Below are 56,496 nucleotides of genomic sequence, written 5' to 3' on the forward strand. Positions count from 1 at the left end.
CGAAGGAGGAGACGGCGGAGCGGCGCGGGCGGTCGAGTTCGGGCCAGTCCTGCTGTTCGGTGAGCAGGCTGACCGCGCCGGCCTCCCAGTCGACGTGGTGCGACGGGGTGTCCGCGTGCAGCGTGCGCGGCATCACGCCGTGCCGCATCGCCTCGATCATCTTGATGACACCGGCGACACCCGCCGCCGCCTGCGTGTGCCCGATGTTGGACTTCAACGAGCCGAGCCAGAGCGGCTGTTCGGCGTCGCGCCCCTGGCCGTAGGTGGCCAGCAGGGCCTGGGCCTCGATCGGGTCGCCCAGGGTCGTGCCGGTGCCGTGCGCCTCCACGGCGTCGACGTCGGCCGCGCCCAACCGGGCGTTCGCCAGCGCGCCCCGGATCACCCGCTGCTGGGAGGGGCCGTTGGGCGCGGTGAGGCCGTTGCTGCCGCCGTCCTGGTTGACCGCCGAACCGCGCACCACGGCCAGCACCTGGTGGCCGTTGCGGCGCGCGTCGGAGAGGCGCTCGACGACCAGCAGGCCGACGCCCTCGCCCCAGCCGGTGCCGTCGGCCTCGTCGGAGAAGGCCTTGCAGCGGCCGTCGGCGGAGAGGCCGCGCTGGCGGGAGAACTCGACGAACATGCCCGGCGTGGAGAGCACCGTGACACCGCCGGCCAGCGCCAGCGAGCACTCGCCGTTGCGCAGCGCCTGGACGGCCAGGTGGAGGGCGACCAGGGAGGAGGAGCAGGCGGTGTCCACCGTCATCGCCGGGCCCTCCAGGCCCAGCAGGTAGGAGATCCGCCCGGACGCCACGCTGGTGGTGGTGCCGGTGAGGCGGAAGCCCTCGGTGCCGTCGACGGGGGCGTTCAGCCGCGGGCCGTACTCCATGCTCATCGCGCCGACGAAGACGCCGGTGCGGCTGCCGCGCAGTCCGTCGGGGTTGACGCCGGCCCGCTCCAGGGCCTCCCAGGCGGTCTCGACCAGCAGGCGCTGCTGCGGGTCCATCGCGGCGGCCTCGCGCGGGCTGATGCCGAAGAAGTCGGCGTCGAAGTCGCCGGCGCCGGTGAGGAATCCGCCGTGGCGGGCGTAGCTGGTGCCGGGGTTGGCCGGGTCCGGGTGGTAGAGGCCGGCGAGGTCCCAGCCGCGGTCGGTGGGGAACTCGGAGATGGCGTCGGTGCCGTCGAGCACCGTCTGCCAGAGCTGCTGCGGGGAGTCGATCCCCCCGGGCAGGTGGCAGGCCATGCCGACGACCACGATCGGGTCCGCGTCGTCGGCGGCGGCCGGGGCGGCGGTCGGCCGGTCCTCGTCGGCGGCGTCCAGCACGCCGACGATCCGCTCGTGCAGGTACGCGGTGAGGGCGTTCGGCGTCGGGTAGTCGAAGAGCACGCTGGCGGGCAGCCGCAGGCCGGTCGCCGAGGCGAGCCGGTTGCGCAGCTGCACGGAGAGCACGGAGTCGAAGCCGAGGTCGCGGAAGGTCTCGTCGGCGGCGAAGCCGGTCCCGCCGGTGCTCTCGGCCAGGTGCTCGGCGAGCCAGCGGCGGAGGAAGCCCTCGGGCTCGGTGCGGATCCGGTCGCGCAGGGCGAGGGTCGCGGAGCTGAGGTGCTGCTCGGCGGCGGGTGCGGCGGGGCGCTCGTCGAGCCAGTAGCGCTCGCGCTGGAAGGCGTAGGTCGGCAGGTCGACGGTCGGCGCCGCGCCGATGATCCCGGCCCAGTCGACGGGCGCGCCGGCGACCCAGGCCTGGGCGAGGCCGGTGAGCAGGGTCTGCGGTTCGGGGTGGTCGCGGTGCTGGAGCGCTACGGCGAGTTCGGCCTCGTCGGGCCGGACCAGCGGGGTCAGGGTGGAGTCGGGGCCGAGTTCGACGAAGCGGGTGACGCCCAGCTCGCGGCAGGCGGTGATCGCGTCGTGGAAGCGGACCGTCGCGCCGACGTGCCCGATCCAGTACTCCTCGGTCATCGGGGTGCCGGTGCGGCCGGTGACGGTGGAGACGATCGGGATGCGCGGCTCGGCGACGGTCAGGCCGTCGATCCGGCGGGCGAACTCGTCCAACATGGGCGCGGTGAGCGGCGAGTGGGCGGCGTTCTGGACCCGGAGCCGGGTGGTGCGGCGGCCCTGGGCGCGGAACTCGTCGGCGATCCGGGCCACCGACTCCTCGGCGCCGGAGAGGACGACCGAGGTCGGCCCGTTGATGACGCCGATGGAGACGTCGGTGACGCCGTCGAGCGCGGCGAGCGCCTCCTGCTCGGTCGCCTCGACGGCGATCATGGCGCCGCCGGCCGGCAGGGCCTCCATCAGTTCGCCGCGGGCGGCGGCGAGCGCGGCCGCCTCGGGCAGCGAGAGGGCGCCGGAGACGTGGGCGGCGACGATCTCGCCGAAGGAGTGGCCGACCAGCAGGTCCGGTTCGACGCCCCAGGAGGTGACCAGGCGGTAGAGGGCGACCTGGAAGGCGAACAGGGCGGGCTGCATGTAGCGCATGCCGTCCAGGGCCGGCCCGGCGTCGGCGCGCTCGCCGAACAGCACCTCGCGCAGGCCGAGGGCGGGGTCGAGGTGGGCGAGCACCTCGTCCAGGGCCTCGGCGAACACCGGGTAGGCGGCGTACAGTTCGCGCCCCATGCCGACCCGGTGGGCGCCGCCGCCGGCGAACAGGAAGGCCGTCCGCCCGGCCGGGGCGGCGAGGCCGCTGACGGCCTCCTCGTGGAGGCGCTCCAGACGGGCGGTGAGCTCGGAACGGTCCGTGCCGAGGACGACGGCGCGGTGCTCGAAGACGGACCGGCCGGTGGCCAGCGAGCGGGCGATCCCGGCGGCGTCGGCGGCGTCCGCCTCGTCGGTGCCGCCCAGGTGCGCGAGCAGCTTGCCGGCCTGCGCCTCCAGCGCGCGGCCGGAGCGGGCGGACAGCACCCACGGCAGCGGGCCGCGCGCGGCGGTCGGCGTGGTGACCTCGACCGGCTCGGCGAGTTCAGCCGGGTGGCCGGCGTAGGGCCCCTCGGCCAGCACGACGTGGCAGTTGGTGCCACCGATGCCGAACGAGCTGACCCCGGCGACCAGCGGGGCCTCCGGGTCCGGCCAGGCGTCGAGTTCGGTCTGCACCCGGAGGTTCAGCTCGTCCAGCGGGATCGCCGGGTTGGCGGTGCGGAAGTGCAGGCTGGCGGGCAGCCGGCGGTGGCGCAGCGCCAGCGCGGCCTTCAGCAGGCCGACGATGCCGGCCGCGGCCTCCAGGTGCCCGATGTTGGTCTTGACCGAGCCGACCCGCAGCGGCCGGCGGCCGTCGGCGCCGCGGCCGATGACGGCGGACACCGCGGCGGCCTCCACCGGGTCGCCCACCGGGGTTCCGGTGCCGTGGAGTTCGACGTACTGGACGGCCTCGGTGCCGATCCCGGCGTTGGCGTAGGCCTGCCGCAGGACCTGCTGCTGGCCCGCGACGTCGGGGTCGCTGAGCCGCTCCCCGCCGCCGTCGTTGTTGACGGCGCTGCCCCGGATCACGCAGTAGACGGGGTCGCCGTCGGCGACGGCCTGCGCGAGCGGCTTGAGCAGGACGACGCCGCCGCCCTCGCCGCGGACGAAGCCGTCGGCGCTCTCGTCGAACACGGCGCAGCGGCCCTTGGCGGAGAGGGCGCCGAGGCCGGCGGCGGCCCGCATGCCGTCCGGGGAGAGGATCAGGTTGACGCCGCCGGCGAAGGCCAGGTCGGACTCGCCGCGGCGGATGCTCTCGCAGGCGAGGTGGACGGCGACCAGGGAGGAGGCCTGGGCCGCGTCGACGGCGAGGCTGGGGCCCTGGAGGCCGAGGGTCCAGGAGACCCGGTTGGCGACGACGGCCCGGTGCCGGCCGGTGAAGTCGTGCAGTTCGCCGTGGCCGGCCCGGTCGCCGCGGGCGGCGAGGGCGGCGTAGTCGTCGGAGGAGACGCCGACGAACACGCCGGTGCGCGAGCCGCGCAGCCGGTGGTCGGGCAGCCCGGCGTCCTCCATGGCCTCCCAGACGAGTTCCAGGGCGAGGCGCTGCTGCGGGTCCATGGCCGCGGCCTCGTCGGGCTCGACGCCGAAGAAGGCGGCGTCGAAGGTGCCGACCTCGTCGAGGAAGCCGCCGGTCCAGGACGCGCCGCCGGGGCCGCGCTGCTCGGGCCAGGGGGAGAGGGCGTCGGTGCCCTCCGTCAGGAGTCGCCAGAACGCGGCCGGACCCGATGCCGAGGGGACCCGGCAGGAGGCTCCGATCACGGCGATGGCGGTGTCGTGGGTGCGGCCGATCGTCTGGTCACCGGACATGGAGGGCTTCATACCGGGAAGTATCTGTTTCCGGACCGGACCGGGACTTCGGCCAGAGGAACGGCAGGAGAGCAGGGCTTCAGGGCAGGCTCGGCGGCGCGAAACCAGGACTTTAGACCAAGGCAAGCGACCTGGCCCCGGGCCCGGCGCCGGCGCCGCGCACGCGGTCCGACGGTTCGTCAGTCATGACGGGGTGGAAGCGTGTTGAACGCGACGGCGGGGCGCCCGCACGGTGGTTCCGTGCGGACGCCCCGCCGTGGTGCGGTCGTCCTCCTCGCCGTCCGCGGCCGTCGTCTCACATGGCCGCGGCCGAGGCGATCAGCTGTGCCCGGGAGGCCATGTGGGCCTTCGCGAGCACGTTGGAGACGTGGAACTTGACGGTCTTTTCACTCAGGCCCAGCCGGCGAGCGATCTCCTTGTTGGCCAGGCCCCGCCGCACCAGCTGGAGCACCTCGGACTCGCGCGAAGTCAAGGGTGCGTGGGTGGGGACGACCGAGAGGGGACGGGGTAGGGTGTCCCGCACGAACCGGAGGAGCAGGCCGCTGAGGCCGGGGGAGACGTAGCAGCCGCCGGCGGTGGCCCGGCGGACGGCTTCGACGAGCACCTCCTCGGGATCGTCGGAGTGCACGACGGCACGCACGTTGGCCTGCGTCAGGCGGATCCAGTCGGCAGCGGTCTCGGCGTCCTCCACGACCACCACCAGGGCGGTGTCGAGGGCGGTCAGCTCGCGCAGGTGGTCGGTCTGCTTCCGGGCTTCGAGCACCACGACGTCCGGTTCGCGCACCGCCGTCGCCGTCAGCAGCCCGATGATGTCGGCCGCCTCGCCGACCACGGTCAGTGCGTCGTCCCGCTTCAGCGCCCCACGGATGCCCAGTCGCGCGTAGGGGTGTCTACTGCATACAAATACTCGTGTCTGGCTGCTGCCACTATCCAACTTTTCCGCTCTCCTGTTATGTGGGCACACAGGGGTGAGGGGTGGGGCCGGCCGGGTACGACCGCTCGGCGTGCCCGGTTCGGCCCGCATTTCCCGGGCAGCGCGAAATTGCGGTCGCGTGACCGGGTGAAATGGACAGTAAAAGACGCGTTCGAAATCGCCGGGAAATCCGTGGGAAACCGCTTTGGGGTGCGGCGGCGCCCCGGGCCGGATCCGGCCGCCCGCGCGGGAGAATTCTGCGGGAGGCCGGATTCCGGATACCGGTGGCGGGGATGGACGGCGGATTGTCGAGACGCGGCGTGCTCGCCCCCGTGCAGTACTGCGTCTGTCAGTCAGTCGTCGGTCGTCAGGTGCCAGTCGGGCGTCGGTCGGGCGTCAGCCCGTCGAATTCCGGCGGGAGATCTCGATGGCGCCCACCGGGCACAGTTGGGCGGCGCGCTCGACCGCCTCCTGGAGGTGCTCGGGCGGCTCGGAGATCCGCAGCAGCACCATGCCGTCCCGGTTGTCCTGGTCGAACACCTCGGAGACGGTCTCCACGCAGTTGCCGGACCCGCAGCAGAGGTCCCGATCGACGGTGATGTGCATGGTCACCACGTCACCGGCAGTTCGCCCAGCCCGAAGGTGACCGCCTCGTGGCGCTTCGTGACGTCCGCCAGGGTCGTCTCCGACCGGAGGTCGGGGAACTGCTTGGCGAGCTGGACCAGGGCGATCCGCAGCTCGGCCCGGGCCAGCGGCTGGCCGATGCACTGGTGCAGGCCGAAGCCGAACGCCATGTGCCGGTGCGCCTCGTTGCGCCGCGGGTCGAAGAACTCCGGGTCGTGGAAGACCGAGCCGTCCCGGTTGGCCATCGACAGCATCGCCACGACGCTCTCGCCGGCCTTGACCTCCCGGTCGCCGATGACGGCGTCCTCCATGGCCAGCCGGGGGAGGCCGGTCCGGACGACGGTGCAGTACCGGAGCAGCTCCTCGACGAGGTTGGGCGCCACGCCCGGGTCCTCGCGCAGGGCGGCCAGGTGCTCGGGGTGCTCCAGCAGGGCCAGCGCGGACATCCCGATCATGTTCGCGGTGGTCTCGTGGCCCGCCACCAGCAGCAGCATGGCCATGCTCAGGAGCTCCTCCTCCTTGAGCTCCCCCGGGATCACGCGCTCGGCCACCAGCCGGCTGAGCAGGTCCTCGCCGGGGTTGGTCCGCTTGTGCGTGATCAGGTCGCCCAGCAGGCCGTTCAGGGCCTCCATGGCGGCTCCGACTTCGGCCGGGCCGGAGTTCCGGTCCATGATCGCGCGGCTGTGGTGCTGGAAGAAGTCGTGGTCCGAGTAGGGCACGCCGAGCAGGTGGCAGATCGTCATCGACGGCACCGGCAGCGCGAACTCGTTCATCAGGTCGGCCGGCGGGCCGATCTCGCGCATGCGGCCGAGGGCCTCGTTGACGGTCTCCTCGATCAGCGGCTCGATCCGCCGGATGTTCTTGATCATGAACTCGGCGGTCAGCATGCGCCGGAAACGGCTGTGCGCGTCGCCGTCCATGAAGATGAACAGCCCGGAGGCGCCCTCACGCGTCGGCGGGATCGGGTTCAGGACCGGGAACCCGGGCCGGTACTGGTCGGAGCTGAAGCCCGGGTGGCGCAGCAGCTGTCGCACGTCCTCGTGCTTGGTGATCAGCCAGGCCCAGCCGCCGAACGGGAGCCTGATTCTGCCGTTCGCCTCGTCGAGGTGCTTCAGGTCGTAATCTCTGACCGGAATGAAGGGGTCGTCGTCCGACCCGATGAACGGGAACGCCGGAAAGGCGGCCACATCAACGCTTGCTACTTCCCCCACTTTTACCCCCGTGGATGGAGCTCGACATTGAAGTACCAGCCTAACAGGTCGTCATCGGACGGATCTTCGATAGTGATCCACCTCACATGCTCATGACGATTGGCCGGAGGGGCATCTTTGGTTCGTTCTGGAAGCTCCTCCGGTAAGCGGCGGGAGGAGTTCCGTTCGTGTCGTCCGGGTGGGAGTGGGATTCCTTGCGGAGCAATTGTAAATAGGGATGACGAAATGCCCGGAGCCGCCGCCGGGACGGGGGGCCGGGATTCGGGGGAAGTGTACGAATTGTCTGCGCCGGGGGCGCGGGTGATGCTGGCGCGGGTGATGCGGGGGCGGGTGATGCGGGGGCGGTGCGGGCCGGGGTGGTGATGCAGGGGCCGCCGCGCATGCCGGGGGCGTCATGCGCGGCGGCCCCTGGTACGGGGGCCTGCCCCGTCGGCCGGATCGGGCGGCGGGGTCAGGGGTCGGGCGGGGACGTCGGGTGACGGGGTCAGGCGACGGCCGGGAAGGCGAACCGGACGGCGGTCAGCCGCTCCGACAGCTCCCACAGGCGCTTGCCGGTCTCGGCGTCGGCGGCCGACGGGGCCAGCTGGACCACCTTCGGGGCGCCGCGCAGCTCGGCCATCCCGCCCGGTCCGATGAACTGCCCGCTCTCGACGTCCGGGGCGGTGGCGGCGAACAGCTGGGGCAGCGCGCCCTGGTCCGGGGCCTGGGCGAGCGGGGTCAGGATGCGGCCGAAGAGCACCTTCACCATGCCGACCGGCGAGCTGGTCTGGAGGTTGGTGGCGGTGTAGCCGGGGTGCGCGAGCAGGCTGCGGACCGGGCTGCCGACCGCGGTGAGGCGCTGGTGGAGCTCCCAGCCGAACACCGCGTTGGCGAACTTCGACTGGTTGTAGTAGCCCATCGGCGAGTACTTGCGCTCGCCGGAGAGGTCGTCGAAGAAGACCTTGCCCTGCCGGTGGTTGGTCGAGCTCACCGTGACCACCCGCGGGTCCTTGCCCTCGGCCAGCAGGTCGAGCAGCAGCCCGGTGAGGGCGAAGTGGCCGAGGTGGTTGGCGGCGAACTGGATCTCGTGGCCCTGCCCGTTCAGCGTCCGCGGCGGCGCCATCACGCCCGCGTTGTTGACGAGGACGTCCGGGCGGGTCCCGTCGGCGCGCAGCTGGTCGGCGAAGGAGCGGACCGAGTCGAGGTCGGCCAGGTCGAGGCGGCGCACCTCCAGGAGGGCGCCCGGCTGCGCGGCGGTGATCTCGGCCGCCGCCCGTCGGCCCTTGGCCTCGTCGCGGACGGCGAGGATCACCTGGCCGCCCTTGCGGGCGACCGCCCGGGTGGTCGCCAGGCCGAGGCCGCTGTTCGCCCCGGTGACCACGAACACCCGCCCCGTCTGGTCCGGAATCTGATCGGCGGTCCAGTCCTGCTGCTTCGTCATACGTCACACGTTGCCCGACCTGTCACCAAGTGTCAAGCGCGCCCTTGAGGGCCAAAAGCGGCGCGGCGTGTAACATGAGGGGGTGACTACCCGCCCTGAAGCGAGCCTGGCCCAGCGCAAGCGTCAGCTGGTCTCCGACGAGCTGTCCCAGGCCGCGCTGAACCTCCTGGCGCAGAAGGGGTTCGACGCGGTCACGGTCGACGAGATCGCGGCCGCCGCCGGCATGTCCAAGCGCACCTTCTTCCGCTACTTCGCGTCCAAGGAGGACGTGGTCGTCCAGTTCCTCGGCGAGATGGGCGTCGGCATGCGGGCCGAACTCGCCGGCCGGCCGGCCGAGGAGTCGCCGTCCGTGGCGCTGCGGCACACCATCTGGGTCTCCATCGACGCCTGCGCCGGCCACGCCGAGCAGGCGCTGCGGGTGGTGCAGCTGATCCTGGGCACGCCGGCGCTGCTCGCCCGCTTCCTGGAGCGCCAGGCGCAGTGGCGCGACGAGCTGGCTGTCGAGCTGGCCGACCGGCTGGGCCTGGGCTCCGCCACCGGCCTCTACCCCCGGCTCGCGGCGGGGATGGCGCTGACCGCGTTCGACGTCGTCCTGCAACTGTGGAGCGCCAGCGACGGCGCCGAGGACCCGGCCGAACTGACCGACCGCGCCTTCGCCACCATCGCCCCCGCCCTGGACGCCCTGAACGCCCTGCCGAGCTAGGCGACCTGGCCGACCTGGCCGGTAACGGGGGCGGTGGAAGGTCCGTTCGGGCAGGCCCGGGGGACGGGCGTTGTCGGTGCTGGGAGTTAGGTTCTGAGGTGTCGCCGGGCACCGTGCCCGCGGCGCCTCCACACCCCGTCATGCCCGTGCCCGGAAGGGGCCCCGCCCATGTCAGCCACCGCCACCGCCACCGGCGAGCAGTCGACCTACCTGGAACTGTCCGAGGACAGCGGCAGCGCGCACAAGTTCTACGAGGTCACGGTGGCCGGCGTGGCCGTCACCGTCACCTACGGGCGGATCGGCGAGAGCGGCCAGACCAAGACCACCGCCTATCCCTCGCCGGAGAAGGCCGCGGCGGCGGCCGCCAAGAAGATCGGCGAGAAGGTCCGCAGGGGCTACGCCCCGGCGGTGCGCGGGGTGCGGCAGCGGCGGGCGGTGACGCGGCGGGCGATCGCCAGCAGCCGTTCGACGGCCCGGCAGGCGCCGGTGCTCTGGCGGTTCCGGTCCGGTGCGGCGGCGTTCGGCATCTTCGTCGGCGAGGAGCACGCCTGGGTCGGCAACGAGCGCGGCGACGTCTACACGCTGACCCACGGCGGCGAGGTGACGGGCCGCTACGGGCTGCCCGACGGCGTCAAGTGCATCGTCGCGGACGACTGGTGGATCTACGCGGGCTGCGACGACGGCAAGGTGTACGACCTCGGCGGCAAGGTGCCGCGGGTGGCGTACGAGATAGCCGAGGACGTCGACATCTACTGGCTGGACATCCACGACGGCGTGCTCGGCGTGGCCGACGCGCGCGGCGGCATCACCACCGTCGACCACGAGGACGAGTTCCAGTGGCGGCGCTCGGCCGAGGGCACCGACGGCTGGATGGTGCGCTGCGACAGCGACGGCGTGTACCACGGCCACTCGCGCGGCGTCAGCCGGTACGCGGCGCGCGGCGGCGCCCCGGTCTGGCACACCCGCACCGACGGCGAGGTGCTGTTCGGCTGGCAGGAGCGGGAGGAGGTGTTCGCCGGTACTTCGCGCGGCTCGGTGCACCGGCTGCGCAAGGCGGACGGTTCGGAGGTGGCCCGCTACCGCTGCGACGCCGCGGTGTTCTCCTGCGCGGCCTCGCCGGACGGCCGGTACGTGTTCGCGGGGGACAACCACTCCTCGGTGTACTGCTTCGACGCCGACGGCACCCGGCTGTGGAAGCTCGGCACCGGCTGCGGCTCGGCGTACAGCATGCAGTACCGCGACGGCCGGCTCTACCTGGTGACCACGGACGGTTCGCTGGTCTGCCTGGACGCCGGCGAGGCGGCGGTGCGCGCGGCCGAGGAGGGCCGGCTGCCGCAGGCCGCCGAGGTGGACGGCAGCGGCTGGACGGCCTCGGTGGCCGGCGCCGAGATCGAGTCGGTGGCGGTCGGCTCGGCGGGCGCGGCGGGCGGCATCGAGGTGGAGTGCGTGCAGGACGGCAGCCGGCTGCGGGTGCGGGTGGTGTCGCCGGGCTTCGACGCGACCCGCCGGGTGCAGTTCCCGAAGGACATCCGGGTGCCCGGCGCGCGGTACCTGGTGGCGGAGGTGCTGGAGTCCGGCAGCGGCTCGTTCTACCGGGCGCGGGGGGACATCAAGCGGCTGCTCTGAGTTCTTCTGACGGACGCTCCGTTCTCTCCGGCGGACCGTTGACAGCCCGTCGCGGGCCTCGGTGTAATGCGGGTGCGATACGCCGCACGGCACACCGACCGTTTCGGGCTGTCTCCCGGGAAAGCAGGGCGTCATGAGCGTGGACACCGTCGCCGTCGAGGATTCCGCGGGACCGGCGGAGTCCGCGGCATCGACGGGCGCCTCGGTGCCGAACTCCCGGATGGCCGCCCTGTACGAGCGCGACCTGGCCTGCCAGGGCCTCGGGATCACGCTCGACGAGGTGTCCACCGGCCGGGCGTCGATGCGGATGACGGTGGCCCCGGCCATGGTGAACGGGCACGGCATCGCGCACGGCGGCTATCTGTTCCTGCTCGCCGACGCGGCGTTCTCCTACGCCTGCAACAGCTACGGTCCGGTGACGGTGGCGCAGGGCGCGCAGGTGACGTTCCTGGCGCCGGCGGCGGTCGGGGACGAACTGGTCGCCGAGGCGGTCGAGCGCACGCGTTCCGGGCGGACCGGGATTTACGACGTGACGGTGCGGAATGCCGCGGAAAAGGTGATCGCGGAATTCCGCGGCCAGAGCGTGATGCTGGCCGGGCAGCCGCACACGGCCTGAGGACGAGGGTGGGCCGGGGGAAGCGGATCCCCCCGGCCCACCGTCCGTCGTCGCGTCACGCCGGCGGGCGCTCGTCCACCACCTGCTGGAGCTTGCCGGTGCGCGGGTTGGTGACCAGCTCGGACCGGGGCACCCACTCCACCAGGAGGTCGTGGATCACCCCGGCCGCCACGTCGTCCGGGTAGAGCGGCCGCGCCCGGTACACCGCCTCGACCAGCCGCCCGGCCAGCTCCGCCGGGGGCTCCTCGGTGTACCCGAGCCGCAGGATCAGCCCGTCCTTGCCGTCCCAGCGGCGCTGCACCATCTGCATCCCGGAGATGTGCCGGTCGGGGTCGTGGGCGAGCAGCACGGCGCGGACCTCCTCGGTCGGCATCGCCACCGTGCCCACCCGGGCCCCCTCCACCGACCGCCCGACCAGCCGGAACCGGCCGCCGGCCGCGTCGACCCACTCGGCGCGGTCGCCGGTCGGGTAGCGCAGGATCGGCATCAGGGTGCGGAACAGGTTGGTGACCACCACCCGGCCGGGCACCCCGGGTTCGGTGATCGGCGCGCCGCTCACATCGTCGACCAGCTCCACCACCGTCCGGTTCGGGAACGCCTCGTGCACCCGGACGTCGTCGCCGGGCACCGGCGCGCCGACCAGGCCGGCGTCCACCGAGGCGTAGCCGATCGAGGCGACCGCCGCGTTGGGGAAGGCGCGGGAGAGGATCGGCCGCAGGTCGGCGAAGAGCAGGTCCCCGCCGAACAGCAGGAGTTCGATGCGTTCGGCGACCTGCCCGTGCTTGACCAGGTGCTCGGCGACCGAGCTGAGCTTCATCGGCTCGCCGGCCAGCACGTCCACGCCGAAGTCGGTGATCAGCCCGGCCACGTACGCGTCGGGAGCGGCGCCGACGGGCAGCCGGACGTTGTCCACCGGGGCGTGGTGCAGGGCGTTCTCGATGTAGAGGAAGCCGCCGTACAGCTCGCCGGCCCAGAACAGGTTGGCGACCCGGTGGCCGGGCTTGAGGCCGGCCTGGACGAGGCCCGCGCCGAAGGCGGTGACCGAGTCGGCGTGCTCGGTGCGCGTCCACGGGGAGAACTTGGGGACGCCGGTGGTGCCGCCGGTCTTGTACACGCCGCCGTCCAGCAGCGGCCCGGTGAGCAGCCGGTTGTCCGGCCAGGAGTTGGCGGCCCAGAAGGCGGTCTGCTCGATCAGCGGCAGCTCCGAGAGGCGCTCGACGCGGGCCGGCAGGTCCCGGTACAGCTCGGCGTAGAAGGGGGAGTTGCGCCGGGCGAAGTCGATCAGCTCGGGCAGGGGTTTGGCGGGCATGGTGATGCTCCTGAGGGTGGCTAAATGAAGTCGGGGCGGCCGATCCAGGTGCGGGCGAGGGTCTGGACGGCCGAGCCGTCCGGGTCGGCGAGCTTCTGCGCCAGGTAGGCGGCGGCCCAGGCGTTGGTGGGCACCCGGAAGGCGGGCCGCTCGGCGCGCAGCGTGCGCACCACCACCTCGGCCACCTCCCGGGCCGGCTGCCCGGCGGCCTCCCAGCCCTGGCCGCCGACCCAGCCGAGGTAGTCGGCGAAGGTCGGCGCGTACGGGCCGGAGGCCGCCCCGATGGTGCGGCGGTCGATGTCGGGGAAGACCCCGAACTCGGTGTCCGGTACGAAGCCGGGGACGACGACGGAGACCCGCACGCCGTGCGCGCCGGCCACCGGGGCGAGGCTCTCCATGAACCCCTCGACGGCGGACTTGGCGGCGCAGTAGGCCTCGTTGAACGGCTGGCCGACCACGCCGTGCACGCTGCCGATGGTGAGCAGCCGGCCGCCGGAGGCGCGCAGCAGCGGCAGCGCGGCGCGGCTGACGGCGATCACGCCGAAGAAGTTCACCTCCAGGTTGGCCCGCAGCGCGGCGTCGGTGGACATCTCCAGCGTGGGGTCGAAGTTGGAGACGCCGGCGTTGTTGACCACGGCGTCCAGCCGCCCGTGGGTCGCGGCCACGCCCTCGACGCAGGCGGTGACGGAGGCGGGGTCGGTGACGTCGAGCCGGCGGACGTCCAGGGTGACCCCGGCCTGCTCGGCGGCCTCGCGCAGGGTGCCGGCGCGGGCCGGGTCGCGCAGCGTGGCCACGGTGGTGAACCCGGCGCGGGCGGCGGCCACGGCGGTGGCCAGGCCGATGCCGGAGGAGCAGCCGGTGACCAGCAGGACGCCGCCGCCCGGCGCGGCGCTCACGAGGCGCTCTCCGTCAACGCGGGTGCGGCGTCCGCCGGTTGCCGCTTCTCCTCGCGGGCCGCGGCGTCCAACCGGGGCTGGATGCCGAGGGCGGGTAGGAAGGAGCAGGCGGCCAGCAGGGTGCCGCCGGCCATCACCCAGCGGGCCGCGTCCCGGATGCCCAGCGGGTCGGTGAGCGCGGACACGGCGAGGCCGCCGACCAGCGCGGCGAGCGGGATGACGCCCCAGGTGACGGTGCGGAACGCCGCGTGCATCACGCCCTGGTGCTCGGCCGACATCCGGGCCTGCCGGGTGGGCGCGCTGCACACGTTGATGCAGGACATGAAGAAGCCGTAGCAGCCCATGGTCACCGCGATCACGAGCCCGGCGGGCAGCGCGGGCGCGGCCAGCACGCCCAGCCCGACCAGGCAGTGCAGCAGCAGCGACCAGGCCAGGGTCCGGCCCAGGCCGAGCCGTTGGCTGATCCGGGGGGCGACCACGGCGCCGGTGAGCGCGCCGACCGCGCCCACCGACATGGCCGCGCCGAACTCGCCGACCGAGACGTCCAGGCCCCGGTAGGCGAGCACCGGCAGCACCGTGACGAAGATCGGCCCGCCGGAGTTGAGGGTGACGGCCGCCAGCACCACCCGGCGCAGCACCGGGTCGGCCCAGTTCATCCGGAAGCCCGCGGTGAGCCGCTCCCAGACGGTGCCCTCGACCACCGTGCGCTCGCCCCACCGCGGCATGGAGCGGAAGCAGGCGGCGGAGACCAGGTAGCTGGCCGCGTCCACCAGCAGCGCGCCCACCCCGAGCGCGCTGTACAGCCCGGCGGCGATCGACGGCCCGGCCACCTCGGAGACCGAGTTGCTGCCCTCCAGCCGGGAGTAGGCGCGCACCATCCGGTCCTCGGGGACGACGGCGGGGACGGCGATCAGGTAGCCGACGTTGAAGAAGATGGTCGCGCCGCTGATCACGGCCACGCAGCCGAACAGCAGTGGGGTGGAGAGCTGGTCCAGCCAGTACGCGAGGGGGATCACCAGGACGGCGGCCAGCCGGAGCAGGTCGCAGACCAGCATCGTGCGGCGCTTGTCCCAGCGGTCGACCAGCACGCCGGCCACCGGGCCGAGCAGCGGGATGCCGAGGTACTGGGCCATCGCCACCACGCCGACCTGGAGGGCGGAGGCGTGCAGCACGAAGATCATCAGGGTGGGGACGACGAACACGGTGATCCGGTCGCCGACCACGCTGACGGTCTGGCCGGCCCAGAACAGGTTGAAGCCGCGCCCGAGGTCCTCCGGCCGCCGCAGCTTCACGAGGCCTCCTCGCGGACGACGAAGGAGGCCGTCTTGCCGGTCCGGTCATTGCTGACCAGCGCGTCCGCCACCCGGACCGTGACGTGCTCCGGGTCGTGCTGGAACGCGGTGCTCAGCGTGAACGTGCCGGCCAGCAGCTCGGCGCGCAGCGCCGCCGGGTCCGGTCCGGCGCCCGGGGCGGCCAGCAGCAGGACCTCCACCCCGGTGGCCCGGCCGCCGTCCTCGGTGATCACCACCTGCGCCCGGGAGACGCCCGGTTCGCGTTCGGCCCGGGCGACCAGCTCGTCCACGTGCAGACCGAGGCCGCGCACCTGGACGACGTTGTCCCGCCGGCCCAGCACCCGCATCGCCCGGCCCGGCCGACCGCACGGGCAGGCGGTCAACTCGCCTGCGTCGCCGGTGCGGTAGCGCAGCACCGGGTTCAGCATCGCCGGATCGAGGGTGGTGAAGTCCAGCAGCCCGTCCGCCCCGGCGTGCACCAGCTGCTCGGGCAGCGGGTGGAAGGTGTCGGCCGGGCAGTCGGGTGTGTTGGTGCCGACCACCCAGGTCTCGGTGGAGCCGAACATGCCCCAGCGGCGGGCCTGCGGCGCGACGGCCGCGAGGTCCTCCTCCAACTGCGGCTGCCAGGCCTCGCCCAGCCAGAGCACCTTGCGCAGGCTCGGCAGCTTGAGCCCGGCGGCGCGGGCGTGCGCGAACCAGAGCCGCAGCACGCTCGGCGTGCCGCCGATCGCCGTCACCCCGCGGTCGGCGAGGAAGGCCAGCCAGTCCGGGTACTCCTCGCGGGTGATCGAGCCGAGCGCGATCACCCGGCAGCCGGCCCGGTCGGCCAGCGCGGCGGCCAGGAAGTGCGCGCCCCACATCCGGCCGGCGCCCCAGGCGTTGGCGAACACGTCCTCGCGGTCGAGCACCGGCCAGTGGGCGTGCACCCCGGCCATGTAGAAGCCCGTCGGCGCGTAGCCGACCTTGGGCGCGCCGGTGGAGCCGCCGCTCTGGAACAGCCAGGTGGCCGCCGCCTCGGCGCGCGGCTCCAGGTGGGTGAGCGCGGTGTTCAGGTCGTCCTTGAGCAGCGGCGGCAGCGCGGCCAGCTCGCCCAGGGTGCGGACGCCGACGGGGTGGCCGGCGTAGCGCGGGGCGAGCGCGGGCACCGTCCGCAGCCGCTCCAGGGTGGTGGCGGCGACGGTCAGTCGCGGTTCGGCCGCCTCCGGCGGCAGGGAGAACGCGTCGGTCATCGGGGTTCCGATCGGGGGGCGGGGGTCGGGGTGCGGTCGGCGAGCGGCCGGGCCGGGGTGCCGTTGGCGAGCCACTTGGCGTGCGCGTCCCGGTAGGCGGTGAACCGGGCGCGGGTGATGTCCCGCTGGAGGGCGCGGCCCGGGTCGCTGAAGTCCGGGGCGATCACGCCGTCCGGCTCCAGCTCCGAGAACCAGTACCGCTCGCCGTCGTACAGGAAGTCCACGCAGAAGAACGGGATCGCCAGCTTCTCGGCGAAGTACGCGGTGGCCTCGACGAGTTCGGGCGGTATCGGCGGGAACTCCATCGACCCGCCGCGGCTGGCGTTGGCCACCGGCGAGCCGGGCTCGGGCACCCGGCGCAGGACGGCGTACGGCTCGCCGTCCACCACGTACACCCGGTAGTCCACGGTGCCGTCGCCGAGGTAGGGCTGGGCGATCAGCGTGGTGTCGCCGCCCTGGGCGAGGCTGGCCAGGCCGCGGATGTCCTCCGGACCGCGCGCCAGGTTGATCCCGCCGCCGCCGCACCAGCCGGAGGGCTTGACGATCGCCGGGTAGCTGAGGCCGCCGAGCGCCACCTCGTAGTGGTGCTTGGCGATGTCCCGGCCGGTGCCGATCCGGATCGACGGGATCGGCGGCACCGGCGAGTCGGCCAGGTGCAGGACGGTGGCCAGCTTGTCGTTGCCGATCAGCGAGATGTACGGGGGGAACGGCAGGTAGAAGCCGGCCTGCTCCAGCACCGCGTACAGCGCGTACTGGTTGAAGATGTCCATCGACTGGTACGGCAGCGAGTAGAGCGCGGTGATGAACAGGGTGTCCTGCGGGGTCACCGGCTCCTCGTCGACGTAGACCACCGGGTGGGCCGGGTCGGTGGCGTCGACGGTGACCGCGTCCGGCGAGTGCCGGCACCAGGTGAGGCCCAGCTCCTCGGCGATCTCGGCGTAGAGGTCCCAGAAGTAGTGCCGCCAGGTCGCGGTCGTCCGGGTCGACTCGCGGTCGGGGAAGATCCAGCACATCCGGCGCAGCGGGGCGTTGTGCGGGCTGTTGTGCGGGGCGTTGTGCGGGCCGGGGTCGTGCGGGGCGGTCGTGGTCACCGTGCTGCTCCTTCCTGGGGGACGGGGGCTGCGGGGGCGGGGGCTGCGGGGACGAGGGCGGGGCGCGCGGCCCGCTCCGTCCACCAGCGGCGGCCGGACTCGGGGAGGGTGTCCACCGGGTCGTAGTACGGGTGGCGCCGGTCCAGCGGGTCGTCGCCGCCCCGGTCGGCGCCGCCCGCGCGGACCTCCAGCTCGGTGCGGTAGTTCTTGGTCCAGTACGAGATACCGCGCTCGCGGTCGTACGCCACCGCCTGGTGCACCCAGCGCTTGCCGAGCCGCGGCACGTCGCAGACCAGGCGCGGGGTGGCGTAGCCGGGCAGGTAGCCCATGATCGCCTCCTGGAGGTGCTGCGCCTGGTGGACGCTGGTCCGCCAGTGCTCGGCGTTGGGGATCATGTCGCAGAGGTAGAAGTAGTAGGGGAGGATGTTCGCCTCGCCCTGGAGGGCGAAGCAGAGGTCCAGCAGGTCCCCGGGGGTGTCGTTGACGCCGCGCATCAGCACGCCCTGGTTGCGGACGTCGCGCACGCCCGCGTCGAGCAGCGCCCGGGCCGCCTCGGCGACCAGCGGCGTCACCGACCGCACGTGGTTGGCGTGGGTGTGCACGGCCAGGTTGACGGCGCGGCCGGCGGCGACCGCGGCCACCCGGTGCACGCCCGCCAGGACCTGCGGCTGCAGCCAGTGCTGCGGCAGGCCGACCACCGCCTTGCTGGCGAGCCGGATGTCGCGGACCGACTCCAGCTCCAGCAGCCGCAGCAGGAAGGACTCCAGCTGCGGCCACGGCACATTGGCGAGGTCGCCGCCGGAGACCACCACGTCGCGCACCGTCGGGGTGCGCTTGAGGTAGTCGAGCATCTGCTCCTGCCGGTGGGCGGGCCGCAGCACCAGCCGGGCCTTGGTGACCTGGGGCGTGGAGGTGCCGACCAGGTCCATCCGGGTGCAGTGCCCGCAGTACTGCGGGCAGGTGGAGACCAGTTCGGCCAGCACCTTGGTGGGGTAGCGGTGGGTGAGGCCCTCGACCACCCACATCTCGGCCTCGTGCAGCGAGTCGCGTTCGGCCTTCGGGTGGCTGGGCCAGCGCGGGTGCCGGTCGGAGCGCACCGGCAGCATGTAGCGGCGGACCGGGTCGGCCAGGAACGCGGCGGTGAACTCCTCCGGTGTGGTGGGGGCGTGCGCGGCCATGGTGTTGAGCAGCTGCGGCGGCAGCAGGACCGGCATGGTCGCGAACTCCGCCTGATCGGCGGCGAGTTGCTCGTAGAACTCGGCGGTGAGCAACTCGCCGACGACCGACCGCAGTTGGCCGGCGTTCTTGACACAGTGCGCGCGCTGCCACTGGGCGTCCCGCCACTGCGCCTCGGTGACGTCGCGCCAGCCGGGCAGCCGGCGCCAGTCCGGCTCCACCAGCGGGGTGCGGACGTACTGGTACGGCTGGCGGGGTGCGGTTTCGGGGGGTGCGAGGTGGTCGGCCATGACCGTGCTACTGGCCGGTGAAGAGGGTGGCGAGGCGGGTGCGCAGCTCGCGCTTGAGCACCTTGCCGGTCGGCCCGAGCGGGAACTCCGCCGCGGTACGGGCGATCCGGACGGCGGCGAGCCCGGCCAGTCCGGCCCCGGCCAGCGCCTTGTTGGCCGCCTCCAGCACCTCCTCGGCACCGGCGGACTCCGCCGCCTGCTGCAACTGGACGACGGCGACCGGCCGTTGTCCCTCCCCGGCGCCGCCCGGCACCCCGACCACCGAGCAGTCCCGGACCAGCTCGGCGCAGTCCGCCAGCAGCACCTCCTCGATCGGCAGGCTGTAGACCGGTCCGGCCACGGTGTCGATGACGTCCACCGTGCGGTCCAGGTGGTAGAACCGGCCCTCGGCGTCGCGCCGGGCGACGTCCCCGGTCAGCCAGTAGCCGGCCAGTTCGAAGCTCTCGGTCAGCCGCGCGTTGTTCCAGTAGCCGGGCGTCCGAGAGGGCGAGTCGATCGCGAGCAACCCGACTGTACCGTCCGGCAGTTCGGCGCCGTCCTGGTCCAGCACCGCCGCGCGGCGCACCACCTCCAGCGGCTTGCCGACGCAGCGGTCATTGCGCGCGCTCTCCGGCGAGGTCACCTGGCCGAACAGGGCCATGCCCATCTCGGAGGAGCCCAGGCCGTCGACGAACTGCGAACCGGGCATGGCGGGTTGCTCGGCCTTCTCCTGCGGCAGCAGCCAGGGCCGGATCAGTCCGGCCGGCCGCTCGCCCAGCTGGACCAGCCGGCGGATGTGCCCGTAGTGCGCGCTGTCGCCGGTGTTGAACCAGGAGTGCACCTTGGCCGCGCCCTTCACCGGCAGCTCCCCGGTGGCGAGTTCGACGAAGGTGCGCGGGAAGGAGGCGACCATGGTGGGCTGGAAGGCCTCCATCACCGGCTCGACCACCGCACGCCGCCAGTCCGCCATCACCACGGTCGGCAGGCCGAGCAGGGTCGCGGTGAGGAAGTAGCTCAGGCCGCCGGCGTGGGTGTGCGGCATCAGCGACATCAGCCGGTCCGCCGGCTCGGCCGGGAAGCGCACCATGCGCGGCTGCTTGCCGTCCCAGAACTGCCGGTGCGCCAGCACGGTGGACTTCGGGGTGCCGGTGGTGCCCGAGGAGTGGATCAGCGCGACCACGTCCTCCGGCGCGTGCCGGTACGGGTACTCGGCGGGCAGGCCGTCGGCCGCGTCGGCGTCGAAGGCCTGGATCTCGGCGGCGAGCGCGATGAACCGCGGGCGGCGCTGCGGGTCCTGGCGGTAGGCGGCGGCGAGGCGGGTGGTGTCGTCGGCGACCACGCCGACCACGCCGACGTGGTTGAGGTAGCGGACCATCACGTCGTGCCGCATCGCATCGTTGACCAGGGCCGGGATCGCGCCCAGCGCGGTGAGCGCGAAGAAGTGCAGCAGCGGCTCCAGGCCCTCGGCGATCACCACGGCCACCGGCTCGCCCGGGCGCACCCCGTTGGCGTGGTACCAGGCGGCGTACCGGTCGCGCAGCGCGGCGAGGTCCAGCAGGCTGTGGCCGCGCAGCACCACGGCGCCCCGGTGGTCGAGGTGGTGGCTGTAGGCGAAGGGGACGGCGCGGTGGGGGTTCACGGCGATGGCGTGGTCGAGGAAGTTGCCGGCCCCGAGCTCCGGCTCGGCCATCAGCCGCTCGCGCGCGGCGAGCGGCGCGATCGAGGTGGGGGTGGCGGTGGGGCTGCTGCTGCGGGGGGACGTCTCGTCGCTCATGGCGGTCTCCTGAGAGGGTGGCCCGCGGTTCTTGTGGAACGGGAGCGCGGGCTGAGTGGTGAGGGAGAACAGTGCTGCTACGTGCTGCTGGATGCTGCTGCGTGGTGTCCGGTGCTGCTGTCCGGCCCGGTGGCCGGGGCGACTTTGCAAAGTCCTGCCGGGACTTTGCAAAGTTTCGTCAACCCTCCGCGTCGAGGATCTCCGCGACCACCCGGTGGCCGGAGCGGATCGCGCCCTCCAGCAGGCCGAAGAACTCGGTGCTGCTCTCGGTGCCGGCCCAGTGCACCCGGCCGTGCGGCGCGGTCAGCGTCGGACCGAGCCGCAGCCAGTCGCCGGGCCCGAACAGCGCCGCGTAACACCCCTTGCTGTACGGCTCGTTGACCCAGTCGGTGACATGGAAGCCGATCGGTTCGGGCAGCATCGGGAAGAGCGAGGCGGCCTGCGCGACGGCGGTCGCGCGCTGCTCGCCCGGCTCCAGGGCCGCGTAGCGGTGCGCCTCGGCGCCGGTGACGAAGCCGGTCAGCACACCGACGGCGGAGCCGGCCGGGGCGTCGGCCGGCGAGTCGTCCACGGTGGAGAGCAGCGGACCCCGCGCGTTGACCGACCACCCGGAGAGCCCGTGCTCGCGCCAGACCGGCGAGGGGTAGACCAGGTTGACCTTGACGGCGCAGCCGCGCCCGGTCCGCCCGCCCGCGCGGGGGGCCGGCCGCACCGGCCCGAGGTCGAGGCCCTCGGCGAGCAGCGGGGGCAGCGCCACCACCGCGACATCGGCCCGGTACGCCGCCCCCGCGTGGGTGTGCACGGTGACACCGGCGCCGTCCTGCACGACGGACCGCACCGCCTCGCCGAGCCGGACGGCGCCGGGCCGCCGGGCCGTCAACCGGGCGGCGAGCCGCTCGCACAGCTGGTGCGCGCCGCCAGCGACCCGGTCCTGCTGGGCGCCGCCCTCGAAGGCGTTCAGATAGCGCAGCCCACCGCCCGAGCGCAGGTAGAAGGCCATGTGCAGGACCGAGACCTCGCCCGGGTCGGCGGCCATCATCTCGCCCAGGAAGAGCGGGAAGAACAGCCGGGCGTCCGGGTGGGTGAGGTGCCGCTCGGCCCATTCGGCGGCGGTGAGGGTGTCCAGCCGCTCCGCGTCCGGGGTGAGCCAGGGCGCGTCCGGCCGTACGGCGGCGGTGAGTTCGGCGAGTCGGTCGAAGAGGTCGCCGAGCGCCACCGCGTTGAGCGGCGGGAACCGGCCGTCCCGGGTGGCGAGTTCGCCGTCCGAGCTGGAGTCGGATACCGGACCGATGGCGAAGCGGCTCGCGCCGAGCATCGTGGTGGGCGCGGTGGAGAGGTCCAAGTCCTTGATGAGGGCGAGGAGTTCGGTGTGCTTGCCGCCGAGGTAGGCGGCCCCGGCGTCGATCCGGGCGCCGGGCGCGACCTCGATCCCGTGCGTCCGCCCGCCGACCCGCTCACGCGCCTCCAGCACGGTGACCTCCACCCCGCGGGCCGCCAGCCCCTCGGCGGCGGTCAGCCCGGCCAGTCCGCCGCCGACCACGACGGCGGAGCCCGCACGCGTACGGCCGCTCATCCGGCGGCCGCGATCAGTTCGACCAGGCCGGCCGGGGTCGGCGCGAGCACGAAGTCCTCGAAGGACAGCTCGACGCCGTACGTCCGGGCGACCGCGCTCAGTACGCGGGTCGCGATGAGCGAGTCGCCGCCCAGGAGGAAGAAGTCCGAGTCCGCCGCGACGTCGTCCGTCTCCAGGACGCGGCGGAAGATCGTCACCAGGCCGTCCGTGCTGGCGGGGGTGGTGTCTACGCTGCTCAACGAGGCTCTCCTTTGACCGTCGGGTGCGGTGCGCCGGTGGGGCACCTGGTGCGGGGCCGGACGGGTGGGCCCGGGGTGGAGCGGGTCGGCGGCCCGGCCCGCTTGTGGCGGGACCGCGCGGCGCGGGTCGAGGGCTGCGGCCTGAGAACGGTGGGCCTGCGACTGCGGGCTAGTGGTGCGCGGGGGCCGGGACCGGCGCGGTGGCGGCAGTGCCGGTAGCGGTCCCGGGGGCGGAGTGGAGGCGGTGGGAGCCGGCCCGGTCGACCTTGCCGCTCGCCGTGAGGACCAGCTCCGGCACCACGGTGATTCGGCTGGGCACCAGATGGCCGGGCACCCGGTCCCGCAGGTACGTCCGGAGCTCGGCGCCCAGCGTCCCGGGGGCCGTCCCGTCCGCCGCCCCGGCCCGTGGGACGACGTACGCGACCAGCGCGGACCGCCCGGCGACGGTGGCGCCCGTCACCGCGACCGCGTGCACGCCCGGATGCCCGGCGAGGTGCGCCTCGATCTCGGCCGGGTCGACCCGGATCCCGCGCACCTTGAACTCGCCGTCCAGCCGCCCCCGGTGGGTCAGCACACCGTCCGGCGCCCGGCTCACCCGGTCGCCGGTGCGGCACCAGCGCAGGCCCTCGGCGTCCACCGTGAACCGGGCCGCGGTGGCCTCCGGCAGGCCTCGGTAGCCGAGCGCCACCGCCGGGCCGCCGATCAGCAACTCGCCCTGCTCGGTGATCCGTTCGTACACATGGGGCAGGGCGCGCCCGATCGGTACCCGGTCGCCCGCCGCCCACGGCCGGTCCCGTTCGGCGGCCAGCGGTCCGTGCAGATCGACGGCGTGGGTGATCAGCGTGGTCTCGGTCGAGCCGTAGGTGTTGAGCAGCCGGATCCGCCCGGTGTCCAGGGCGGCCCAGTCGGCGAGCCGCGCCGGGTTGGCGGCCTCCCCGCCGATCACCGTCAGCCGCACGCAGCCGGGCAGCGTGCGGCCCTCCTCGGCGAGGTGCAGGACCAGTTCGTGCCAGAACGCGGTCGGCAGGTCCAGGACGGTGATCCGCTCGCGCTCGATCATCCGCAGGAAGCGCGGGAACGACCCGGAGTGGGCGTCGCGGTCGAGGACGAGCGCGGCGCCCGTGGTCAGGGTCGGGAGGATCTCCTCGAAGCAGGTGTCCCAGTTCAGCGAGGCGAACTGCAGCACCCGGTCCTCGGCGGTGAGGCCGAACAGGGTGCGCAGTGCGTCGACGGCGGCGGAGATCGCCCGGCGCGGTGTGACGACGGGTTTCGGCTGCCCGGTCGAACCCGACGTGAAGAGCAGATAGGCCGGTTGCTCCGGGTCCGGCGGCTGCGGACCGGTGTGCGGCGGAGCGGCCGCCCGTGGTAACTCGACGACTTCCAGGCCGGGTTGCGCGACGTCCTGGCCGACGGACTCGCCGAGGTCGCGGCCGACCGCCGTCCGGCAGCCGGCCGCGGCCAGCATGTCCCGCCGCCGCTGCGGCGGGAACGCCGGGTCGACCGGGCAGTACGCCCCGCCGGCGGCGAGGACGCCCAGCAGGGCGACGACGGTGTCCGGCGCATGGGTCGCCGGGACGGCCACCGTGCCCGGTGCGGCGCCGAGGCGGTGGGCCAAGGTACGTACCAAGTCATCGAGTTGGCGATAACCGAGGGCGTCTCCGTGCTGGACGATCGCCGGTCGTGCGGGATATCGGCGCACGGTTTCCGTGAACGCGTCAATCAAGTCGGAAGTGGCCCCGTGGATGTTGCGGTTATTTGTCATGCCCGCCCCAAAGAATGCCGTGCGAGCACGTGTTCGGTGCTCGGCGGACCGGGACTCTACCCGTCGAACATGCGGAGCCACAATGGTTGTTGAGGATGTCGCTTCAAGGATGCGTGCTTGACATGTGAACGGGGCGGGGTCTGCCTGGGCGGTCTTCTGTGGCCCGAGTGACTGCGTAGCGCGACCACTTCGTTACGTGGCGCGCCGGTGCGTTATTGCCGTTTCGCGCGGAGATCGCACACCGTCCAATTCCGCGAGTATTTCCGGAGGTTCGGAGATTCCCGGGTCCGCCGGATTGTTCCGCCACCGGCCCAGGGGGGCGTCCACCGGCGTTCCCGCTGCTCGCGACCGCCCGCCGAGCGGCTGTCAACTCGCGGGAAATTGACGCGACGTCAGGTCGATCGAATGGATCGGACGCCGATGGATCGTCCACCCGTCGACCGCGTGTCACGTCCCGGACGGCGCCCGACCCGAAGTACACGACGTACCGCCCCCGCCGGGCCCGCAGCGCCGCGGACGCATCTCGTCACCACCGCCGGGCCGGTCAGGGCGTGCGGTGGTCAGGGCGTGCGGCGGAGCGCGACGACGGTGTCGGTGACGGTCGCGGTGCGGCCGCCGGGGCCGGTGGCGGTGCGGCGCGGGGCGTGGCAGCGCTCGGTGCGCCAGCCGGCGTCGAGGTCCAGGGCGGCGCGGACCTCCTCCGGCGTCGGGAAGCGCACGTCCTGGCCGTTCTGCCAGGACCAGGGCGCCACCGAGCCGTGCTCCACCACGATCAGCAGCCCGTTCGGCGCGACCGCCGCGGCGGCGCGGCGCAGCACCTCGGCGCGCGGGATCTCGACGGGAGTGTGGAAGTAGGTGGCGCAGACCAGGTCGAAGGCGCCGGCGGGGAAGGTCCTGGCCAGGTCGTGGCGGACGGGGTGGACGCGGTCGGTGACGCCGCCGGCCCGCGCGCCGGCGGCGACGCGGTCGAGCGCGGTCGGTGCCACGTCGACGGCGGTGACGTCCCAGCCGCGCCCGGCGAGCCAGAGCGCGTCGCCGCCGTGTCCGCAGCCCAGGTCGAGGGCCGTGCCGGGGGCGGGGGCGAGGGCGGTGACGAGGTCCGCCAGCACGGGGTTGGGGGCGGTGCCCCACCCGGCGTCGAGGCGGGCGTAGTGGTGCTCCCAGAAGGTCGTGGAGTCGGTGACGGCAACGTCGTCGCGCATCGGGGGTCCTCTCGAAAGACAGGTCGAACGGGGTCGGATCGGGGCCGGGTGGGACGACGATGCGCCCCGGGGTGCCGGAGTTGCAAAGCTTCATGCCGTTTCGGCAACCTGAGGCCATGGCGTACGCGAAGAAGGACGTCCTGGACGCGTTCGGCCCCCGGCTGCGCGAGCTGCGGCGGCGGCGCGGGATGACGCTGGCGGAGCTCGCCGAGCGGACCGGGATCAACGAGAGCACCCTCTCCCGGCTGGAGGGCGGCGGACGCAGGCCGACCCTGGAACTGCTGCTGTCGCTCGCCGAGGTCCACGCCGTGCCGCTGGACGAGCTGGTGGGCGCGCCCCACACCGGGGACCCGCGGATCCATCTGCGCCCGGTGACCAGGGACGGCATGACCTATGTGCCGCTCAGCCGCCCCGGCGGCGTCCAGGCCCACAAGCTGCTCATCCCACCGGGGCCGGACACCGAGCCGGAGCTGAGGACCCATGCGGGGTTCGAGTGGGTCTACGTGCTGGCCGGCCGGCTGCGCCTGCTGCTCGGCGACCGTACGGTGGTGCTCGGGCCGGGCGAGGCCGCCGAGTTCGACACCCATGTGCCGCACTGGCTGGGGCCCGACGACCACCGGACCGTCGAACTCCTCGTCCTCTTCGGGCACCAGGGCGAGCGGGCCCACCTCAGGGCCCGCACCACCTGAGCCCTGCGGACCGAGTTCAGCCCCCCAGCAGCGCGGACGCCGCCGCCAGCAGGTCCTGGTTGCGCCCGAGCACGTCGCGCCTGGTCGGCCGGTGGAGCTGGTCCGCCGCCACCCCGAAGTCCTCCAGCGGGAGGCCGCTGCTCCGCCCGCCCCGGGTGGCGCGGCGCAGGGCGACCCGGAACCCGGCCCCGCGCGGCAGGCCGCCCAGCAGCTCGGGCAGCCACATGCTCAGCAGCTCGTACGTCCACACGTTGGCCCCGCCCGCGCCGGTGGTGGCGGCGGTGCCGAGGACGGGCCCGAGGCCGTTGTCCGCGAAGCCGGCGGCGAAGATGTCGGCGGCCGAGTAGGTGAGCGCGTCGACGATCAGGACCTTGGGGCCCGGGTAGTGCGGCAGCCCGTCGGCGACCGCCTCGGGGTCGGTCAGCGGGAGGGCCCGCGAGTACGTTTCGCCCGTCTCCACGGCGTCGCGGATCGAGCCCGTCCACGGGCGCAGCGCCGGGTCGGCGCGGACCAGGGCGAGCGCGGCGCGGGTGGTCGGCAGCGAGAAGCGGACCGGGTCGACGGGGTGCTCGCTGAGCACCCGCAGGGCGGCCTCGGCGGCCAGGATGTTGCCGCCCGGGTTGCCGCGGACGTCCACCACCAGCCCGTCCGGCGGGGCCTTGGCCGTGATCGCCGCCACCTCCTCGGCGAACCGCCGCGCGCTCGCGACATTGAACGAGTAGACGCGCAGGTACCCGTACGGACGGCGCCCGCGGACCGTCCGGTGGGCGAGGACGTCCCGGGGCGTCCGGGCCGCCGAGCGCCGGGCCGGGGCGGGGGCGAACAGCGAGCGCTTGGCCTGGCGGGTGGCCTCGTTCCCGGCGTCGATGCCGAGGTGGGTGCCGAGGGTGGGCACCGGGTCCTGGTCCTGCCCGCGGTGCCGGCCGGCGGCGCGCACCCGCCACGGCACCCGGGTCTCGCGGTGCCGGCCGTCGGGCGTCCGGTAGGAGAGCAGCACCCAGCGCTCGTCGGGCGGCGGGCTGGTCCGCAGCGGACGCAGCGTCAGCGACTCCAGGCCGCGGGCCAGGCGCGCGTCCGGACTGCAACCCACCTGGGCGGCAGCGCCGCGTTCGACGGCGCGCTCGATCGGCACGCCGTTCCACAGCTCCAGTTCGACCCCGACGTCGAAGTCCCCGTGCCGCAGGGACGGCTCGATCCGCGAGACGGGGTAGTGCGGCGTGCCGTCCGCGTCGTGGTACCGCTCGACGAGCAGGCCGAGCACGGCGACCCGGCCGCGGTACGGGTCGGGCAGCTGGTAGACGGTGTGCAGGTCGCGCAGGTCCCGGAAGACGGTGGCGAGTTCGGCGTGGAACTGGAGTTCGCTGAGCGCGGGGACGCGGCGCTCCAGCAGGCGCAGCCGCTGGACGGGGTCGGTGGCGTACCGGGCCCGCTTGAGCGGGAGGTGGACGTAGAGCTCCTCGACGAGGAGGCGGGCGGCGGCCACCAGCCGGTAGCGGTCCGCGAGCGGCAGCGGGTCGGCGGCGGCCCCGGCGAGGAACGCGTCGAGCCCGGTCGAGTCCGGCAGGGCCCGCTGCGGCCGGGTGGCGCGCGGGCTCATGGCCGGCCGCTCAGGGGTGCGTGTACGCCAGGGCTCACGGGTGCGAGTACGCCAGGGCTCACGGGTAGGAGCACGTCGCGGCTCACGGGTAGAAGTCCTTCAGACGGGTCAGCGCCGCGATCCCGCTGCGCTCCACGGCGGCGAAGAACGCCGCGTCGTGCGTCAGCGAGTCCGGGGGCGGGACGACCACGCCGGGCGGGAGGTCCTCGGCGCCCGCGAGGGCCGTCTCCTCGCCCTCGGGCATGTCGCCGAACAGGGCGAGCGGCGCGTCGGGGTCGTCGAGCGGCCCGCCCCACGCGGCGAGCCCCTCCTGGGCGTCGCGCCAGGCCGCCTGCGGGTCCTGCCGGACCTTCTCCAGGGCCCGCTTGACGGCCGGCCAGTCCGCTCCGTCCAGGGCGACCCGGCGGCGCAGCCCGGGCGCGGGCGCGACGGCGCTGGTGTCCGTGGCCCCGGCGGCGGTCATCAGCGGCTGCGCCCCGTAGCGCGGCCGGCCGCGGACGACGACCAGCAGGACGTGGCGCTCGGTCGCGTCGACGAGGTTGCGGTACGCGTCCGCGCCGGGCGCGTGGCGGTCGAGGACGAGCAGGTCGGCGGCGCTGCCGGTCTCCAGCCGGCCGATCTGCGGCCCCCAGGCGGTGGCGAGCGCGTCGCCGGGGTTGGCGGTGACCATGTCGCACAGCGCGCGGTCGCCGAAGTGGCCGCCCAGCTCGTGGCGGTCGATGCCGTCGGCGACCTTGAGCTCGCCGAGCACGTGCTTGGTCCCGGACGGCGACCAGTCGGAGCCCAGCGCGATCCGCAGCCCGGCGGCGTCCGCCGCGACCACGTCCGTCGTCTCGTGGTAGAGCCAGTGGTTGGAGAACGGCGACCAGACCACGGTGCCCCGCTCGGCGGCGTCGACCGCCGTCACGGCCCGTTGCCAGGCGGTGAACTCGGCGGGGGTGAGCGCCGTCCCGTGCACGCAGACCAGCCCCGGCCGCAGGCAGGGGTCGAGGTCGGCGAACTCGCGGTGGACGACCGACACCGGGTGGGCCGGGTCCGGCTCCTCGGCGCGCCGCCCCTCGGCGACGTGGTAGATCAGCACCCGGGTGCCGTCGAGCTTCGCCGCCGTCTCGTTGCGCAGCACCTCGGCGTCCTGCTGGAGGGCGGCGGTCAGCACCATGTCGCGGCCCGTCGGCAGCTTCTCGGTGTCGACGAGCCGCACCGGCCCGCCGTCGATCGCCCGGGTGGCGCGGGGCGCGCCCTGGATCGACGTGGTGCCGCCGACCAGCGCCTTGACGCCGATGTAGGCGAGCAGCGCCTCGGGCGCGGCGCGGCCGAGCACCTTGTGCGGCCAGGTGACGGTGGTCGAGTAGTCCGGCGGGTGCTTCTCGTCCACCCAGCGGTCGTGGTGCAGGTACGGGACGCCGACCGCCTCCCAGAGCGGGAGGGTGTTGTAGGCGACGTGGTTGTGCAGGTCGATCAGGCCGGGCAGGATCAGCGCGTCGGTGCCGGTGAGGTCGACGACCGGGGCGTCGGCGAACCCGCTCGGCGCGGCCTGCCCGTTCGTTTGGACGGCGTCCAAGCGCCCGTCGTCGCCGACGAACACCGCGCCGGGGTCGAGGATCCGGTGCTCGCGGTCGAAGGTGACCACGGTGCCGCGCAGGACGAGGGCCATCAGCTCGGCGCCTTCCAGAGCAGGGTGTGGCCGTCGTCCGGGGACGGGCGGCTGACGGCGTTCTGCGCCGCCCCGGCCGGGCGGGTGCGGACCCAGGCGTCGTCGCCCAGGAACGCCGGTGCGCCGAACGGTAGGTCGCTCCGGGGGATCGGCCGGTAGTCGGACTCCGCGAACTCCGCTCCGTAGTTCGGGCCGGTGTTGTCGCCGTCCTCGTCCGGCGCGACGATCGGGCGCAGCGTGTCGATCGCCGCGCGCCAGCCGTCCAGCAGGGCCACCGGGTCGTGGCTCGACGGGTGGGGGACCTTCACCAGGGCGGCGCCGGCCGGGCGCTCGTCCCAGAGCCGGACCGCCTCCTGCGCCATGAACCCCATCGCGACCACGGCCTGTAACGCGGGGCCGACCGCCGCCGTGAACACCTCGTTGCGCCACTGGAGTTGCGCGGGATCGTCGAGCCGTTCCTTCATCGCCTCGGCGCGCGAGGGGTGGACGGCGTACGCCCACGCGTTGAGGCAGACGTAGGAGCGGGTGAGGCCGAGTCTGGTCAGGAAGCCCTGCACCCGCTGGCCGGCGTTGCCGACGAGGTTGCGGCCGGCGATCCGTTCGGTCGGTCCGGGGTCGGAGGCCACGACCAGCACCCGGGCCGAGCCGTCGAGCCGGCCTCGGTAGAAGACCGGGCCCCAGTCGAACCAGAAGGACTCGGGGTCGGGAGGGTCGGGCACCCGGGCGAAGAGCGTCGCTGATGCGGCGGTCGGCCCGCGGTCGAAGTCGGGCATCTGGAGGCCACCTCCAGCCTGGCGGTGCGGCCGTTCCGGTGTCCCTTCCACAGCACCACACCCGTCCCGTCCCCGCAATCCGTCCGACGGGCACCGGGACGGCCGCGCCATGAAATCGTGGACACGTCAATGTCTCCGCGACGTCGGTGCCACGTCTCTGCGACGTCTCTGCGATACGGGAGCGGCCATGGAACGAACGGACGCAACACCGGACCTCGTCGTCGGCGGCGAGATCGAGATGGCGTACGGCGCGGCCCGGCCGCGCCTGCGCGAGTACGTCCTCGGCTACCGCGGCTACCGGCTAAGCTCGGACCGGCCCCGACGCAGGCTGGAAGTGCCCACCGACGTGGTGACCCTGACCTTCGGCTTCGACGGCGAGATCCGGCTCACCGACGCCGTCGCCCCCGCCGACACCGCGTCCTTCGGCTCCGTGTTCGCCGGGCTGCGCCGGACCGCCACCGTCGCCGAGCACAGCGGCCGGCTGCACGGCCTGGCTGTCTCGCTCACCCCCCAGGGCGCCTACCGGATCCTCGGCCCGGCGCTCGGCGACCTGGGCGGCCGGTGGACCGAGGCGGCGGCCGCCTTCCCCGGCCGAGGCCCGCGCGAACTCGCCGAACGCCTCTGCGAGGCGCCCACCTGGAAGCTGCGGTTCGCCCTCCTCGACGCCTACTTCGACGCGCGGTTCGCCGCCGGGCGGCTCTGGGACCCGTCGGTGACCTGGGCCTGGGAGCAACTGCGCGCCTCCCACGGCCGCACCCCGGTCCGCACCCTCGTGGACGGCACCGGCTGGAGCCGCCGCCGACTGGAGCAGCGCTTCCGCGAACACCTCGGCCTGGCACCGAAACAGGCCGCCGACATCCTCCGTCTCCAGCGCGCCCTGCTGGCCTACGAACGGCGCCCCGGCTGGGGCGGCGCCCGGATCGCCGACCACTGCGGCTTCTACGACCAGGCCCACCTCGTCCACACCTTCCGCGCCATGGTGGGCTGCCCGCCGACGGCCTTCTTCGCCTCCCGCCACGCCGCCGAAGCCCCCGAGCCCACCGACCGCCTCGCCGGCCGGGTGACCACCGCGATCCAGTTGGTCGACCACTGACCAGCCGACCGGTGTGCGCATTCTTACAAGCCCGCGCCCTCTCCCACCCGGCATGCTGACCGCACGGGGCGGCATCGGGGGAGCCGCCCCGATCGCCGTCGGGCCCGTCCTTTGCTTCAAAAACGCGTACGTGTTCAGCCCGCTCGTCGAAGACCAACCGACCCACGGCGCGCCCGCGCCCACCCAGTGGGAAGTCGACGGCGCCGACTTCCCACTCCGCGCGCCCGAAGACCTCAGAGCGGCGCGAGGTGGCTCTCGAACAGGCAGAACCCGTTGCCCGCCAGGTCTCCGAAGACGTGTGATTGGGGTGGCATGGGTCGAATCAGTGACAGCCCCGCATCCCCTGGGAGCCCACCGCCCTCAGTCCTTCCGGTGCCGCCCGTTGCCCTTGCGCAGTAGAGCAACGGGGGTGTCATCCTGCGGCGGAGCAAAGTCGGCGCCCCGCCGGACGATGACCGCATACGCGTCCGAGTAGTTCTCGGCCACACCTACCGGCTGCCACTCCGATCCGTCCCACTCGACCACCAGCCGGGGCGTGTCCTCGAAGAGGCGACCGCGCCGGCCCACGGGGTCCAGGACCATGGCGTCCCGCGTGCCCGGCGGCCGACGCCGGTCGCCCCGGGCGGTGTACCAGCCGGACATGGTTTCGTCGTCGGGTTCGAGCACGGGGTCCTCACCTCTCCCTCACCGTCACTCAAAGGCTAGTGGGCACCGCCGCTCGGTGGTAACGGCCAACCGACCAAGGCGAACGGCGCCCTGGTCTCCAGAGCCTCGGCGTACTCGTTCCCGTCCCGCCAGTGTTCCCCAACACCCGGCGGGCGGTGCCGGTGCTCCCGCTGCACTCCGGGGCGCAGCGAGTACCTGCCGTGAGGCAGGGGTGGAACCCCGTCCCGGCGAAGACCCTTTTCCGATCGCCGGGACGGGAGCTATGCGGATCAGCCCGGGACCTGCCCGTGCTGGTCGTACCGCAGGTTGGCGCCCGTTTCCTGCGCCATGGCGCGGAACTGGGGGTCGACGGTGTCGTCTCGACTCAAGTTGGAGATGGCGCCGAGATCGGCGGCGAAGTCCAACGCCGAATCGTCGTCGCCGAAGTTGTCCGGGTCGCTCATGTGGTCCCCAACATCAGTAGTAGCGATCAGAGGCCCCGCCCCGGTCGTCCGGGCCGTCCAAGTCCCGTCACCGGGGCGGGGGTTGTGCAGCCCGACGGGCGCAGGCACCGCCGGGAGTCGAGAGGGGTCGCCCTGGTCCGATCCCCGACGGAACGACCAGGGCGAGGCCGAGCGCGAGACCAGCCGGCCCGGCGCCGACCCCGAGCACCAGCAGCCCGGTCACCAGGCTCTCGCGGGTCACGTCGGCTCCTCATTCGGGACCGTGATCATGGGGCGGTAGGCCAAGTGCCCGTAGCTCCGGTGGTCGGGCTGCTCCGCCGCGTGCTCGAACGCCCACATCTCGGCCGTCTCGCGGTCGCCGTGCTCGCCCGAGTCCGCGCCGCACGGGTTGCCGGCTTCGTCCTCGCCGTCGCAGTAGACCAAGTGGACTTCGTCCCGGTCGGGGTCCGGTCCGAATGCCCAGTCCACGAAACGGAACAGCCTCCGCTTGCCGATCTCTCGGGCGGGTGCTTCGAGCGCCACGTTCAACCAGCCTTCACGGGATCGGGAATCGTCATTGCCGCACGCACCTTCTCGTTGACGGTCGGAGCCCGGACGTGCAGCGGGTCGGCTGTCCACGTGGGTCCGTCCATGAGCCACGGGCCGAGGGTCCATCCGGCGTCGGCGGCACCCTTGTACTCACCGACCCGCCCCGACGCCGTGTCCACCACCAGGTCACCGACCGTCGGGCGGAACAGCGGGGTGACGGGGCTCGACTCCGCGGCGAGCGTGGCGAGCCCGACCCGGAGCACGTCCACCAGGTTGAGCACCGAGTCGGGCCGGGCTCGGCCCAGATCCACCAGGACTTCCCCAGTGATCAGTGAGGGCGAGTCGACGCCGAGCGAGGGCAGTTGGCACCCGGCCGCTTCGGCGACCTCGCGCAGGGCTTCGCACGCGGTGCGCGCCTGCCTGCGCTGCCCCTTAGTGATCTTGCGCAACTTCTGGTTGGCCACGGTGACCCCTCGCGTTGGACGGTGGACCTTCTCCAGTGCCGCCATTCAACAAAGCGAAGCCCTCGCCCGGAGACTCCAAGCCGGTGACTCCAAGTTGGAGTCTGTGTACACGCTGTGGGCTTACCATCGGAGCACGTTGTCAGGGGGAGCGAAGCCGTGGACCAGCCACCATCACCGCGCGACGTCGTCGCGGGGCTCCTCGGAGATGAGCGGTTGCGTGCCATCCTCCGAGCACGTGACATCGGCGCACTGTTCAAGCTGCTGAACAGCCGAGGCGTCAGCACTCGCCGACTTGCCGCGGCAGCCGATATCACTCAAGGCCGCCTGTACGACTACATGAACGGCCGAACTCGGGTCGAAAAGCTCTCGATGTTCGAGCAACTGGCCGACGCATTCCACATCCCGGGCGCATTGCTCGGCCTCGCGGCGCGTCCATGGGAGCCCACCGCGCCGGTACGGGCGGTTGCTCTGGCGGAAGTACTGGCCGAGTCCGACGACCTCGCGGCAATGGATGCGTTCCGGGAGGCAGACCGCCAAGCCGGCGGCGGGCGGCTGTACAGCGCAGTTGTTCGGCACCTGCGGGTGAGTGTGGCCCCTCGTTTGATGGACGGCACGACAGGCCCGAGCGTCTTCGGTGCTGCCGCGGCACTCACCGAAATGGCCGGTTGGATGGCACACGACTCGGGCCAGGACCGCCTGGCGGCGGCTCACTTCGCCAAAGCATTGCCCCTCGCGCGGATCTCGGGTGATCAACCGTTCGCCGCGCACGTGGCCGCGAGCAGCAGTCACCTCTCCCTGCAGTCCGGCGACGCCAAGCAGGCTGCACACTGGGCACTGACCGGGACGGAGATCGCCCGGGACGGTCCCCACTTGCCGAGTCTGACCGCGCGGCTTTACACGATGCATGCGCGTGCCCTCGCGGCGCTCGGGCAGTCCGGTCCGGCCGTCGATGCATTGGGGCGGGCGCGCACGCTTCTCGACCGGGAGTCGGGCGACTCGCATCCCTGGCTCAGCCCCTTCGACCATGCCGCGCTGGCCAGCGAATCCGCCTTGGTGTTCAAGGACTTGGGCCGACATGGCGACGCGCTCGGGCACGCACAGGAGGCTGTGCGACTTCGGGGCCATGGCCGGGCAAGATCACTTGCGTTGAGTCGGATTACGCTCGCCGCTGTTCATGTACAGCGCAGGGACCTGGACGCCGCTGTCAGCGTCGGGGCCGAACTTCTCGCAACAAGCCCTACGCTCGGGTCAGTCAGAGTCGTGCACCAGCTCGACAGTCTCCGAGATCGGCTCACCGACCATGCCGAATACCCTCCGGTCCGTGAGTATCTGGCACGATTCGCGGAGGCGCGCAGAACTCGGGCGCTGCTGCTGGCCGACATCATGCCGCCGTCAAGGGGAGGGAACGGCAGTGGGGACGACACCGACACCTGACGATCCGGAAGCGTGGAATGCCTACCTTGCCGAGGGCAACGCCCGGCAGGCCAGGAAGCGCGTCGCCGCCGATGTGATCGTTCGAGATCCTGCGGGCCGGGTCTTGGCCGTGAATCCCGACTACAAACCAGGCTGGGATCTGCCCGGAGGGATGGCTGAGGCGAACGAGGCCCCCGAAGCGGCAGCACGCCGCGAACTGCGCGAAGAACTCGGGCTGGAGATCCACCCTCGCGGGCTCCTCGTCGTCGACTGGGTTCCCCCGCATGGGCCTTGGGATGATCAAATCGCGTTCATCTTCGACGGCGGCGAGATCACCACGGACCAGGCCAATGCTCTTCGCCCCCACGATGCCGAGCTGACGGAAGCCGCGATGCTTGCGCCTGCCGACGTGCGTCGGCTGTTGCGCACTCGGCTGGTGCCCCGCTACGACGCCGCGATGGCAGCGCTCAAGGACGGGCAACCCCGCTACCTGAACGACGGACACCTGATCGGCTGAACGGCACGCGGCTGTACCGCCGCGCGCTCGGACTGCTGCCCCACCAGTTCCGGCGGAACCGGGCACTGGCAACGGCACGGCTTGCCCTCGCGCAGGTTCGGCAGGGTGACGCCCCACTGGCCGTACACACCGCCAGCAGTGTGTTCGACTTGATGGCCGGGGTCGACCTACCAGGCCGGGTGCGGACAGCGCTCGGTGACTTCCACCGCTAGCTGTTGACCCTTTCCGTGACCACCCCCAGTGCGCGAGAGTGGGCGGACCGATTCCGGACCAATCCCGGACCGAATGGAACCGACCATGATCGAACTTAAGCACTACCGCCACGGTGAGCTGCCCGAAGGTTTCCGACAGTTGCTGCTCGACGTACACACGGATGCCTACGCGGCCGAGATGGACGATCCGTTCGTGCGGCGTTTCCCCTGGTTCGTTGACCACTGGTCGGCGCTGGACGGCTTCGCGTGCGTGGTGGGGTTCGACGGAGAGGAACCGATCGGGTTCGCCTACGGGGCGCCGGCGAAGACCGGACGCGAGTGGTGGCGTGAGCACGTCGTCCCGGCGCCGGAACGGGATTCAACGTTCTCGTTCTCCGAGTTGATGGTGCGCTCCCGGTGGCGCAAGACCGGGGCCGCCGAACGCTTGCACTCGGCCTTGATGGCGAACCGGCCCGAGGCTCTGGCGGTGCTCCTGGTGGACCCTGCGCACCCCAAGGTCCAAGCGCTCTACGAGTCGTGGGGCTACCGAAAGGTCGGCGACAGGCAGCCCTTCCCGGACTCGCCTCGATACGCGGTCATGCTTCGGAAGCTTCGGTAGCACTGCCCCCAGGCCCCGCCGTCCCGCTGCTCCGGGATGGGCGGGGCCGCACTGCTGCTGCACCACGAGGGCCAGCGGCTCGGCGACCAGCTTCGGGGTGGACCACCGACACCGGGGCGCACTCCAGAACTCAGAATTCGGAGTGTTCAGGTCGGTGGGGTTGACGTCCATGTGCAGCCGGGAGTTGCCGTTCCTCGGCAGGTCGGTGTGGATGAGGAAGATCGTCCACCGCCCCGCCCGCGCCGCTTAGCCGGCCGCTTCCCGGTCCCCGGCCTCCGGGGCCAGCCGGCGGGTGATCCGGTCGAACAGGTCCAGTAGCGGCTCGCCGACGTCCCGGCCGAACTCGGTGAGCCCGTAGGTGACCTGGGGCGGCGTCGTCGGCTCGACCGTCCGCCACACCAGGCCGTCCTGGACCAGTGCGCGCAGGGTCTGGGCGAGCATCTTCTCGCTGATGCCCCGGATGCTGTCGCGCAGCTCGTAGAACCGGAGGTCGTGGCGCTGCAAGGAGATCAGCACCCAGACGCCCCACCGGCTGGTCACGTGGTCGACCGTGTCGCGCGCCGCGCAGTCGGTGTGAAACACCTCATACCGCTGGCCGGTGTCGGCGCGTCCTGGCTGCGAACCTTCCGTCATGTCCGGAGCTTACCTCCAGGTATGTCCTTACCAGGGGTGAGTCTGCCGTCCTAGCGTCAGTACCCGTACCCCCCAAGGACATCGAGCGAGGAGCTGACCATGATCGTGGTGACCGGGGCCACCGGAAACATCGGCGGGCCGCTGACGCGGGCGCTGGCCGACGCGGGCGAGCAGGTGACGGCGGTGTCGCGGCACGCGGCGCCCGTACCGGACGGCGTCCGCCATGTGGTGGCCGACCTGGCGGATCCGGCCGCCCTGGAGCCGGCGCTCACCGGGGCGAAGGCGCTGTTCCTGCTGCTCTCGGGCGACCTGCACGGCCCCGGGACCGCCCCGGCCGACCTCGTCCGCCGAGCGGCGGCGGCCGGGGTCCGGCGGATCGTGCTGCTCTCCACGCAGGGCGTCTCCACCCGGCCGTTCGGCCCGACCCGGATCGCCATGCGGGCGCTGGAGGACGTGGTCCGGGAGGCCGTCCCCGAGTGGGCGGTGCTGCGGCCGGGCGGCTTCGCCTCCAACGTACTCTGGTGGGCCGAGTCCGTCCGGACGCGGCGGACCGTCGTGGCCCCGTTCGGCGACGTCGGGGCGCCGGTCGTCGACCCGGCGGACATCGCCGACGTCGCGGCGGCCTGCCTGCTGGAGGACCGGCACACCGGCGGCGTGTACGAGTTGACCGGCCCGGAGGTGATCACCCCGCGCGGGCAGGCCCGGGACCTCGCCGCCGCCCTGGGCGAGCCGCTGCGCTTCCACGAGCTCACCCGCGACGAGGCCAGGGCGGCCATGGCCCGCAGCATGCCGGTGGAACTCGCCGACGACACCCTCGACATCCTCGGCGCCCCGAGCGAGGCCGAACTCCGCGTCAGCCCGGCCGTCCACCAACTCCTCGGCCGCCCCCCGCGCTCCTTCGCCGACTGGACCGCCCGCCACGTCGCCGCATTCCGCTGAGAAGGGGTGGGGGCGCCCGCGGCGGAAATCATCTGCCCCGTGCCGGGCCCGCTTCACGGCGGCGGACGTCGACGCCCTCGCCGCCCTGCACGGCCACCCCGACGGCATGCGGCACATCGACGACGGCCGTCCCGTACCCAGGGTCGACGTGGAGCGGCGGCAGCTCCCCGGCATCCTCCGCGAGTACGGTGAACTGCCGCCCGGCCAGGGCTGCTTCGCCGTGGTGGAACGGGTGTCCGGGGCGTTCGCGGGGTGGGCGTCGCCGAGGACTGGCCCGATCCCATCGAGGGGTCCGAGCACGGCGACGTCGAATACGCGATCAGCCGCGAGACCTGGTCCGGCCGAGGCCGGTAACGGCGAGGGCCCGCCGCGACGATACGCGCGGCGGGCCGTCGGCCGTCCCGTCAGCGCAGCAGCTTCAAGGGGGAGCCGACGCGCCCGTCCCTCGCCGCTGGGCCAGCCCCGCACGCCGCCTTCATGAAGAACGCGTCGATCGCCGCGCCGGTCTCGTCGGTCTCGGCACCCTCCAGCACGTTGAACGAGAGGGCGAACTGCCGCGAGCCGTCCCGCGCCCCGAGCAGGATCGTGTTGTAGCCGGGGATGCCGCCGGTGTGGCCCCAGACCTCGCCGCACGGCAGGTCGTAGCGGATCAGGCCCAGCCCGTAGTGCGCGGCGATCATCGGCGCCGGTACGGCCGTCGTCATCTCGGCCAGCCGCGCGGGCGACAGCAGCCTGCCGCCGAACAGGGCGGCGTGGAAGCGGTCGAGGTCGGCGGCGGTGGAGATGCCGTTGCCGGCGGCGTCCGCGACGGTCGGGTTGATCAGGGTGATGTCCGCCGGGCCCTCCGGCAGTTGGACGTACCCGTGCGCGTGCGGGCCGGGTATCCCGGGCGACGAGCCCGGGAACGTCGTGGCGTCGAGGCGCAGCGGCCCGACGATCCGCCGCTCCACCTCGCGCTGCCAGGTGCGCCCGGTGACCTTTCGGATGATCATCCCGGTCAGGATGTAGTTGGTGTTGGAGTAGTGCCAGCCCTGTCCGGGCGCGAAGTACGGCGCGTGCCCGGCGCTGACGGCGACGAGGTCCTCCGGGCGGAAGTCCGTCCAGCGCCCCTTCGCGAGGTAGGAGCGCAGGCTCGCGTCGTCGTGGTAGAGGAACCGCTGGTCCTCCAGGTAGTCGAACAGGCCGCTGGTGTGGTTCAGCAACTGCCGCAGCGTGATCGCGCCGCCGTTCGGCACGATGCCCGGCAGGTACCGCTCCACCGGGTCGTCCAGCCGGAGCCGGCCCTCGTCGACGAGCTGCAGCACCACCGTCGACACGAAGGTCTTGGTCACGCTGCCGATCCGGAACCGGCCGTCGGCCCGCGCCGCGCGCCCGGAGCCCAGGTCGACGACCCCGGCGGCGTCGCGCCACGCCCGGCGCCCGTTCTCGCGCGCCTCGCCGACCGCGGCCGTCGCGCCGCCGCGCTCGACGAGGGCCCGCAGCTCCGGGCCCAGGTCGACGGCCGGCCGGCGCCGCTCCTCCTCCGTCCCCGCCGCCCCCACGGCCGCAGGCACCTCCACCCCCGCCGCCACCGCAGCCGTCGGAGCGAGCGTGGCGACCGTGACCCCGGCCACCGCGACGGCCGCGAGCCGCAGCCCGAGCCGCCCCCGACGACCCGCCCCGGCCAAGTGATCGGCGTTCATGGCAATCCCTCCCGGACCCGACCCCCGGGCCCCACCCCCACGTTCGCACCCGCACCGCCCACCCGCGTCGTCCTGTGGAAGGCCCTCCACTGCCTCTGCCCGACGACTTGCGCTCCACCTGTGGTTGAGGGCGCCGTCCTCCGAAATCCCCTCCGTGGAGCTTGACTTGATCTCCCACCCCGGACCGGCGCCGGACGCGGAGTGGGAAGTCGGATCCGTCGACTTCCCACTCCGCGCTGGACCTCTCCCTTGGTCAGCCAGCAGCTCAGCGACCGTCGATGCCCCGACGGAAGCCCGTCCAGGTGATCGTTTACGTTCTCCCTTCGCGATGAGCGGATATCGCCGAGACGCTCGCCTTCGCCGCCATGGTCGTGATCGGCGCACCCGGCTACCTCGGCCTGGAAGCGGGGCCCAGCACCCGGCTCTATCTGCTCGATCAGTGTGCGCCCGGCCGCTGATCACAACAGGGGCCTGCTCCGGACGGACGCCGGAGTAGTCCCTCCGGAGTAGGGACGGCCCGGTCGGCCGACGCCGATGCCATACAGCTGTGATCTGTCGGGGTGGGAGGGGAATGCAGTGGGCCCGCCGCGGGGGAGCGGCGGGCCGGCCTTCTCCTTGGAGTCGCGGACGTGGACGGCGCCGGGGGTCTCGGAGTGGGAAGTCGACGGGGCCGACTTCCCACTCGCCACCGCCGTTTCGGTGCCTCAGCTGGTGATCAGCTGACGGACCGCGTCGCTGACTTCGGGCAGTTCGGCGGGGAGCGCCCACCGGTGTGCGTCGTGTTCGGTGAGGACGATCGGCTCGGTCCGTTCGACGGTGACGGCGAAGTTGAGCTGGCGGGTGGTGCCGCCGTGGCTGTTGCGGTAGTCGAAGTGCCCGAGGTAGCCGGTGATCCGGTCAATGGCCAGGCCGGTTTCCTCGGTCGTCTCCCGGCGCAGCCCGTCCAGGACGGTCTCCCCGGTCTCGACCTTTCCGGACGGGATCTCCCACATCCCGCCCAGGTAGTCGTCGGGCTTGCGACGTACGAGCAGAATCCGGCCCTCGTGGTTGATCACAGCGGCGGCCACGAGGCCGGTGATCCCCGCGGCTTCGGCCTCGGCGGCCAGGTCGGCCACGAACTCGGGGGAGACGGTGGTCACAGCAGCTCCTTGTGGTTCTCGCTGATCTCGACGGCCGCGCGAACGTACTGTCCGGCCAGTTCGAGATCCTGCTCACGATGCCAGACCGGGAGCTTGATCATGTGGCCGTGGGCATGCTCGGCGACGGGGAAGTCCCCCGACCTCAAGTTGGCCGGAACGCTGACAGCCTCTACGTGTACGCGCGACGATGGTCGATGCAAGATTCCGCAAGCGGCATGACGGGAGAGGTAGTCGTGAGCCTAGAGTTCTTCGGGATCGACCCCGACACGGAGAAGGAGGGTTCGCCCACCGTGTGGGCTGACCTCGCTCAGCGTCGGCTCGTCATCCAGAGTGAAACCCTCACCGGGGACGAGTTCGCCGAGGTCAACGAGACCGAGTGGGTTGCCGGCCACAAGGTCGGGGTGCCCTCCCACGAGTCCGTCATCAGTATTCCCGAGAGCATGATCCCGTTCATCAGGAAGGCTTGCGATGCAATCGGACGTGCCGGACTTCGAGACCCTGCTCAGGGAGACGACGAAGTCGGCCGTGCTCCTGGAGATGCGTGGCGCCTACGGCGTCGGGGACGAGTCGTGAGGCTTCGCTCGCTGGCTTCGCACAGGGGAACGCGACCGGGCCGTCCCCCACGAGAAGTTCTCTGTCTGACCGTCCACAGCACGACTATCGGACCATCCACATATGTCACCAGCCTCTGCATCGCCCAGCGCCCAAGCTGCCCGAAAGGCGCTCGCTGATCGTCTCCAGAACCTCCGCCGAGATGCTCAGCTCAATGGCCGGCAGTTGTCGGCACTCTGCGGGTGGCACCCGGCCAAGACTTCCCGCCTCCAAGACGCCAAGATCGCACCGTCAGAGGCGGACATCAGGGCGTGGTGCGTCGCCTGTGGTGCCGAGGATCAGGTGGCCGACCTGATCGCCGCATCCCGCTCCGTCGAGTCCATGTACGTCGAGTGGAAGCGGTTGAAGTCGGCCGGGCTTCGGAGCCTCCAGGAGTCCTACGCCGCTCTGTACGAGCAGACGCAGTTGTTCCGCTTCTACACGTCGGACGTGATCCCTGGGGTTCTTCAGACGTCCGCCTACGTGCGAGCGATCATGTCTCGGTCGGCCGGAAGCCGCTCCGACGAAGACATGGAACAAGCCATCGCGACAAAGATGGAGCGGGCAGGCATCATCCACCGGGGCAGGCACCGGTTCCTGTTCCTGCTTGAGGAGTCGGTGCTGAGGTACCAGCTCGGCGACGCCGCGGCGATGGCCGGTCAGCTCGGTCACCTCCTCACCGTGATCTCACTGCCCCGTGTCAGCCTGGGAGTGATCCCGTTTGCTGCCCCTCGGACGCTGTGGCCCGTGGAGTCCTTCCGGGTCTACGACGAATCCCGGGTGCAGGTCGAGCTTGTCACCGCGGCAGTCAACGTGACCGCACCGAGCGAGGTGCGCCAGTACCTTGACACCTTCGCTGAGCTGCAAGGCATGGCCGTGTACGGCGTCAGGGCGAGGACCCTGATCGCCAACGCCATCGCCTCCCTGGAGTGACGTCACGCAATAAATCGCAATCTCGTTGAGCGTCCAGTTTCGTCCTCCCTACGGTCTACTCACGTTCCACCGGACCTAGTGAAGGAGAGTGGGCCGACGATGAGTGCTGCCACGAAGCGCGACGTCCTGACGAGTGATCAGAAGTTCCTCGCCGAGGCCAAGGCTGAGATGGCCACCCGCCCGTGGGGTGCCGGCCGCCTCGCGCCGTACCCGACCACCACCCGGCTCCCGTACACGTCGGTCAGCATCGACGGGCGGACGCAGCTCGGCGTGTTCCGTGACCGGTCCGGCCTGGTGGTCGAGATGGGCAAGCACGGCACCAGCAGCGGGACCGAGACCAGCACCACCACGAACTCGGACTCGCAGAACGACCAGGGCCACGACCAGGACAGCTCCCAGGACTGATGCCGACGACCGAGGAGAGGCCGGTTCTCGTGGTCACCGAGGCGGCGGACGTGACCGCTGACATGGTGATCACGGAGCTGAACCGGCGTGATGTTCCGGTGGTCAGGTTCAACCCCGCCGACATCGGTGCGGGGCTGACGGTCTCGGCTCGGTTCGGAACCTGCCCGGCCCCCGTGGCCGGGCAGGTTCGTACCCCGTCGAGGATCGCCGACCTGGCCCACGTTCGGGCGGTGTACTGGCGCCGCCCCGTCTGGCCCACCTTTCAGAACTCCGGGCTGGGCGACGACGACGCCCGCTTCGCCGCCGCCCAGGTTCGCTACGGGCTCGCAGGCACCCTGTACGCCCTGGACGGGCCTCTGTGGGTGAACCACCCAGTGAACGATGCGGCGGCCGACCACAAGCCCGCCCAGCTCGCGCTCGCACAACGGCTCGGCCTGTCCGTGCCGGCGACGATCGTGACCAACGACCCGGACGAGGCCCGGCAGTTCGTCACGGCCCACGACCGGGTGATCTTCAAGACGCTGCGGTGGACGCTCTACGCGCGCGACGGCGTGCCACTCACCGGGTGGGCGGAGCCGGTTTCCGCGGACGAGCTCGACGACAGCGTGCGGGTGACACCGCACCTCTTCCAGGCCCGGATCGACAAGGCGGCCGACGTACGCGTGCTGGTGGTCGGCCGGCGCACGTTCGCCGTACGGATCGACTGTGACCTCCTGGACTGGCGCAGGGACTACTCCGCTCTCGCTTACACGGTGGTAGACATCCCCGACCGCCTGAAGAAGGCGCTCCACGGCATCTTGGAGCACTTCGGACTCGCCTCCGGGTCGTTCGACCTGGCCGTCGACCGAGCCGGTGACTACTGGTGGCTGGAGTTGAACCCGAACGGCCAATGGGGCTGGCTGGAGCAGGAGACCGGTCTGGAGATGTCCGTCGCGTTCGCCGGTCTGCTGACCCGAGGAGAGACCGCATGACCAACACCGTGACCCATCGGCGTGCCCTCGCCGACCGGCTTGAGAAGGCCGGCGTCCTGAAGACGCCGGAATGGCGCGCGGCTGTCGAGGCCGTCCCGCGCGAGGACTTCCTGAACCCCGGGGTCTTCCTCCCCGCCGACGGCGGCCGGTGGCGCGTCGCCACCGCAGCGGGAACCGCGGCGACCGCATGGGTGGAGATCGCGTACAGCGACGAGTCGTTGACCACCCAGCTCGACGGGCACCTGACCGCCGACCAGGCGGCCGGCCTCGTAACGGGCTCGCCGACGTCGTCGTCCACCACGCCCGTCACCGTGCTCGACATGATCGAGCGCCTGGACGTGGAGGACGGGCACCAGGTGCTGGAGATCGGCACCGGCACCGGGTACTCCTCCGCGCTGATGTGTCACCGCCTGGGCGAGGACAACGTGACGACGGTCGAGGTGGACCCGGACGTCGCGGCCCGCGCCGATGCGGCGCTGGAGGCGGTCGGCATCTCGACCTGGACCGTGACCGGGGACGGGCTCCTCGGGCATCCTCGCCGCGCTCCGTACGACCGCGTGATCGCCACCTGCGCTGTCAGCCGCATCCCCTACACCTGGATTCGCCAGACCAAGCCGGGTGGAATCGTCCTGGCGACGGTCGGCTCCTGGGGCTACGGGACCGGCCTGGCCAAGGTCGTCGTCAACGACGACGGCACCGCCGAGGGCCGGATCATCGACCGCTCCTCGTTCATGCAGGCCCGATCCCAGGCCGCCGTGCCGATCGGCGGCGACCTGTCCGCCCGCACGGCCTTCCCCGAGAGCGACCGGGCCGCCGAGGTGCCGCCGACGGTGCTCAGTGAGTGGATGCCGGCCTTCATCGCCCAGCTCGCCGCACCCGGTGCTCAGCTCGTCCGGGCCACGGCGGACGACGGCGTACAGCTCCTGTACCTCTTCGACCCGGGCCGCGAGTCCTTCGCGGAGTTCATCGCCGACGGCGAGGCGTGGACTGTCCGCCAGGGTGGCCCCGTCGCCCTGTGGGACGTCATCGAGCGGGCCCTTCTCGCCTGGCAGGACGCCGGCCGCCCGGACATCACCGCCGTGCAGCTCCGGATCACCGACAGGGCCCACACGTACTGGATCGGAGACAACCCCGAGCTCCGATGGGAACACCGCCTCGTCTAACCGGTGCCCCCAGTACCCTGGCACACCCGCGTCGCCGGTTGGCGGAACGGCGTCGGTGACGTCGGGCGGCTCGGCCGTATGGAGGGGGCATCGGGCCGGTGCCCGTACAGCTGCGGTCTGTCGGGGTGGGAGGGGAGTGCCGACGGCCCGACGCGGGAAGCGGTGGGCCGTCGGGAGGGTGGCGTTTCAGGCGTCGGTGGTGGTGGCGAAGGTGATGAACGCCTTCCGTGTGGCCGGTTCGAAGGCGAGCTGCGGGCCGGTCTTGCGGTGATGGGAGAGCGTGGTGTGACGGGTGGGGGGTGGGGTCGTTGATCTTGGTGTGAACAGGAATCGGATCAGGCGGGTCGCGCTCGCGGCCTGCGCAGCAGCGTTGCTCGTGTCTGCCGTCGGGGCCTCGCCCGCTGGGGCCTCGCCCGGGGTGCGGGTGGCGGTGGGTTCTGGGGCGGAGGGGCTGGATGTCGACGCCCGGGGCAGGCTTCATGAGGCGATCGTCAGGACGGACGCGGGGCAGGAGGTCTGGGCAGTCCTCATGGGCTCCGGCATCGATGTGGAGGGGCTGGTCGACATCCCGCGTGAGGAGTTGCTCGACGAGGAGGGGCGGGCGGATGTGAAGCGGCGGCTGGCCGAGGTGGAGGAGCTCTTCGCCTCCGGGGACGGCCCCGTGTTGATCCGGGATCTGACGGCGACGCCCGCGTGGCAGGACGCGGTCGCGCACGGGATGATCGCCGCCGACGCGCCGGTGGGGGAGGACGTGCTGCTCCTGGTCGGCGCGAACAGGTACCTGGACGGGCCCGACGCGCCCGGGGAGCGGGTCTTCTTCCAGGTCGACCATGACAAGTCCGGGGGTGCCACGGCGGCGGTGCTGGCGTTCTCCGGGCTGCTGACCTGGAGCGGAGAGGGGAACCGCAGCTACCGGGTGGCGGGATCCCTGCAGGCGAACTGCGGTGCGACGGGCAGGAGCACGGTGTGGCTCCAGTACGGCGGCACCGGCGAGAAGTGGAAGGACTCCGAGGAGGACGGCTGCTCGGACAGCGGGAGGTCCTGGCGGGACATCACGGTCACGGGGACGCTCGCGCCGAACCAGCAACTGGAACTCCGGCTCGGCACCTGGCGGTTCGGCTCGTGGAAGTACTCCGAGGTCAAGACCTACGATCCTGCCGCACCCTCCACTGGCCGGTAGTGGAGGGGTTACTCCACGTCTCCGCCGGGGAAGATCGACTACGCCCGATCCGGGTACGACAGAAGGAGACCTCCATGTCCGACGACCAGACCACCGAGCCCGCCGCCGACGAGCCCGCCGCCGAGAAGGCCACCGCCCGGCCGACAACCATCAAGGCCGTCCAGCCGGTCGGCAACCAGAGGCTCGAAACCAAGCAGATCCAGGGGCAGATCATCACCCACACGATCGTCAAGCCCCTCTGACAGGACGAGGGGTGGCCACCGCGCCCTGACGGGCCGTGAGCGAATGCGGCGCGGAGTGGGAAGTCGACGGAGCCGACTTCCCACTCCGCGCCGTCGGTCGTGTACGCCCGTAGGACGATCGCACACGGGTCTACGGGACCACGGGGCGGACGAAACGCTCCTCCGGCGTGCGGACGACGGTTCGTCAGGGTGAGTGATCTTGTGGGATCACCAGCACACCGCACTCGCGCCACCACAGGAGAAGCTCCGTGAACTCACCCACCCCGCAGCCGTTCCGCACCCTCCGGCGGAAGGCCGTCGCGGCCGCCGTCGCCGTCACGGTCGGCGCCCTGGCGGCCGGGGTGCTGGCCGTGCCCTCCGCCGTCGCCGCCTCCGGGCGGGACGTCGTCCAGCAGCGGATGAACGCGCTGGTGGCCGACGGCGTCGCGCCCGGGGTGCTGGGCAGCGTCCGGTCGCTGGACGGCCGGACCCGTGGGTACACCGCCGGCGTGGGGGACGTCGCGACGGGTGCGGCGGTGCCGAGGGACGGTCAGGTGCGGGTCGGCAGCAACACCAAGACGTTCACCGCCGTACTCGTGCTGCAACTCGTCGCCCGGGGCAAGGTCGACCTGGACGCGTCGGTGGAGACGTACCTGCCGGGCGTGGTCCACGGGGACAGGATCGACGGCAACCGGATCACCGTCCGCCACCTGCTCCAGCAGACCAGCGGACTGCCCAACTACACCCTCCACCTCGGCGACGACGTCCGGCTCTACCAGCCGCGCGAACTGGTGGACATCGCGCTCCGCTACCCGGGGGAGTCGGAGCCCGGCAAGGTGTGGGCGTACAGCAACACGAACTACGTGCTCGCCGGGCTGATCGTCGAGGCGGTGACCCACCGGACCCTCGCCGAGGAGATCGACCGGCGGATCGTCCGGCCGCTGGGCCTGCGACACACCTACTTCCCCGCGCCGGGCGACGCGACGATCCGCGAGGCCCACCCCCGGGGCTACTACCGGGAGTCGGCGGGCACGCCGCTCGTCGACGTCACGGAGACGGACCCGTCCTGGGCCTGGGCGGCCGGCCAACTGGTCTCCACCCCCGCCGATCTGAACCGGTTCTTCACCGGGCTGTTGAACGGCGCGCTCCTGCCGCCGGAGCAGCTCGCCGAGATGCGCGCCACGATCCCCGCCGGGGAGCCCTTCGTGGCGGGGACGCGGTACGGGCTGGGGCTGGTGAGCACGCCGCTGTCCTGCGGCGGCGTGTACTGGGGTCACGGCGGCAGCATCCCGGGCTACGAGACCCGGGTCGGCGTCACCGAGGACGGCCGGGCCGCCACCGTCACGATGAACGTCCAGGCGCCCGACAAGGCGGTCGCGCGGCAGTTGGAGGGCGTGGTGGACGCGGCGCTGTGCCGCTGAACAGAGCTGAACAGAGCTGAACAGAGGGGAACGGCCGGTCGGCGCGAGGCTTTACCAAACGGTCGACCAACGGGCCCGCCGGCTCGGGTAGCGTCCAGCTCCGTCCCCCTTCGAACGCGTCGCGGACCCGACCTGCCTCCCGGCGGGCCGGGTCCGCCGGGAGGTATGCCATGAACCCGATCGCCCTGCCCGAGGCCGCGTCCGCGCTGCAAACCCCTTGGGAGTCCGAGGTGTTGGAGCAGGTCGGCACGGCCGCCGTGAAGATCCTGCGGATGGACGGACGGCCGCTGCCCGTGGAGTCCCACGACACCCCGGAGGTGCTGCTCGTGCTCCACGGCCGCCTCGAACTGCTCGTGGACGGGGTGGAGGTGACGGTCGGGCCCGGTGAGCTGTACCGGGTCGCGGCGGGCGTCCGGCACGCCGTCCTCCCGGGCAGCCGGGGCGCGCTGCTGATCGTGGAGGTGCCCGAGGAATAGAGGGGCAGAGGGGGGGAGAGGGGTAGCGGCGTAGAGGAGTAGCGGAACCTAGGCTCCCTCCAGCGCCTCGGCCGCCGAACGGGCCACCGACTCCACCAGGGCCGTCCCCTCCGCCTCGCTCGGATTGCCGTCCGAGACCACGGCGATCAGCAGCTCGTGCCCGTCCCGCTCGACCCGGCCGATGCTGTTCATCACCCACAGGTCGTCCGTGTCCCTGGGCAGCCAGCCGTTCTTCACCGTGAACCCGCCGTTGCTCGCCGCCGCGCCCACGCCCCAGCGCTGGTCGTCCTCCACCTGGTCGAGCAACTCCTGGACGTAGGCGCGCGAGACGGGTGTGAGCAGCGACTCGCCGGTGAACACCTGGCGCAGCAGCCGGAGTTGGTCGTCGGCGGTGGACGAGGTGAGGCCCCAGTAGCCGCCCTCGCCGGCCTCGGTGGAGGTCAGTCCGAACCGCGCGTTGGCGGAGTTCAGGCCCGTCTCCCCGCCGATCGCGTCCCAGAGGGCGGTCGCGGCGTCGTTGTCGCTGTTCTCGATCATCGTGGCGGCGAGGTCGCGCTGGGAATCCGTCAGCCTGGTGCCGTCGTCCTGGGCCTGGAGCAGCAGGGCGGAGAGTATGTCGACCTTGACGATGCTGGCGGTGGCGAAGCCGTGGCCGGACCCGCCGTAGGTGAGCGACCGCCCGGTGCCCAGGTCGGCGATCGCCACCGAGACTGTGCCGCCCGCCCCGTCGACGGCACTGCGCAACGCGGCGTCGGCGCCCAGGGCCGACGCAGTGGGGACGGCGACGGGGGTGACGGCGGGGGTGGCGGTGGCGACGGCCGGGACGGAGGAGGTCGTGTCGGACACCACGACGGACATCCGCGGGCTGCTCCCGACACCGCCGGACCGCTCCTGCAGCACGGCCACCACGGCCCCCGCGGCGACGAGGAGGCAGACGGGTACCAGCACTCTTGCCCGGGAGACGCTTCGTATCGTCATGGCCCACGACCCTAGGGCCCACGGCGCCCGAACCCAACGGCCGAACCCGGGAACGCCGAAGGCCCGGAGGACGGATCCTCCGGGCCTTCGGTGCTACTGAGTAGCGGGGACAGGATTTGAACCTGCGACCTCTGGGTTATGAGCCCAGCGAGCTACCGAGCTGCTCCACCCCGCGTCGGTAAACTGAACTGTACAGGATCCAACCGGTCGAAGGCGAATCAATGGATTCCGCCCGAGCCGGTGAGGGAGGTCGACGGCGGCCGGAGCGTCCCCCTCGGCAGGGGATAACCTTGGGTGCCCCGGGAGCGGGCCGGCCGGCCCAAGACGAATCGGAAGAGCGTGGCGCACGACAGGCAGGACCCGGCCCTGGTGGGGCGGCGGCGCGAGACGGACCTGCTGACCGCCGCCCTGGACCGGGCTGTGGGCAGGGCGGGCGGCGCGGGCGCCACGGGCGGTGCCACGGTGCTGCTGCGCGGCGAGGCCGGCGTCGGCAAGAGCACCCTGCTCGCCCGGGTGGAGCGCGCGGCCCGCGAGCGCGGGTTCACCGTGCTGCGGGCGGTCGGCGCGGAGGCCGAGACCGACCTCGCGTTCGGCGCCCTCCACCAGGCGCTCTGGTCGCTGCTCCAGCGTTCCGACGCCCTCTCGCCGCACCAGCGCGACGCCCTGGAGAGCGCCTTCGGCGGCCGTTCCGGCACCCCCAGCGGCTTCGCCGTCGGCGCCGCCGCGCTCGCCCTGCTCGACGAGGCGGTGCGCACCGCCCCCGTGCTGCTGCTCCTGGACGACCTGCACTGGATCGACTCCTCCAGCGCGACCGTCCTCGGCTTCCTGCACCGGCGCTGCGCCGACCTGCCGCTGGTGATCGTCGGCGCCACCCGGCCGGACGGCCCGGCGGACCGGACCTGGCAGGCCGAGACCGTCGACGTCCGGGCGCTGCCGCAGGCGGACGCGGCCACGCTGCTCGGCACCCGCTACCCCGAACTGGCCGCGACCACCCGGGACCGGGTGCTGGCCGAGGCGGACGGCAACCCGCTGGCGCTGGTGGAGCTGCCGCGCCAGCTGGCCGCCGCCCAGCAGCGCGGGGTCGCCCCGCTGCCCGACCGGCTGCCGCTGGGGAGCCGGCTGGAGCGGCTGTTCGCCGAACGGCTGGCCGCGCTGACCCCGGAGGCCGGCCGGCTGCTGCTGCTCGGCGCCCTCGCCACCGGCCCGGACCTGACCAGCGGGGTGTGGCTGCGCGCCGTCGCGGGCGGCGACGTCCGGGGGAGCCTGGAGCGGATCCCGGGCGACGACGTCCGGGCGAGCCTGGAGCGGATCGAGGACGCAGGCCTCGCCCGGCTCGACCCGGCCGGGCAGCTGGTGTTCCGGCACCCGCTGGCGCGCACGGCCGTGGTGTCCGCGGCCTCCGACGCCGCCCGCCGGGAGGCCCACCGCGCCCTGGCCGGGGCGCTCGCCCCGGGCGAACCCGGGCGGCTGGTCCACGAGGCGGCGGCCGCCCTGCTGCCGGACGAGGACCTCGCGCACCGGCTCCAGGAGGCCGGCCGCGACCTCGCGCGGCGCGGCGGCGACGCGGAGGGCGCGCTGCTGCTGGAACGCGCCGCCGCGCTCAGCCCCGACTCCGCCGACCGCGTCCGCCGGCTCACCTGGGCGGCCGTGATGGCCGCCCGCGGCGGGCAGCTGCGCCACACCGCGGCCCTGGTGGAGGAGCTGAAGGCGGGCACGGTGCCGTCGGACGTCGCGCCGCTGTTCGCCTACGCGGTGGTGTACGCGGACCAGAGCCACCACATCGACTTCGCCTCCTCGGCGGCGCTGCTGCCCACCGCCCTCGACACCCTCGCCGCGCCGGGCGCCGACACCTTCGGCGGGCTGGTCGAACAGGTCTTCTTCAAGCTGCTGCTGGCCGCCAGCTACACCGACGACCCGTGGGCCTGGCGGGCCCTGCACCGGCACCGGGACGCCGTCTCCGAGGCCGGCCGGCTCTGCCTGCGGGCCTGGACGGACCCGGGCCCGGGCGTGGGCGAGGCGCTGCTGGCCGTCGCCGAGGGCATGACGGAGGAGCAGGAGGCCGGCGCGGCCTGGCTGCTGCTGTGGCCGGCCGCCGCACTCGACTGCCCCGAGGACGACCTCTGGCAGCGCTTCACCGGTCTGCACGGCTACGCCACCCAGGGCTCGGTGGCGAAGGCCAAGAGCCACCAGGACTTCCTGCTCGGCCACTGGGAGCGGGCCGAGATATGCCTGCGCGAGGCCGAGATCGCGGACGAACTCGGCTACCACACCAACGGCCTGATGTTCCGCCAGTACTACGCGCACTTCCTGGCGGGCCGGGGCGACGAGGCCGGGCTGGAGGAGATCGCCCGGACGATCGGGCCGGTCGCCGCCCGGGCCCGGATGCGGTTCGTCCTCGACCGCCTGACTCATCTGCGCGGGCTGGCCGCGCTCGCCCACGGGCGCCACGAGGAGGCGTACGGGCACTTCTGCGAGCTCACCCCGCCGGGGCGGCTGCCCGGCGGCCAGCCCTGGCGGCACGCGCTGGTCCTCGACCTGGTGACCGCCGCCGTGCACACCGGCCGGCGCGAGGAGGCGCTGGCCCACCTGGCGGCGGCCCGGGCGGGCGGCTCGGCGGGGATCTCCGGCCGGCACGCCTTCCTGGTGGCGGCGGCGACCGCGGTGGCCGCCGAGGACGACGGGGCCGAGGCCGCCTACCGCGCGGCGTACGCGGTGCCGGGCGCCGAACGGTGGGCGTTCGACCTCGCCCGGCTCCGGCTCGCCCACGGCTCCTGGCTGCGCCGGCGGCACCGCGCGGGCGCCCGGGAGGTGCTGCGCGCGGCCCACCACGTGTTCCGCCGGCTGGCGGCGGAGCCATGGGCGCTGCGCTGCGAGGAGGAGCTGCGGGCCGCGGGCGACGCGGTGGTCCAGCAGCAGCGCGGACCGGCCGCGGAGCCGTCCGGCCTGACCGCCCAGGAGCTGCGGATCGCCCGGCTGGCCGCGACCGGGCTGACCAACAAGGAGATCGGCCGGCAGCTCCAGCTGTCGCCCCGGACGGTCGCCGCCCACCTGTACAAGATCTTCCCGAAGCTGGGGATCACCTCCCGGGCCGCCCTCGCGCACGCCCTCGGCCAGGAGCCCGGCACCGACGCCGGCTGACGCGGTCCCGCCTGCCCCACCGACCGGCCCGCCGACCGGGACGGTGACCTATCGGGCAGCCGGAGACGGCCCGAGAGGGCAGTCAGATGACCTAACGACCCCCTCCGCCCGTCGGTCAGGCTGGCTGCGCAGGCTTCGAGCGAAGGGTGGCGGTCAGATGGGTGTGCGAGTGACGACCGCGTCGGTCCCGGACGGCGAGAAGGCGGCGTTCCTGAGCGGCGCGGTCTCCCGGACGCTGGTGCCGGTGGAGGTGCGCCCGCTCACCCCGCGGCCCTTCGAGGGGCTCCTGGTCTCCCACCGGCTCGGCTACGTACGGGTCTCGACCCTGGAGGCGGACGCCGCCCGGGTCTCCCGCACGGCCGCGCTGATCGCGCGCGCCCCGCGCAGCGAGCCGCAGGTCGGCGTCGGGGTGCAGGTCGCGGGCCGGGCCGTGCTGGAGCAGGACGGGCGGCGGGCGGAGGTGGCGGCCGGCGGGCTCGTCCTGTACGACACGGCGCGCCCGTACGCCGTCCACTACCCGGAACGCTTCCGCACCCACCTGTTCCACCTGCCGCGCCGGCTGCTCGGGGTGCCGGAGCGCGAGCTGCGGCACGCGTCGGCGACGGCGGTCGACCCCGCGGAGGGGTGCGGGCCGGTGCTCCTGCCGTTCCTGGATGTGCTCGCGGCCTCCGCCGCCACCTACCCCGCACCGGTCGGCGACCGGCTGGCCGGCAGCGTCGCCGACCTGCTGAGCACGCTGGTCGCCCAGCTCGTGGCCGGACGGGCGGCGGACGACGGCCCGGACACCCCGAACGCCCACCTGGTCCGCCGGGTGCGGGCTTACATCGAGCGCCACCTGGGCGATCCGGAGCTGGGGCCGGACCGGATCGCGCAGGCCCACCACATCTCCGTCCGGTACCTGCACCGGCTCTTCGAGGGCGAGGGGGTGACGGTGGGCCGGCTGGTCCAGCAGCGCCGGCTGGAGGCGTGCGCCCGCGAACTGGCCCGGCGCGGCCGGACGGCGCCCACGGTGTCGGCGGTCGCCCAGCGCTGGGGGTTCGTCAACCCGGCGCACTTCAGCCGGACCTTCCGCGCCGCGTACGGCGTCCCGCCGAGCGAATGGCGCGGGCCGGGGCGCGGGACGGGGACGGGGCCGGGGACGCGCGAGGCCGGCTGACGCGACCGCCGCACCGCGGGCTCGGACGCCCGCCCGGCCGGACGCCGGAAACGTGCGCGCTCGGACCAGTGCGGCCGCCGTCCGGGCCGTACCGTCGCGAGCGGAGCACCCACCCACCCGTGGCCGGCGCCCACCGATCGAAGCCAGGAGTACCGAGTTGTCCGACCCCACGCCCGCCCACGACCGCCGGCCCGTCCTCGACCGGGCGCTCCAGGAGTTCCTGGACGCCTGGAGCGCCCGGGCCGAGCGGGCCGGCCGGACCGCGCCGGACCCGCCGGACCTCTCCCTCCTCGGCCCCGGACCCGCCCCGGACGGCGGACCGGACACTGACCACCAGGAGCACCAGGACCCGGACGACCCGTACGACACCACGACCGAGTGGTTCGCGCTGCCCTGCGGACCGACCGGGCGCGTCCGCGTCCGGGTGACCAGACCGGTCGGCGCCGCCGAACCGTGCCCCGTGGTGCTGTTCCTGCCGGGCCTCGGCTGGTCGCCCGGCGAGGCCGGCCACTACGACCGGCTGGTCCGCGAGCTCGCCCTCGGCGCCGACGCCGCCGTGGTCTACGTGGACTACGCGCGGTCGCCCGCCGCCCGCTACCCGGTGGCCGTCGAGCAGTGCCACGCGGTGGCCCGGTGGATCCACGCGCACGGCCGTGAACTGGGCCTGGCGGGGCGGCGGATGGCCGCCGTCGGCGACTCGGCGGGGGCCAACCTGGTGGCCGCGCTGACCCTGCGCGCCCGCGAGCACGGCGACGTCCGGCTGCTCCACCAGGTGCTGCTCTGCCCGGTCACCGACGCGGACTTCGACACCCCGTCCTACCGCCGGTTCGCCACCGGGTACTTCCTGCACCGCGACCACATGCGCCGGTTCTGGGACGAGTACCTGCCCGAGCCCGACCGGCGGCGCGAGGCGACCGCCGCGCCGCTGCGCGCCTCGCTGGAGCAGCTCGCCGGACTGCCCCCGGCGCTGGTGGTCACCGCCGAGGCGGACGTGCTGCGGGACGAGGGCGAGGCCTACGCGGCCAGGCTCCGCGCGGCCGGGGTGCCGGTGGTGGCGACGCGCTACCAGGGCGCGGTGCACGGCTTCCTGCTGCTCGACGCGTACTGCCCCACCGGGACGTCCCGCGCCGCGCTGATCCAGGTCGTCGACACCGTGCACGTCGCGCTGCACCGCCGGGCCTGGTGACGGCCCCCGTTCTCCCACCCACCTCTACTACGCCCGAGGAGTCGTGATGTCCGTCGTTCTCGACACCGCCGAGGTGCCGCCGGCCGAGCGCGCCGAGTTCTGGCACGAGGCCGTCAGCCGGACCTTCATCCCGCTGGACGTGGCCCTGCTGGAGTCCGTCCCGTCCCGGGCCGTCATCGTCAGCCACGCGCTGGGCGCCGTCCAGGTCTCCCGGGTGCAGGCCGGCCCGCAGCGGGTCGAGCGCACCGCGGGCCTGATCGCCCGGGGCGGGGAGGACCGCCTCACCCTGGCGCTCCAGCACCGCGGCACCTCACGGCAGGAGCATCACGGGCTGCGGCTCGAACTGCGGCCGGGCACCTTCGCGATCTCGGACGCCGCGCGGCCGTTCGCCAAGGAGCTGCCCGAGCCGTTCGACTTCACCGCCCTGCACTGGCCCCGGTCGGCCGTGGGCGTGTCCGAGGAGGACCTGCGGGTGCTCACCGCGACGGCCTTCGACGCCGGTGACGGCACCGCCCGGCTGGTGGCCGCGTACGTGGACCGCCTCGCCCGGTCGGCCGGCTCGATGGAGCCGCGGCAGGCGGCCTGGCTCGCCACCACGGCGCTCTCCCTGCTCGCGGCGCTCGCCCACGAACGGCGCGGCCGGTCGGTACCGGAGGCGCCCGAGACGGCGCTGGCCACGCTCGCCCGGGTCAAGGACCACATCCTGCGCCACCTCGGCGACCAGGACCTCTCGCCGGAGCGGATCGCGGCCGCCCACCACGTGTCGGTGCGGCACCTGCACAAGCTGTTCCGCTTCGAGGGGGTGACGGTGGCCCGCTGGATCCAGCGGCAGCGGCTCGACATGTGCCGGCGCGACCTGGGCCGCCCGGCGGCGGGCCGGGCGACGGGCAGGGCGACGGTGGGTGCGGTCGCGGCCCGCTGGGGCTTCGTCAGCGCCAGCCACTTCAGCCGGTCCTTCCGGGCGGCCTACGGGGTCTCCCCGCGCGAGTGGCAGGCCGGCGCGGGACCGGTCGCGGTGCCGGGGCGGTAGCGCGCAGCCGGAACGGTGGGGGCGAGCGCCCCCGCGACCACCACCAGGACCAGCGGGTACTCGTAGCCGTCGTCCTGCACCCAGAGGCCGTGCGGGAGCTTGACGGTCATCGCGACCGTCATCACGCCCATGGCGACCATGGCCGCCAGGGGCGTGAGCGCGCCCAGGGCCAGGAACAGGCCGGAGCCGACCTGCCCGGCGCCTGCGGCGAGGGCGGTGAGGGTCCCGCCGCGGAAGCCGTCGTGCCGGAACTCCTCCGTCCCGCCCGCCAGGCCGTTGCCGCCCAGGCGGTGACTCACCTTCTGGACGCCGTGCCCGGCGACGAGCAGGCCCACCACCACCCGGAGGATCAGCAGTCCGGTGTCCAACGTGTCCTGATCCATCGTGTTCCGTTCCTGTCCTGCTCTTGGTTGCGGTGTGCGGCCGGTGCGGAGCCGGCTCAGCCGGCGGCGTGCTCGCCGATGACGGACTGCGCGTAGACGACCCCGAGGCCGTAGGCGCCGGCGTGCTCCTTGACGATCTCCATGACGGCGCCGTAGGTCTCGCCGCGGGCCCAGTCGCGCTGGAGCTCAAGCAGCACCTGGACCCAGGTGACGGGCACCGCGCCGGCCTGCGTCATCCGCTGGATCGCGTGCTCGTGGGCCTGCGGGGAGACACCGCTGGAGGCGTCGGTGACCACGTAGACCTCGTAGCCCTGGTCGAGCATCGACAGCACCGGCAGGACCAGGCAGACCTCGGTCCAGAGACCGGCGATGACGACCTTGCCGCGCCCGGTGGCCTTGACCGCCTCGACCAGCGCCGGGTCCTCCCAGGCGTTCATCGAGGTGCGGTCGATGATCTTCGCGTCCGGGAAGACCGCGCCCAGCTGCGGCAGGATCGGGCCGGAGAAGGACTCGGCGGCGACGGTGGTGAGCACGGCGGTCACGTCGAAGGCCTTGGCGGCCTTGGCGAGGCCGACGGTGGCGTTGATGATCGCGGCCCGGTTCTCCTTTCGGGCCGGGAGGGTTCGTGGACGATGGGGAGGTGTCGTGAACCTGCGGTGATCGGCCGTTGATCGCCCGTAGAGCCGAGCCGTGCACGATCAGCCTCAGGGGGGAACCCGGTCCGACGGTCACCACCGTTCGGCACCGCCCCCGGTTCCGCCGCACGGCGGGCCCCGGGCCCCTGGTCCCCGGCACATGGCCAACCCACGGAAGGCGGACGGAGCATGGACGGCGTTCACACCCTGCAGTCGACGGCGGGCTTCGGCGAGCTGCTCAGGATCCGGCGCGAGCGCATCGGCCTGACCCAGCAGGTGCTCGCCGACCACGCGACACTGAGCGTCCGGGCGATCCGCGACATGGAGAGCGGACGGGTGCAGCGCCCCCGGCAGGAGACGGTCCGGCTGCTGGCCGACGCGCTGCGGCTGGAGGGCAGCAACCGCTCGGTGTTCGAGGCGGCCGCGCGCCGCC

The 56,496-nt window shown here is 73.1% G+C and carries 51 protein-coding genes, 1 tRNA gene and 1 pseudogene (1 of these 53 only partly in view); 22 read left to right on the forward strand and 31 right to left on the reverse strand.

All coding sequences use genetic code 11. The features are described 5' to 3' along the window. The 5 genes from ACFP3U_RS20575 to ACFP3U_RS20595 all read right to left on the reverse strand — a co-directional run. Positions 1-4,243: type I polyketide synthase (locus ACFP3U_RS20575; RefSeq protein ID WP_380227055.1), on the reverse strand; the 4,243-nt coding region annotated here is incomplete at its 3' end. Between the two features lie 283 nt (positions 4,244-4,526). Continuing rightward, positions 4,527-5,063 (reverse strand): response regulator transcription factor, encoded by a 537-nt coding sequence (locus tag ACFP3U_RS20580; protein WP_380227056.1) that lies wholly within the window; start codon positions 5,061-5,063, stop codon positions 4,527-4,529. A gap of 477 nt (positions 5,064-5,540) precedes the next feature. Next, complete coding sequence (locus ACFP3U_RS20585; protein WP_380227057.1) at positions 5,541-5,750, reverse strand: ferredoxin; 210 nt, start codon at positions 5,748-5,750, stop codon at positions 5,541-5,543. Positions 5,751-5,752: 2 nt separating this feature from the next. Beyond that, positions 5,753-6,955, reverse strand: coding sequence for a cytochrome P450 (locus ACFP3U_RS20590; RefSeq protein ID WP_380227058.1), 1,203 nt, complete (start codon positions 6,953-6,955; stop codon positions 5,753-5,755). Positions 6,956-7,463: 508 nt separating this feature from the next. Continuing rightward, complete coding sequence (locus ACFP3U_RS20595; RefSeq protein ID WP_380227059.1) at positions 7,464-8,399, reverse strand: oxidoreductase; 936 nt, start codon at positions 8,397-8,399, stop codon at positions 7,464-7,466. 82 nt (positions 8,400-8,481) lie between these two features. Between ACFP3U_RS20595 and ACFP3U_RS20600 the strand changes: the two genes are divergently transcribed. From ACFP3U_RS20600 to paaI, 3 genes are all read left to right on the forward strand, one after another. Next, positions 8,482-9,102: a TetR family transcriptional regulator gene (locus ACFP3U_RS20600; RefSeq protein ID WP_380227060.1), complete on the forward strand. Its 621-nt coding sequence runs from the start codon at positions 8,482-8,484 to the stop codon at positions 9,100-9,102. Between the two features lie 168 nt (positions 9,103-9,270). After that, a complete protein-coding gene (locus ACFP3U_RS20605) occupies positions 9,271-10,728 on the forward strand; it encodes a WGR domain-containing protein (RefSeq protein WP_380227062.1) in 1,458 nt (485 codons plus the stop codon). 220 nt (positions 10,729-10,948) lie between these two features. Then, on the forward strand, positions 10,949-11,344 hold the full coding sequence (paaI, locus tag ACFP3U_RS20610) for a hydroxyphenylacetyl-CoA thioesterase PaaI (protein WP_380227130.1): 396 nt from the start codon (positions 10,949-10,951) through the stop codon (positions 11,342-11,344). Positions 11,345-11,399: 55 nt separating this feature from the next. Here the strand turns inward: paaI and ACFP3U_RS20615 are convergent, their stop codons facing one another. The 11 genes from ACFP3U_RS20615 to ACFP3U_RS20665 all read right to left on the reverse strand — a co-directional run bounded on the left by ACFP3U_RS20615 (position 11,400) and on the right by ACFP3U_RS20665 (position 25,156). Then, entirely contained in the window at positions 11,400-12,653 is a 1,254-nt protein-coding gene (locus ACFP3U_RS20615; RefSeq protein WP_380227063.1) for a phenylacetate--CoA ligase family protein, read from the reverse strand. Between the two features lie 20 nt (positions 12,654-12,673). Then, a complete protein-coding gene (locus ACFP3U_RS20620; RefSeq protein ID WP_380227064.1) occupies positions 12,674-13,549 on the reverse strand; it encodes an SDR family NAD(P)-dependent oxidoreductase in 876 nt (291 codons plus the stop codon). Beyond that, a complete protein-coding gene (locus ACFP3U_RS20625) occupies positions 13,546-14,841 on the reverse strand; it encodes an MFS transporter (RefSeq protein ID WP_380227065.1) in 1,296 nt (431 codons plus the stop codon). Before ACFP3U_RS20625 ends, ACFP3U_RS20620 begins: the two co-directional genes overlap by 4 nt. Then, on the reverse strand, positions 14,838-16,070 hold the full coding sequence (locus ACFP3U_RS20630) for a phenylacetate--CoA ligase family protein (protein WP_380227066.1): 1,233 nt from the start codon (positions 16,068-16,070) through the stop codon (positions 14,838-14,840). The genes ACFP3U_RS20625 and ACFP3U_RS20630 overlap by 4 nt, the downstream gene beginning before the upstream one ends. Then, positions 16,067-17,161 (reverse strand): ATP-grasp domain-containing protein, encoded by a 1,095-nt coding sequence (locus ACFP3U_RS20635; RefSeq protein WP_380227067.1) that lies wholly within the window; start codon positions 17,159-17,161, stop codon positions 16,067-16,069. Before ACFP3U_RS20635 ends, ACFP3U_RS20630 begins: the two co-directional genes overlap by 4 nt. Beyond that, a complete protein-coding gene (locus tag ACFP3U_RS20640) occupies positions 17,158-18,627 on the reverse strand; it encodes a KamA family radical SAM protein (RefSeq protein WP_380227068.1) in 1,470 nt (489 codons plus the stop codon). The genes ACFP3U_RS20635 and ACFP3U_RS20640 overlap by 4 nt, the downstream gene beginning before the upstream one ends. Positions 18,628-18,634: 7 nt before the next feature. Further along, positions 18,635-20,380, reverse strand: coding sequence for a class I adenylate-forming enzyme family protein (locus ACFP3U_RS20645; protein WP_380227069.1), 1,746 nt, complete (start codon positions 20,378-20,380; stop codon positions 18,635-18,637). Between the two features lie 178 nt (positions 20,381-20,558). Then, a complete protein-coding gene (locus ACFP3U_RS20650; RefSeq protein ID WP_380227070.1) occupies positions 20,559-21,953 on the reverse strand; it encodes a flavin monoamine oxidase family protein in 1,395 nt (464 codons plus the stop codon). Then, the gene (locus ACFP3U_RS20655; RefSeq protein ID WP_380227071.1) at positions 21,950-22,192 is read right to left on the reverse strand and encodes an acyl carrier protein; all 243 of its coding nucleotides are present in this window, start codon (positions 22,190-22,192) and stop codon (positions 21,950-21,952) included. Before ACFP3U_RS20655 ends, ACFP3U_RS20650 begins: the two co-directional genes overlap by 4 nt. A gap of 169 nt (positions 22,193-22,361) precedes the next feature. Then, complete coding sequence (locus ACFP3U_RS20660; RefSeq protein WP_380227072.1) at positions 22,362-23,954, reverse strand: amino acid adenylation domain-containing protein; 1,593 nt, start codon at positions 23,952-23,954, stop codon at positions 22,362-22,364. A gap of 560 nt (positions 23,955-24,514) precedes the next feature. Continuing rightward, on the reverse strand, positions 24,515-25,156 hold the full coding sequence (locus tag ACFP3U_RS20665) for an SAM-dependent methyltransferase (RefSeq protein ID WP_380227073.1): 642 nt from the start codon (positions 25,154-25,156) through the stop codon (positions 24,515-24,517). Between the two features lie 116 nt (positions 25,157-25,272). Between ACFP3U_RS20665 and ACFP3U_RS20670 the strand changes: the two genes are divergently transcribed. Continuing rightward, the gene (locus tag ACFP3U_RS20670; RefSeq protein WP_380227074.1) at positions 25,273-25,845 is read left to right on the forward strand and encodes an XRE family transcriptional regulator; all 573 of its coding nucleotides are present in this window, start codon (positions 25,273-25,275) and stop codon (positions 25,843-25,845) included. 16 nt (positions 25,846-25,861) lie between these two features. Here the strand turns inward: ACFP3U_RS20670 and ACFP3U_RS20675 are convergent, their stop codons facing one another. From ACFP3U_RS20675 to ACFP3U_RS20685, 3 genes are all read right to left on the reverse strand, one after another. Further along, a complete protein-coding gene (locus tag ACFP3U_RS20675; RefSeq protein WP_380227075.1) occupies positions 25,862-27,442 on the reverse strand; it encodes a S41 family peptidase in 1,581 nt (526 codons plus the stop codon). A gap of 82 nt (positions 27,443-27,524) precedes the next feature. Beyond that, positions 27,525-29,096, reverse strand: coding sequence for an amidohydrolase family protein (locus tag ACFP3U_RS20680; RefSeq protein WP_380227076.1), 1,572 nt, complete (start codon positions 29,094-29,096; stop codon positions 27,525-27,527). Beyond that, a complete protein-coding gene (locus tag ACFP3U_RS20685) occupies positions 29,096-29,869 on the reverse strand; it encodes a uracil-DNA glycosylase family protein (RefSeq protein WP_380227077.1) in 774 nt (257 codons plus the stop codon). Before ACFP3U_RS20685 ends, ACFP3U_RS20680 begins: the two co-directional genes overlap by 1 nt. Before the next feature lie 187 nt (positions 29,870-30,056). Here ACFP3U_RS20685 and ACFP3U_RS20690 point away from each other — a divergent pair, with 187 nt between their 5' ends. Then, positions 30,057-30,962: an AraC family transcriptional regulator gene (locus ACFP3U_RS20690; protein ID WP_380227078.1), complete on the forward strand. Its 906-nt coding sequence runs from the start codon at positions 30,057-30,059 to the stop codon at positions 30,960-30,962. Between the two features lie 360 nt (positions 30,963-31,322). Here ACFP3U_RS20690 and ACFP3U_RS20695 read toward each other — a convergent pair whose 3' ends face one another. From ACFP3U_RS20695 to ACFP3U_RS20710, 4 genes are all read right to left on the reverse strand, one after another. Next, positions 31,323-31,628: a DUF6087 family protein gene (locus tag ACFP3U_RS20695; protein ID WP_380227079.1), complete on the reverse strand. Its 306-nt coding sequence runs from the start codon at positions 31,626-31,628 to the stop codon at positions 31,323-31,325. A gap of 269 nt (positions 31,629-31,897) precedes the next feature. Next, positions 31,898-32,071, reverse strand: coding sequence for a hypothetical protein (locus ACFP3U_RS20700; RefSeq protein WP_380227080.1), 174 nt, complete (start codon positions 32,069-32,071; stop codon positions 31,898-31,900). A gap of 237 nt (positions 32,072-32,308) precedes the next feature. Beyond that, a complete protein-coding gene (locus tag ACFP3U_RS20705; protein WP_380227081.1) occupies positions 32,309-32,593 on the reverse strand; it encodes a DUF7848 domain-containing protein in 285 nt (94 codons plus the stop codon). A 2-nt stretch (positions 32,594-32,595) separates the two neighbouring features. Continuing rightward, a complete protein-coding gene (locus ACFP3U_RS20710) occupies positions 32,596-33,063 on the reverse strand; it encodes a hypothetical protein (protein ID WP_380227082.1) in 468 nt (155 codons plus the stop codon). Between the two features lie 156 nt (positions 33,064-33,219). Between ACFP3U_RS20710 and ACFP3U_RS20715 the strand changes: the two genes are divergently transcribed. The 3 genes from ACFP3U_RS20715 (at position 33,220) to ACFP3U_RS20725 (ending at position 35,803) form a co-directional block, all read left to right on the forward strand. Then, positions 33,220-34,497 carry a helix-turn-helix domain-containing protein gene (locus tag ACFP3U_RS20715; RefSeq protein WP_380227083.1) on the forward strand — a complete coding sequence of 426 codons (1,278 nt, stop codon included), beginning with the start codon at positions 33,220-33,222 and terminating at the stop codon, positions 34,495-34,497. Further along, positions 34,475-34,993, forward strand: a complete 519-nt coding sequence (locus ACFP3U_RS20720; RefSeq protein WP_380227084.1) for an NUDIX domain-containing protein — start codon at positions 34,475-34,477, stop codon at positions 34,991-34,993. Before ACFP3U_RS20715 ends, ACFP3U_RS20720 begins: the two co-directional genes overlap by 23 nt. A gap of 285 nt (positions 34,994-35,278) precedes the next feature. Continuing rightward, complete coding sequence (locus ACFP3U_RS20725; protein WP_380227085.1) at positions 35,279-35,803, forward strand: GNAT family N-acetyltransferase; 525 nt, start codon at positions 35,279-35,281, stop codon at positions 35,801-35,803. 246 nt (positions 35,804-36,049) lie between these two features. Here the strand turns inward: ACFP3U_RS20725 and ACFP3U_RS20730 are convergent, their stop codons facing one another. Continuing rightward, positions 36,050-36,436: a winged helix-turn-helix transcriptional regulator gene (locus ACFP3U_RS20730; protein WP_380227086.1), complete on the reverse strand. Its 387-nt coding sequence runs from the start codon at positions 36,434-36,436 to the stop codon at positions 36,050-36,052. 99 nt (positions 36,437-36,535) lie between these two features. Between ACFP3U_RS20730 and ACFP3U_RS20735 the strand changes: the two genes are divergently transcribed. Further along, the gene (locus tag ACFP3U_RS20735; RefSeq protein WP_380227087.1) at positions 36,536-37,375 is read left to right on the forward strand and encodes an SDR family oxidoreductase; all 840 of its coding nucleotides are present in this window, start codon (positions 36,536-36,538) and stop codon (positions 37,373-37,375) included. Positions 37,376-37,779: 404 nt separating this feature from the next. On the opposite strand, the gene ACFP3U_RS20740 is transcribed toward ACFP3U_RS20735, so the two are convergent. From ACFP3U_RS20740 to ACFP3U_RS20750, 3 genes are all read right to left on the reverse strand, one after another. Beyond that, positions 37,780-39,057 (reverse strand): serine hydrolase domain-containing protein, encoded by a 1,278-nt coding sequence (locus ACFP3U_RS20740; protein ID WP_380227088.1) that lies wholly within the window; start codon positions 39,055-39,057, stop codon positions 37,780-37,782. Between the two features lie 704 nt (positions 39,058-39,761). Then, positions 39,762-40,196, reverse strand: a complete 435-nt coding sequence (locus tag ACFP3U_RS20745) for an NUDIX domain-containing protein (RefSeq protein WP_380227089.1) — start codon at positions 40,194-40,196, stop codon at positions 39,762-39,764. After that, positions 40,193-40,342 (reverse strand): hypothetical protein, encoded by a 150-nt coding sequence (locus ACFP3U_RS20750; RefSeq protein WP_380227090.1) that lies wholly within the window; start codon positions 40,340-40,342, stop codon positions 40,193-40,195. The genes ACFP3U_RS20745 and ACFP3U_RS20750 overlap by 4 nt, the downstream gene beginning before the upstream one ends. A gap of 529 nt (positions 40,343-40,871) precedes the next feature. Between ACFP3U_RS20750 and ACFP3U_RS20755 the strand changes: the two genes are divergently transcribed. The 8 genes from ACFP3U_RS20755 to ACFP3U_RS20790 all read left to right on the forward strand — a co-directional run bounded on the left by ACFP3U_RS20755 (position 40,872) and on the right by ACFP3U_RS20790 (position 47,557). Further along, positions 40,872-41,720 carry a helix-turn-helix domain-containing protein gene (locus ACFP3U_RS20755; RefSeq protein WP_380227091.1) on the forward strand — a complete coding sequence of 283 codons (849 nt, stop codon included), beginning with the start codon at positions 40,872-40,874 and terminating at the stop codon, positions 41,718-41,720. A gap of 168 nt (positions 41,721-41,888) precedes the next feature. Next, positions 41,889-42,125, forward strand: a complete 237-nt coding sequence (tgmA, locus tag ACFP3U_RS20760) for a putative ATP-grasp-modified RiPP (RefSeq protein WP_380227131.1) — start codon at positions 41,889-41,891, stop codon at positions 42,123-42,125. Further along, positions 42,125-43,096 (forward strand): ATP-grasp ribosomal peptide maturase, encoded by a 972-nt coding sequence (gene tgmB, locus ACFP3U_RS20765; protein ID WP_380227092.1) that lies wholly within the window; start codon positions 42,125-42,127, stop codon positions 43,094-43,096. Before tgmA ends, tgmB begins: the two co-directional genes overlap by 1 nt. Further along, a complete protein-coding gene (tgmC, locus tag ACFP3U_RS20770) occupies positions 43,093-44,259 on the forward strand; it encodes an ATP-grasp peptide maturase system methyltransferase (RefSeq protein WP_380227093.1) in 1,167 nt (388 codons plus the stop codon). Before tgmB ends, tgmC begins: the two co-directional genes overlap by 4 nt. 430 nt (positions 44,260-44,689) lie before the next feature. Further along, entirely contained in the window at positions 44,690-45,439 is a 750-nt protein-coding gene (locus ACFP3U_RS20775) for a hypothetical protein (protein WP_380227094.1), read from the forward strand. A gap of 74 nt (positions 45,440-45,513) precedes the next feature. Next, positions 45,514-45,681 (forward strand): hypothetical protein, encoded by a 168-nt coding sequence (locus ACFP3U_RS20780; RefSeq protein WP_380227096.1) that lies wholly within the window; start codon positions 45,514-45,516, stop codon positions 45,679-45,681. A 248-nt stretch (positions 45,682-45,929) separates the two neighbouring features. Then, positions 45,930-47,081, forward strand: coding sequence for a serine hydrolase domain-containing protein (locus ACFP3U_RS20785; RefSeq protein ID WP_380227097.1), 1,152 nt, complete (start codon positions 45,930-45,932; stop codon positions 47,079-47,081). A 170-nt stretch (positions 47,082-47,251) separates the two neighbouring features. After that, positions 47,252-47,557, forward strand: coding sequence for a cupin domain-containing protein (locus tag ACFP3U_RS20790; protein WP_380227098.1), 306 nt, complete (start codon positions 47,252-47,254; stop codon positions 47,555-47,557). 48 nt (positions 47,558-47,605) lie between these two features. On the opposite strand, the gene ACFP3U_RS20795 is transcribed toward ACFP3U_RS20790, so the two are convergent. Continuing rightward, complete coding sequence (locus ACFP3U_RS20795; protein ID WP_380227099.1) at positions 47,606-48,535, reverse strand: serine hydrolase; 930 nt, start codon at positions 48,533-48,535, stop codon at positions 47,606-47,608. Between the two features lie 101 nt (positions 48,536-48,636). Further along, positions 48,637-48,710, reverse strand: a tRNA-Met gene (locus ACFP3U_RS20800). Positions 48,711-48,874: 164 nt separating this feature from the next. Here ACFP3U_RS20800 and ACFP3U_RS20805 point away from each other — a divergent pair. From ACFP3U_RS20805 to ACFP3U_RS20820, 4 genes are all read left to right on the forward strand, one after another. After that, positions 48,875-51,673: an AAA family ATPase gene (locus ACFP3U_RS20805; RefSeq protein WP_380227100.1), complete on the forward strand. Its 2,799-nt coding sequence runs from the start codon at positions 48,875-48,877 to the stop codon at positions 51,671-51,673. 157 nt (positions 51,674-51,830) lie between these two features. Beyond that, on the forward strand, positions 51,831-52,829 hold the full coding sequence (locus ACFP3U_RS20810; RefSeq protein WP_417466417.1) for an AraC-like ligand-binding domain-containing protein: 999 nt from the start codon (positions 51,831-51,833) through the stop codon (positions 52,827-52,829). A gap of 157 nt (positions 52,830-52,986) precedes the next feature. After that, positions 52,987-54,015, forward strand: coding sequence for an alpha/beta hydrolase (locus ACFP3U_RS20815; RefSeq protein WP_380227102.1), 1,029 nt, complete (start codon positions 52,987-52,989; stop codon positions 54,013-54,015). A gap of 46 nt (positions 54,016-54,061) precedes the next feature. After that, positions 54,062-55,045 (forward strand): AraC-like ligand-binding domain-containing protein, encoded by a 984-nt coding sequence (locus ACFP3U_RS20820; protein ID WP_380227103.1) that lies wholly within the window; start codon positions 54,062-54,064, stop codon positions 55,043-55,045. Here ACFP3U_RS20820 and ACFP3U_RS20825 read toward each other — a convergent pair. Both ACFP3U_RS20825 and ACFP3U_RS20830 read right to left on the reverse strand, forming a co-directional pair. Further along, on the reverse strand, positions 54,982-55,413 hold the full coding sequence (locus ACFP3U_RS20825; protein WP_380227132.1) for a DoxX family protein: 432 nt from the start codon (positions 55,411-55,413) through the stop codon (positions 54,982-54,984). The genes ACFP3U_RS20820 and ACFP3U_RS20825 overlap by 64 nt on opposite strands. Before the next feature lie 71 nt (positions 55,414-55,484). Further along, positions 55,485-56,030, reverse strand: a pseudogene (locus ACFP3U_RS20830) (hydrolase); the annotation flags it as partial. A 222-nt stretch (positions 56,031-56,252) separates the two neighbouring features. Between ACFP3U_RS20830 and ACFP3U_RS20835 the strand changes: the two are divergent. Continuing rightward, positions 56,253-56,496, forward strand: partial view of a helix-turn-helix domain-containing protein gene (locus ACFP3U_RS20835; RefSeq protein ID WP_380227104.1) — the start only. The gene runs 1,016 nt beyond the window's last position; the window shows 244 of its 1,260 coding nt (coding positions 1-244); the start codon lies at positions 56,253-56,255; its stop codon lies beyond the right edge, outside the window.

The organism is Kitasatospora misakiensis, from assembly GCF_042656005.1.
In the GTDB taxonomy this organism is placed as follows: Bacteria; Actinomycetota; Actinomycetes; order Streptomycetales; family Streptomycetaceae; genus Kitasatospora; species Kitasatospora misakiensis.

Coding starts and splice junctions, on each gene's coding strand:
- ACFP3U_RS20585 (WP_380227057.1), bottom strand. CDS start 5,750: ATGCACATCACCGTCGATCGGGACCTCTGCTGCGGGTCCGGCAACTGC.
- ACFP3U_RS20595 (WP_380227059.1), bottom strand. CDS start 8,399: ATGACGAAGCAGCAGGACTGGACCGCCGATCAGATTCCGGACCAGACG.
- ACFP3U_RS20605 (WP_380227062.1), top strand. CDS start 9,271: ATGTCAGCCACCGCCACCGCCACCGGCGAGCAGTCGACCTACCTGGAA.
- paaI (WP_380227130.1), top strand. CDS start 10,949: ATGGCCGCCCTGTACGAGCGCGACCTGGCCTGCCAGGGCCTCGGGATC.
- ACFP3U_RS20615 (WP_380227063.1), bottom strand. CDS start 12,653: ATGCCCGCCAAACCCCTGCCCGAGCTGATCGACTTCGCCCGGCGCAAC.
- ACFP3U_RS20630 (WP_380227066.1), bottom strand. CDS start 16,070: ATGACCGACGCGTTCTCCCTGCCGCCGGAGGCGGCCGAACCGCGACTG.
- ACFP3U_RS20640 (WP_380227068.1), bottom strand. CDS start 18,627: ATGGCCGACCACCTCGCACCCCCCGAAACCGCACCCCGCCAGCCGTAC.
- ACFP3U_RS20645 (WP_380227069.1), bottom strand. CDS start 20,380: ATGAGCGACGAGACGTCCCCCCGCAGCAGCAGCCCCACCGCCACCCCC.
- ACFP3U_RS20650 (WP_380227070.1), bottom strand. CDS start 21,953: ATGAGCGGCCGTACGCGTGCGGGCTCCGCCGTCGTGGTCGGCGGCGGA.
- ACFP3U_RS20660 (WP_380227072.1), bottom strand. CDS start 23,954: ATGACAAATAACCGCAACATCCACGGGGCCACTTCCGACTTGATTGAC.
- ACFP3U_RS20665 (WP_380227073.1), bottom strand. CDS start 25,156: ATGCGCGACGACGTTGCCGTCACCGACTCCACGACCTTCTGGGAGCAC.
- ACFP3U_RS20670 (WP_380227074.1), top strand. CDS start 25,273: ATGGCGTACGCGAAGAAGGACGTCCTGGACGCGTTCGGCCCCCGGCTG.
- ACFP3U_RS20675 (WP_380227075.1), bottom strand. CDS start 27,442: ATGAGCCCGCGCGCCACCCGGCCGCAGCGGGCCCTGCCGGACTCGACC.
- ACFP3U_RS20680 (WP_380227076.1), bottom strand. CDS start 29,096: ATGGCCCTCGTCCTGCGCGGCACCGTGGTCACCTTCGACCGCGAGCAC.
- ACFP3U_RS20685 (WP_380227077.1), bottom strand. CDS start 29,869: ATGCCCGACTTCGACCGCGGGCCGACCGCCGCATCAGCGACGCTCTTC.
- ACFP3U_RS20690 (WP_380227078.1), top strand. CDS start 30,057: ATGGAACGAACGGACGCAACACCGGACCTCGTCGTCGGCGGCGAGATC.
- ACFP3U_RS20700 (WP_380227080.1), bottom strand. CDS start 32,071: ATGAGCGACCCGGACAACTTCGGCGACGACGATTCGGCGTTGGACTTC.
- ACFP3U_RS20725 (WP_380227085.1), top strand. CDS start 35,279: ATGGAACCGACCATGATCGAACTTAAGCACTACCGCCACGGTGAGCTG.
- ACFP3U_RS20730 (WP_380227086.1), bottom strand. CDS start 36,436: ATGACGGAAGGTTCGCAGCCAGGACGCGCCGACACCGGCCAGCGGTAT.
- ACFP3U_RS20735 (WP_380227087.1), top strand. CDS start 36,536: ATGATCGTGGTGACCGGGGCCACCGGAAACATCGGCGGGCCGCTGACG.
- ACFP3U_RS20740 (WP_380227088.1), bottom strand. CDS start 39,057: ATGAACGCCGATCACTTGGCCGGGGCGGGTCGTCGGGGGCGGCTCGGG.
- ACFP3U_RS20755 (WP_380227091.1), top strand. CDS start 40,872: ATGTCACCAGCCTCTGCATCGCCCAGCGCCCAAGCTGCCCGAAAGGCG.
- tgmA (WP_380227131.1), top strand. CDS start 41,889: ATGGCCACCCGCCCGTGGGGTGCCGGCCGCCTCGCGCCGTACCCGACC.
- tgmB (WP_380227092.1), top strand. CDS start 42,125: ATGCCGACGACCGAGGAGAGGCCGGTTCTCGTGGTCACCGAGGCGGCG.
- tgmC (WP_380227093.1), top strand. CDS start 43,093: ATGACCAACACCGTGACCCATCGGCGTGCCCTCGCCGACCGGCTTGAG.
- ACFP3U_RS20780 (WP_380227096.1), top strand. CDS start 45,514: ATGTCCGACGACCAGACCACCGAGCCCGCCGCCGACGAGCCCGCCGCC.
- ACFP3U_RS20790 (WP_380227098.1), top strand. CDS start 47,252: ATGAACCCGATCGCCCTGCCCGAGGCCGCGTCCGCGCTGCAAACCCCT.
- ACFP3U_RS20795 (WP_380227099.1), bottom strand. CDS start 48,535: ATGACGATACGAAGCGTCTCCCGGGCAAGAGTGCTGGTACCCGTCTGC.
- ACFP3U_RS20810 (WP_417466417.1), top strand. CDS start 51,831: ATGGGTGTGCGAGTGACGACCGCGTCGGTCCCGGACGGCGAGAAGGCG.
- ACFP3U_RS20820 (WP_380227103.1), top strand. CDS start 54,062: ATGTCCGTCGTTCTCGACACCGCCGAGGTGCCGCCGGCCGAGCGCGCC.